This is a genomic window from Acidovorax sp. Root402 (assembly GCF_001425125.1).
Lineage (GTDB): Bacteria > Pseudomonadota > Gammaproteobacteria > Burkholderiales > Burkholderiaceae_C > Acidovorax > Acidovorax delafieldii.
Genome location: NZ_LMDQ01000014.1, coordinates 550,082 through 607,627 on the forward strand (window position 1 = coordinate 550,082; position 57,546 = coordinate 607,627).

The 57,546-nt window shown below is 64.8% G+C and carries 48 protein-coding genes and 1 tRNA gene (1 of these 49 running past the window's edge); 17 read left to right on the forward strand and 32 right to left on the reverse strand.

Annotation, left to right across the window (positions count from 1 at the left end; all coding sequences use genetic code 11):
* Positions 1-290 precede the first annotated feature (290 nt).
* Both ASC83_RS13690 and ASC83_RS13695 read left to right on the forward strand, forming a co-directional pair.
* Positions 291-695: a hypothetical protein gene (locus ASC83_RS13690; RefSeq protein WP_056063453.1), complete on the forward strand. Its 405-nt coding sequence runs from the start codon at positions 291-293 to the stop codon at positions 693-695.
* Between the two features lie 46 nt (positions 696-741).
* Positions 742-1,827, forward strand: a complete 1,086-nt coding sequence (locus ASC83_RS13695) for a DUF72 domain-containing protein (protein ID WP_056063457.1) — start codon at positions 742-744, stop codon at positions 1,825-1,827.
* A gap of 18 nt (positions 1,828-1,845) precedes the next feature.
* Here the strand turns inward: ASC83_RS13695 and ASC83_RS13700 are convergent, their stop codons facing one another.
* Positions 1,846-2,871 carry a diguanylate cyclase gene (locus tag ASC83_RS13700; RefSeq protein WP_056063459.1) on the reverse strand — a complete coding sequence of 342 codons (1,026 nt, stop codon included), beginning with the start codon at positions 2,869-2,871 and terminating at the stop codon, positions 1,846-1,848.
* A gap of 317 nt (positions 2,872-3,188) precedes the next feature.
* Here ASC83_RS13700 and ASC83_RS13705 point away from each other — a divergent pair, with 317 nt between their 5' ends.
* Both ASC83_RS13705 and ASC83_RS13710 read left to right on the forward strand, forming a co-directional pair.
* Positions 3,189-4,100, forward strand: a complete 912-nt coding sequence (locus ASC83_RS13705; protein ID WP_235509376.1) for a GGDEF domain-containing protein — start codon at positions 3,189-3,191, stop codon at positions 4,098-4,100.
* A 152-nt stretch (positions 4,101-4,252) separates the two neighbouring features.
* A complete protein-coding gene (locus ASC83_RS13710) occupies positions 4,253-4,927 on the forward strand; it encodes a BON domain-containing protein (RefSeq protein ID WP_056063463.1) in 675 nt (224 codons plus the stop codon).
* 80 nt (positions 4,928-5,007) lie between these two features.
* On the opposite strand, the gene ASC83_RS13715 is transcribed toward ASC83_RS13710, so the two are convergent.
* From ASC83_RS13715 to ASC83_RS13740, 6 genes are all read right to left on the reverse strand, one after another.
* A complete protein-coding gene (locus ASC83_RS13715) occupies positions 5,008-5,712 on the reverse strand; it encodes a Crp/Fnr family transcriptional regulator (protein ID WP_056063466.1) in 705 nt (234 codons plus the stop codon).
* Between the two features lie 212 nt (positions 5,713-5,924).
* Positions 5,925-6,599: a Crp/Fnr family transcriptional regulator gene (locus tag ASC83_RS13720; protein WP_056065059.1), complete on the reverse strand. Its 675-nt coding sequence runs from the start codon at positions 6,597-6,599 to the stop codon at positions 5,925-5,927.
* 226 nt (positions 6,600-6,825) lie between these two features.
* A complete protein-coding gene (locus ASC83_RS13725) occupies positions 6,826-15,450 on the reverse strand; it encodes a GH36-type glycosyl hydrolase domain-containing protein (RefSeq protein ID WP_056065060.1) in 8,625 nt (2,874 codons plus the stop codon).
* Positions 15,451-15,509: 59 nt separating this feature from the next.
* Positions 15,510-15,752 (reverse strand): hypothetical protein, encoded by a 243-nt coding sequence (locus ASC83_RS13730; RefSeq protein ID WP_056063468.1) that lies wholly within the window; start codon positions 15,750-15,752, stop codon positions 15,510-15,512.
* A gap of 384 nt (positions 15,753-16,136) precedes the next feature.
* Positions 16,137-16,586, reverse strand: coding sequence for a type II 3-dehydroquinate dehydratase (locus tag ASC83_RS13735; protein ID WP_056063471.1), 450 nt, complete (start codon positions 16,584-16,586; stop codon positions 16,137-16,139).
* A 19-nt stretch (positions 16,587-16,605) separates the two neighbouring features.
* Positions 16,606-17,607 (reverse strand): TRAP transporter substrate-binding protein, encoded by a 1,002-nt coding sequence (locus ASC83_RS13740; protein WP_082522457.1) that lies wholly within the window; start codon positions 17,605-17,607, stop codon positions 16,606-16,608.
* A gap of 195 nt (positions 17,608-17,802) precedes the next feature.
* On the opposite strand from ASC83_RS13740, the gene ASC83_RS13745 reads away from it, so the two are divergent.
* Complete coding sequence (locus ASC83_RS13745) at positions 17,803-18,585, forward strand: IclR family transcriptional regulator (RefSeq protein WP_056063474.1); 783 nt, start codon at positions 17,803-17,805, stop codon at positions 18,583-18,585.
* Positions 18,586-18,591: 6 nt separating this feature from the next.
* Here ASC83_RS13745 and ASC83_RS13750 read toward each other — a convergent pair whose 3' ends face one another.
* From ASC83_RS13750 to ASC83_RS13840, 19 genes are all read right to left on the reverse strand, one after another.
* Positions 18,592-19,182 (reverse strand): methylated-DNA--[protein]-cysteine S-methyltransferase, encoded by a 591-nt coding sequence (locus ASC83_RS13750; protein ID WP_056063477.1) that lies wholly within the window; start codon positions 19,180-19,182, stop codon positions 18,592-18,594.
* Positions 19,183-19,232: 50 nt separating this feature from the next.
* The gene (locus tag ASC83_RS13755; RefSeq protein WP_056063479.1) at positions 19,233-20,138 is read right to left on the reverse strand and encodes an SDR family oxidoreductase; all 906 of its coding nucleotides are present in this window, start codon (positions 20,136-20,138) and stop codon (positions 19,233-19,235) included.
* A gap of 148 nt (positions 20,139-20,286) precedes the next feature.
* Positions 20,287-21,222, reverse strand: coding sequence for a glutathione S-transferase family protein (locus ASC83_RS13760; protein WP_056063482.1), 936 nt, complete (start codon positions 21,220-21,222; stop codon positions 20,287-20,289).
* A 30-nt stretch (positions 21,223-21,252) separates the two neighbouring features.
* Positions 21,253-22,929: an isovaleryl-CoA dehydrogenase gene (locus ASC83_RS13765; RefSeq protein ID WP_056063485.1), complete on the reverse strand. Its 1,677-nt coding sequence runs from the start codon at positions 22,927-22,929 to the stop codon at positions 21,253-21,255.
* Positions 22,930-22,982: 53 nt separating this feature from the next.
* Positions 22,983-23,435 (reverse strand): GNAT family N-acetyltransferase, encoded by a 453-nt coding sequence (locus tag ASC83_RS13770; RefSeq protein WP_056063488.1) that lies wholly within the window; start codon positions 23,433-23,435, stop codon positions 22,983-22,985.
* A complete protein-coding gene (locus ASC83_RS13775; protein WP_056063493.1) occupies positions 23,435-24,451 on the reverse strand; it encodes an NADP-dependent oxidoreductase in 1,017 nt (338 codons plus the stop codon). The genes ASC83_RS13770 and ASC83_RS13775 overlap by 1 nt, the downstream gene beginning before the upstream one ends.
* A 114-nt stretch (positions 24,452-24,565) precedes the next feature.
* Positions 24,566-24,997: a PaaI family thioesterase gene (locus ASC83_RS13780; RefSeq protein WP_056063497.1), complete on the reverse strand. Its 432-nt coding sequence runs from the start codon at positions 24,995-24,997 to the stop codon at positions 24,566-24,568.
* A 154-nt stretch (positions 24,998-25,151) separates the two neighbouring features.
* A complete protein-coding gene (locus ASC83_RS13785; RefSeq protein ID WP_056063500.1) occupies positions 25,152-25,943 on the reverse strand; it encodes an SDR family oxidoreductase in 792 nt (263 codons plus the stop codon).
* 183 nt (positions 25,944-26,126) lie between these two features.
* Positions 26,127-26,336 carry a hypothetical protein gene (locus tag ASC83_RS13790; protein WP_056063503.1) on the reverse strand — a complete coding sequence of 70 codons (210 nt, stop codon included), beginning with the start codon at positions 26,334-26,336 and terminating at the stop codon, positions 26,127-26,129.
* Complete coding sequence (locus ASC83_RS13795; RefSeq protein ID WP_056063505.1) at positions 26,336-28,204, reverse strand: acyl-CoA dehydrogenase; 1,869 nt, start codon at positions 28,202-28,204, stop codon at positions 26,336-26,338. The genes ASC83_RS13790 and ASC83_RS13795 overlap by 1 nt, the downstream gene beginning before the upstream one ends.
* Before the next feature lie 115 nt (positions 28,205-28,319).
* Positions 28,320-28,820, reverse strand: a complete 501-nt coding sequence (locus ASC83_RS13800) for a PaaI family thioesterase (protein WP_235509377.1) — start codon at positions 28,818-28,820, stop codon at positions 28,320-28,322.
* A gap of 3 nt (positions 28,821-28,823) precedes the next feature.
* Positions 28,824-29,999, reverse strand: coding sequence for an acetyl-CoA C-acyltransferase (locus tag ASC83_RS13805; protein WP_056063507.1), 1,176 nt, complete (start codon positions 29,997-29,999; stop codon positions 28,824-28,826).
* Positions 30,000-30,039: 40 nt separating this feature from the next.
* Positions 30,040-32,139, reverse strand: a complete 2,100-nt coding sequence (locus tag ASC83_RS13810; RefSeq protein WP_056063510.1) for a 3-hydroxyacyl-CoA dehydrogenase NAD-binding domain-containing protein — start codon at positions 32,137-32,139, stop codon at positions 30,040-30,042.
* A 190-nt stretch (positions 32,140-32,329) separates the two neighbouring features.
* Complete coding sequence (locus ASC83_RS13815) at positions 32,330-33,025, reverse strand: ABC transporter ATP-binding protein (RefSeq protein WP_056063513.1); 696 nt, start codon at positions 33,023-33,025, stop codon at positions 32,330-32,332.
* Between the two features lies 1 nt (position 33,026).
* Complete coding sequence (locus ASC83_RS13820; RefSeq protein WP_015014388.1) at positions 33,027-33,812, reverse strand: ABC transporter ATP-binding protein; 786 nt, start codon at positions 33,810-33,812, stop codon at positions 33,027-33,029.
* Between the two features lie 2 nt (positions 33,813-33,814).
* Positions 33,815-35,137, reverse strand: a complete 1,323-nt coding sequence (locus tag ASC83_RS13825) for a branched-chain amino acid ABC transporter permease (protein ID WP_056063517.1) — start codon at positions 35,135-35,137, stop codon at positions 33,815-33,817.
* Positions 35,138-35,141: 4 nt separating this feature from the next.
* Entirely contained in the window at positions 35,142-36,095 is a 954-nt protein-coding gene (locus ASC83_RS13830; RefSeq protein WP_056063520.1) for a branched-chain amino acid ABC transporter permease, read from the reverse strand.
* Between the two features lie 83 nt (positions 36,096-36,178).
* The gene (locus ASC83_RS13835; RefSeq protein WP_056063523.1) at positions 36,179-37,411 is read right to left on the reverse strand and encodes a branched-chain amino acid ABC transporter substrate-binding protein; all 1,233 of its coding nucleotides are present in this window, start codon (positions 37,409-37,411) and stop codon (positions 36,179-36,181) included.
* A 187-nt stretch (positions 37,412-37,598) separates the two neighbouring features.
* The gene (locus ASC83_RS13840; RefSeq protein ID WP_056063526.1) at positions 37,599-39,242 is read right to left on the reverse strand and encodes a 3-(methylthio)propionyl-CoA ligase; all 1,644 of its coding nucleotides are present in this window, start codon (positions 39,240-39,242) and stop codon (positions 37,599-37,601) included.
* Between the two features lie 288 nt (positions 39,243-39,530).
* Here ASC83_RS13840 and ASC83_RS13845 point away from each other — a divergent pair, with 288 nt between their 5' ends.
* Positions 39,531-40,217 (forward strand): Crp/Fnr family transcriptional regulator, encoded by a 687-nt coding sequence (locus tag ASC83_RS13845; RefSeq protein ID WP_056063530.1) that lies wholly within the window; start codon positions 39,531-39,533, stop codon positions 40,215-40,217.
* A 46-nt stretch (positions 40,218-40,263) separates the two neighbouring features.
* Here ASC83_RS13845 and ASC83_RS13850 read toward each other — a convergent pair whose 3' ends face one another.
* Positions 40,264-41,997 (reverse strand): carboxylesterase/lipase family protein, encoded by a 1,734-nt coding sequence (locus ASC83_RS13850; protein WP_056063532.1) that lies wholly within the window; start codon positions 41,995-41,997, stop codon positions 40,264-40,266.
* A 185-nt stretch (positions 41,998-42,182) separates the two neighbouring features.
* Here ASC83_RS13850 and ASC83_RS13855 point away from each other — a divergent pair, with 185 nt between their 5' ends.
* From ASC83_RS13855 to ASC83_RS13880, 6 genes are all read left to right on the forward strand, one after another.
* Complete coding sequence (locus ASC83_RS13855; protein ID WP_056063535.1) at positions 42,183-43,250, forward strand: AraC family transcriptional regulator; 1,068 nt, start codon at positions 42,183-42,185, stop codon at positions 43,248-43,250.
* Positions 43,251-43,329: 79 nt separating this feature from the next.
* Positions 43,330-44,811, forward strand: coding sequence for a YdiU family protein (locus ASC83_RS13860; RefSeq protein ID WP_056063538.1), 1,482 nt, complete (start codon positions 43,330-43,332; stop codon positions 44,809-44,811).
* The gene (gene msrB, locus ASC83_RS13865) at positions 44,808-45,221 is read left to right on the forward strand and encodes a peptide-methionine (R)-S-oxide reductase MsrB (protein ID WP_056063540.1); all 414 of its coding nucleotides are present in this window, start codon (positions 44,808-44,810) and stop codon (positions 45,219-45,221) included. The genes ASC83_RS13860 and msrB overlap by 4 nt, the downstream gene beginning before the upstream one ends.
* Positions 45,222-45,245: 24 nt before the next feature.
* Entirely contained in the window at positions 45,246-45,785 is a 540-nt protein-coding gene (locus ASC83_RS13870; protein WP_056063543.1) for a septation protein A, read from the forward strand.
* 15 nt (positions 45,786-45,800) lie between these two features.
* Complete coding sequence (locus tag ASC83_RS13875) at positions 45,801-46,061, forward strand: BolA family transcriptional regulator (protein WP_056063548.1); 261 nt, start codon at positions 45,801-45,803, stop codon at positions 46,059-46,061.
* 66 nt (positions 46,062-46,127) lie between these two features.
* The gene (locus ASC83_RS13880; RefSeq protein WP_056063551.1) at positions 46,128-46,913 is read left to right on the forward strand and encodes a peptidylprolyl isomerase; all 786 of its coding nucleotides are present in this window, start codon (positions 46,128-46,130) and stop codon (positions 46,911-46,913) included.
* Between the two features lie 101 nt (positions 46,914-47,014).
* On the opposite strand, the gene ASC83_RS13885 is transcribed toward ASC83_RS13880, so the two are convergent.
* The 4 genes from ASC83_RS13885 to ASC83_RS13900 all read right to left on the reverse strand — a co-directional run bounded on the left by ASC83_RS13885 (position 47,015) and on the right by ASC83_RS13900 (position 50,049).
* Positions 47,015-47,830, reverse strand: a complete 816-nt coding sequence (locus ASC83_RS13885) for a heparan-alpha-glucosaminide N-acetyltransferase (RefSeq protein WP_255356916.1) — start codon at positions 47,828-47,830, stop codon at positions 47,015-47,017.
* A 227-nt stretch (positions 47,831-48,057) separates the two neighbouring features.
* A tRNA-Pro gene (locus ASC83_RS13890) sits at positions 48,058-48,134 on the reverse strand.
* A gap of 188 nt (positions 48,135-48,322) precedes the next feature.
* On the reverse strand, positions 48,323-48,574 hold the full coding sequence (gene infA, locus ASC83_RS13895; protein ID WP_015014402.1) for a translation initiation factor IF-1: 252 nt from the start codon (positions 48,572-48,574) through the stop codon (positions 48,323-48,325).
* Between the two features lie 302 nt (positions 48,575-48,876).
* Positions 48,877-50,049 (reverse strand): HPP family protein, encoded by a 1,173-nt coding sequence (locus ASC83_RS13900; RefSeq protein WP_056063557.1) that lies wholly within the window; start codon positions 50,047-50,049, stop codon positions 48,877-48,879.
* 547 nt (positions 50,050-50,596) lie between these two features.
* On the opposite strand from ASC83_RS13900, the gene ASC83_RS13905 reads away from it, so the two are divergent.
* The 5 genes from ASC83_RS13905 (at position 50,597) to ASC83_RS13925 (ending at position 55,423) form a co-directional block, all read left to right on the forward strand.
* Entirely contained in the window at positions 50,597-51,784 is a 1,188-nt protein-coding gene (locus ASC83_RS13905) for an ABC transporter substrate-binding protein (protein WP_015014404.1), read from the forward strand.
* A gap of 213 nt (positions 51,785-51,997) precedes the next feature.
* Entirely contained in the window at positions 51,998-52,861 is an 864-nt protein-coding gene (locus ASC83_RS13910) for a branched-chain amino acid ABC transporter permease (RefSeq protein ID WP_056063561.1), read from the forward strand.
* 82 nt (positions 52,862-52,943) lie between these two features.
* On the forward strand, positions 52,944-53,942 hold the full coding sequence (locus tag ASC83_RS13915; RefSeq protein ID WP_056063564.1) for a branched-chain amino acid ABC transporter permease: 999 nt from the start codon (positions 52,944-52,946) through the stop codon (positions 53,940-53,942).
* Positions 53,935-54,708, forward strand: coding sequence for an ABC transporter ATP-binding protein (locus ASC83_RS13920; protein WP_056063566.1), 774 nt, complete (start codon positions 53,935-53,937; stop codon positions 54,706-54,708). The genes ASC83_RS13915 and ASC83_RS13920 overlap by 8 nt, the downstream gene beginning before the upstream one ends.
* A gap of 1 nt (position 54,709) precedes the next feature.
* Positions 54,710-55,423, forward strand: a complete 714-nt coding sequence (locus ASC83_RS13925; protein WP_056063569.1) for an ABC transporter ATP-binding protein — start codon at positions 54,710-54,712, stop codon at positions 55,421-55,423.
* 65 nt (positions 55,424-55,488) lie between these two features.
* On the opposite strand, the gene ASC83_RS13930 is transcribed toward ASC83_RS13925, so the two are convergent.
* On the reverse strand, positions 55,489-57,546 hold the 3' portion of the coding sequence (locus ASC83_RS13930; RefSeq protein ID WP_235509378.1) for a putative Ig domain-containing protein. Its footprint extends 186 nt past the window's final position; the window shows 2,058 of its 2,244 coding nt (coding positions 187-2,244); its start codon lies off the right edge, out of view; it ends in the stop codon at positions 55,489-55,491.

Below are 57,546 nucleotides of genomic sequence, written 5' to 3' on the forward strand. Positions count from 1 at the left end.
AGCCGTGCGCACCGGCCAGATCCCTTCGGGCGAATTCAGCGCCATGTAATTTGGCAGACCAACTGCTTGGGTTGGATTGAAGCAGTTGCGGGACTTCCCAGGGTGGTGGCACTTCGCGCGGTGCGGGTGCTGCTGCCATGGGGAGTGTTAACTGAACCGCAGGGGCGGGCAGGCAAAAAGGGCTCCCTTTGGGAGCCCTTTTTGTCGTTGGGCCGCATGGACTTGCGGGTGGCCACACGCTCGGCACGGTCAGCCCTTCATAGAATGAAGGACTGTTCGCAAGCCGCTTCATGTCCCTCCCACCTTTCCCCATCCGTACCGAATGCCCCCCTGGCACCTGCGTGTGCGACCGGGAGGCGTTGCTGCAAGCGCCGGGGGGGGATCTGCGCATCCTGATGCTCACGCGCAGCGAAGAAAAGAAGATGCTGGAGCGCCTGGAGAACCTGGGCAGTCTTGCCGACCTGCGCAGGATGCAGGAGCGCATGGAGCAGCAACTGGGCATCCGCCTGTCCATCACCCAAAGCCCGAACGAGGTGCGCAGCCTGCGGGGCATTGCGATCCTGGTGCACGAACAGCCGGGCCTGTGCCGCAAGACACGGCAGGCCATCCCGGCTGCCATCAAGAAAAGCATGGACACCCACCCCCAGATCACGTTTGACCTGCTGGACGAGAGCGGGCTGTTTGGCAGCTCGTAGCGCAACCTACCCCGCCGTACCGCACCAAACCGCACCACCGCAGCGCATGCAAGACGATCTTTTTGGCGACACGCTGCCCAAGCCCCCGCCGGCAGACGTGCCGGCCAACGGGCCATCCGCTCCATCCCCCACGCAAGGCACTGAGTCCACGGCACGGCGTACCCGGTCCAGCACAGTCGCTCCGATCGTTCCGGACGATGCTCTGGAAGCCTTGGCTGCTGCCCTACCCCGCCAGTTGCGCCTGGGCACTTCGTCATGGACCTACCCTGGCTGGAAAGGCCTGGTGTGGGAGGGCGAGCATTCCGACACGCAGCTGTCCAAACAGGGGCTGGCCGTGTACGCCCAGCACCCGCTGATGCGCACGGTGAGCATCGACCGCAGCTTCTACCGACCGCTCACGGTGAGCCAGTACGAGCGCTATGCGTCGCAGGTGCCCGACGACTTCCGGTTTGTGGTCAAGGCGCCCAGCGTGGTGACGGATGCACTGGTGCGCAGCGAAGACGGACGCGGCCGCCAGCCCAACCCGGCGTTCCTCAGCCCCGAGCTGGCCCGCAGCGAATGTGCGGAGCCAGCGCTCCAGGGCCTGGGCCACAAGCTGGGCGCGCTGGTATTCCAGCTCAGCCCCCTGCCGCTGGCGCAGCTGGATCGCATGCCCGCCTTGCTGGATCGCCTGCGTGCCATGCTGCTGGCCCTGCCCTCGCTGGCACCACTGGCGCCCGATGGGGTGATTGCCGTGGAGGTGCGCGACCCCGAGTGGCTGACGCCCGACTTTGCGGCCGTGCTGCGTGAAGCGGGCGCCACCTATTGCCTGGGGCTGCATGCCAAGATGCCGCCGCTCCCCGACCAACTGCCCCTGCTGCGTGCTCTGTGGCCTGGCCCGCTGGTGTGCCGCTGGAACCTGAACCCTGTGCACGGCCCCTACGGCTATGAAGAGGCCGAGCGGATGTACGAACCCTACGACCGCCTGCACCACCCGGACCTGGACACCCGGGCTGCACTGGCCGCAGTGATCGCAGGCATCACAGGCCGTGGACAGAATGCCTTCGTGACCATCAGCAACCATGCCGAAGGCTGTGCGCCGCTCACGGTGCGGGGCGTGGCGCAAGAATTCGCTCGGCTGGTGGACAGGTAAAACCCGACCCACCCGGTTTTATTGCTCCGGCGCCTGCTCGATGCGGTTGCGGCCGCCTTGCTTGGCACGGTACATCGCGCGGTCCGCGCGGCGTACCAGCTCTTCGGCCAACTGTTCGCGCTGTGGCGCCATGGTGGCCACGCCGAAGCTCACCGTCACGATGCCCCACGGCGCACCCTCGTGCGGCAGGGCCAGTGCCCGGATGGCTTGCTGGATGTGCTGGGCCATCTCCAGGGCGACCCGGGCATCGGCGCCGGGCAGCAGCACCACAAACTCCTCACCGCCAAAGCGCGCCACCAGGTCGCCGTCGCGCCGTCCCCCAGTCTGTGCCAGCGTCAGGGCCAGGGATTTCAGGCAGGCATCGCCCGCCAGATGGCCGTAGTGGTCGTTGAAGTGCTTGAACACATCCACGTCCAGCATGATCAGCGACAGCGGTCCGTGGGCCCGTTGTGCGCGAGCCCATTCATGGGCCAAGGCCTGGTCAAAATGGCGGCGGTTGGCGATACCGGTCAGACCGTCGGTGTTGCTGAGCAGCTGCAGCTGGTTGTTGGCCTGGGCCAGTGCCTGGGTGCGCTCATCCACCAATGTCTGCAGCTCCTGGTTGCGCTGCTGCAGGCGGCTGACGGGGTACACCTCGCCGTCTCGGGCCAGTCCATACGGGATGGAGATGCTGCTGTGCGCAATCTTCCAGTCATCGCCCTCCTGCCGGAAGACGAGCACCAAACGGGCGGTCTCGCTGGCAAACAGCGGGTCGGGGTTGGGCAGGTGGATGTGGAAAAACGCGGTCACTGCCAGCACGTCGATGCCCAGCTCCTGTGGGAACAGGTCCAGCACCTCGATGCCGATGCGCCCGGGCACCTGCGCAAAGTCGGTCTGCGTGATGTCCACCCATTCGCTGCGGGTTTTGATGAGCTTGTCGCTGCTGCCCGCAAAGCCGCTGAAGTTCTCACTGAAGCGATCCACCAGCCGGGCATCGCGCCCGGCATACATCTCGATGTACTCGTCGAACAGCATGCGGATGAGCCGTTGGCGTTCTGGTGACATGGGACGGTTCCTTGGCGGGGACGGAAGGTGCTGGGCAACGGTCTGAAGCGCTGTGCAAAGGCGCTGCGCCCGCGGCAGCTAACGCTTCGAACAAATGTAACACCTGCAACACTGGCCTTGCCAGCGCCGCCTGCCACGTTTATGTGCGCTGCCAGACGGTACACGCCCCTTGCAGCAAGCAGACTCTGGCACTGTCAAATCACTGTTCAGATGCCTTGGCGGGCCCGCCAACCGCTTGACCTCGTGAGGCAGGCACACCGGAGCGGCGTCGGTGTTGTGGCTCACCCCGTCTTCGCGCCGCGAGGCGGAAACACCTGATGAATCGTATGGACAGCAACCAAAGACCATGGGAGTGGGGCAAGGCCCTGGCGGCCACTTGGCCCACAGCAGAACAAGTCCAGCGCTGGAAGCTGTGGCTGCGTTCGCTGCAAGTGAAGTGGGCACAAGACCCCAGCCCCCAGCGCGGCCGGCTGTGGATGGCGCCCCCATCGCATGCCAATCAACGCCCGGGCGAGCCCAGTGTGAGCACCTGTGTGGCAGCCATGCAGCAGATGCTGCAGGTAATGGCGAGTGAAGCCGCCGAACGCCACGCCCTGGAGCGCACCATGGAAGGCACTCAGGCGGCACTGACCCAAGCGCTGGCCGATTTGGACCGCGTGCGCAACGGTGAGCGCCTGGCGCGACACCAGGCGCTGCACGACGAGTTGACCAACCTGCCCAACCGGCGCCATCTGCTACTGCGCCTGGAAGACTTGCTGGACCAAAGGCACTCCCTGCAACCCGGACCGACGGTGTTGTTCATCGACCTCGACAACTTCAAGACCGTGAACGACACCCACGGTCACGGCGTGGGCGACGAGGTATTGCGCATCACAGCCGCGCGACTGAACGCCGCTGTGCGCCATGGCGACCTGGTGGTGCGCCTGGGTGGCGATGAGTTTGCCTGCCTGCTCCGAGGTGTGGCGGACGAAACGCCGCTACACCAGTTGTGCGCCAAGCTGCTGCAGGCGGTGTGTTGCCCCATGAAGATTGGCCACTTGCAACTGCTGGTGCGCCCCAGCATCGGGGTGGCCATCTGCCCCCAGCATGGCACGCAGGCAGACGCCCTGCTGGCCTGTGCCGACGCAGCCATGTATGCCGCCAAGCGCGAGCGATGCGGCTACGCTTTCGGGACAGCGAGCAAAACTCTCAGTACCAACAACGCAGATCGCTCAAAGCCGCCAGCCTGATTTTTGGTGCTATGGCCCGTCTCTGCGACTCGCAACAGCTGCTGACAGGCCGGTGGGTATGGTTACGAACAGACAGGTGCAACACGCCAGCGCACAGTGCAGACAACGGCTCCCTGCCTGGGTGGCCGGGCTTTTCAAGGGACTGTTTCACCATGCGCCACCTGCCATTCCAGCCAAACCACCACCCGCTGCTCGGCAGCCTTTGCGCGGTGCTGGTGGTACTGACGGTGCTCCCGCTGCAGGGCTGCAAGCGCAGCGACATGGTGACCCAGTGGGCGCCCGCCAGCCCATCGCCAGTGGCCTACCTGGAAGACGGTGTGATCACCTCACGCGTACGTGCCGCGCTCATCCTCTCGCCAGTGGTCAACAGCTACAACATCAGCGTTGAATCACACCAGGGCGTGGTGCTGCTCAGCGGCATGGCCGCAGACCCCACACAGATCGATCTGGCCGTGTTTGTGGCGCAAACGGTGCCTGGTGTGAGTTCAGTGGACAGCTTCATGTTCTCGACGGGCGCAGCGCCCGCGCAGGCAGTGCACCAGGGCCACACCCCGGATCTGGAGGCGCTGCGCGCCCGGCAACTGAGGAATGCAACACCCAGCTCGCAGTACCAGCTACGCCACGCCCCACCACCCGTTGCCGATGAGCCCACTGACCCCGCTAGCGAGGTGTATGCCGCCGCCAATTCAGCTCCATCTGCGCCGGAGCCCGCCCCCGCCGCCGACACTTCGGCCACAGGCATGCCCTACCAGAGTCGATGGGTGCGCCTGGCCCACAGCGTACTGGGCATTCGCAGCATCCAGGACGAGCTACAGATCAAGCGCTGACCAACGCTTCACCACAGGCACAGCCTGGCTGGACAGAGCACTGAGCCCGCCCGAGGACAGAGCCCAACGCTCCCCCGCTATCACCCCACGCGCGGCCGCAGCAGCCGCTGATAGATCGCCTTGTCAGCCGCATAACAACTGCAGGCCTCGGCCTCCAACGCTTTGCGGTTGAGCACCGTGAGTTCTCCCCGGTGGTAGGCGATAAGACCTGCATCCTGAAAATGCCCTGCCGCCTCGGTCACGCCCACGCGGCGCACGCCCAGCATCAGGGCCATGAATTCCTGGGTGACGTGAAAACACTCTGAATGCGATCGGTCCTGCATCATCAACAGCCAGCGCGCCAGGCGCGGCGCAATCTGGTGGTAGCGCTGGCATGCCGCCGCCAGCGTCTGCTGGTGCAGGCGCGCCAGCAGGCAGGCCTGGAGCAAGGCCTCCAATTCGGGAATCGCGTTGATCTGCGTGCGCAACTGTTTGGCGCCAATGCGCCAGCTGGACCCGGCCCCCTGCACCAGGGCCCGCCACGGCGTGGCCGCCAGGCCCAGGATCAGTTCCGAGCCCAGCATGGCCTCTGCCCCCACCATGCCCACCTCCAGCGGAGGGTGGCTGTCCACATCAATGACCAGCGACAAAAAACCTTCGGTCGGGAAATGGGCATGCGCCAATGGTCGGCCGCGGGTGCTCAGTTCGGCTGACAGTACCAGCTCAAAGGGCTCGCAATGCTGCAGCAAACGCTCGCGCGCCGCAGTCGGCAGTTGCTGAAGAAGGGTGTTGTCTTTGCTTTGCATTGCGGGGCCTTGGGCTGCTGTCCGCACTGCACGGGAGTGCAGCGCCAGGACCCCTGCGCAATGCCTTGCCTTGCGCAAGGTGGAGCCCAGTGTGGTTGGCTTTGCGCGGTGCGACTGTCTGCCAGCGCACACAGGGTGCAGGCCATGGGCGACGTCTTCATCCCGCAGGATCAAAGGGGGACCATTTCACACTGTCTGCCAGGTCGGCGTCCCTAGCTCGCCACGACCAATGGAAGCAGTCGGTCGTATTCCTTTTTGACCACCTCATAACACTCGCACGTGCGGCGCTCCAGCCCCGGGCGGTCCAGCACGTTGATATGTCCGCGCGCATAGCTGATGAGGCCCGACCGCTGCAGCTTGAGAGCCGCCTCGGTCACCCCTTCGCGCCGCACGCCCAGCATGTTGGCGATCAATTCTTGCGTCATGATCAACTGGGTGCTGGGCAAGCGGTCCAGGCTCAGCAGCAGCCAGCGACACAGCTGCTGGTCCAGCGAGTGGTGGCGGTTGCACACGGCGGTTTGTGCCATCTGGGTGATGAGTGCCTGCGTGTAGCGCAGCAACAGGTGCATGACCGGTCCTGCATGTTCAAACTCGGATTTGATGACGTCCGCACGCAGCCGAAACCCCGCGCCCGCACTTTGCACCACTGCCCGGCTGGGCGTGGTTCCACCACCCATGAAGATCGAGATGCCCACCAGGCCCTCGAAGCCCACCACCGCGATCTCCGCCGACGCGCCATCCTCCAGCACATAGAGCAGCGACACGATGGCGCTGGTGGGGAAATACACGTGCGGCATGGCCGCGCCCGATTCGTACAGCACCTGTCCCAGCGCCAGCTCCACAGGTTCCAGCAATGGCAGCCAGCGCTGCAGGTCTGGCTCAGGCAAGGCTGCCAGCAGCTGGTTTTGAAGGGGGATATTGGAGCGTTTGATGGTGGCACCTTGGTGTATCGCGGTGCTGGGCCCCTGCGGCCCTGCCTGCCGCCTGGGCATGCCGCAAGTTTGTTGCAGCGCGCCGAACAAGGTCTGTACGGTATCGTACATACACACAATTACCAAATGCTGGATGTCAAGGTGCACCAAGGCCCCACAAAAGATGCACTCTGCGCATGCCCTACCCAGGCAACGGAATCACAAAACACTGGCCATCGGGCACGTCACCCCAGCGTAGCCGCTCGCCCACCTGCAACCATCGGGCATCCGGTGGGACGTTCGACGGCAAGACCGCTGAGGCTCCTGCGGCAACGCGCACCAGCACAAACCGCAGCGTGCGCCCTGAACGCACCAGCGTCAGCTCTGAACCGGGCCAGTGTGGCGGCAGACAAGGCGTGAAGAACAGCTCTTGCGCCCGCATCTGCAGCCCCACGATGGACTCCACCGCAGCTCGGTGCAGCCAGCCTGCTGCTCCGGTGTACCAGCTCCAGCCGCCGCGCCCCACATAGGGCGGCTGGCTGTAGATGTCAGCCGCCATCACATAGGGCTCGACGGCATACACCGGCCCCCAGACGGGGTGCTGGGCGCGGTGCGCCGGACTCAGGCAGGTGAAGTAACGGTAAGGCACATCGAACGCACCGGGGTGCTCAGGCTTCTGCAGCGCCAGTTCTGCAGCGGCCATTAGCGCCCATACGCCGCCATGTGCATACTGCCCGCCGTTCTCGCGCACGCCGGGCGGGTAGGCCTGGATGTAGCCCGCGCTAGGTGAAGCATGGCGCAGCGGGGGCGCCAGCAGCTGGATCAAGCCTGCTGCGGGGTTGACCAGATGCGCCTCGACCGCGTCCATCGCATGGCGCTGCCGTGCAGGCTTTGCTGCGCCCGAGAGCACTGCCCAGGCCTGCGCGATCAGGTCAATGCGACCTTCGTCCCGCGTGCGGCTGCCCAGGGCCGTGCCATCGTCAAAAAAGGCGCGCTGGTACCAGTCACCGTCCCACGCCTGGTTTTCCAGTGCCACGCGCCAGCCGGTCAGGGCGGCGTCCCAGCACTGCACCCGATCCAGATCGCCCCGATCGCGGGCGATCGGAATCCAGTCGGTGACGATGGCGCACAGGAACCACGCCAGCCACACCGATTCGCCGCGCCCACCGTCGCCCACGCGGTTCATGCCGTCGTTCCAGTCGCCACCGCCCATCAGCGGCAGACCGTGTGCGCCGGTGCGCAGGCTGCGGTCGATGGTGCGTGCGGCATGCTCATACACACTGGCTGTGGTGGTGCTGGCGCCGGGGGATTCGTAGATGTCCTCAGCGCCCTCAGGAATGGCGGAGCCTTCAAGGAACGCCACCTGCTCCTCCAGCAAACTTTTGTCGGCGGTGCGCTCCAGATAGTGCGCGCAGGCAAAGGGCAGCCACAGCAGGTCGTCCGAGAAATGGGTGCGCACCCCGGCCCCGCCCGGCGTGTGCCACCAATGCTGCACATCGCCCGCTTCAAACTGGCGCGATGCGCACAGCACGATCTGTGCGCGCAAGGTGCCCGGCTGTGCCCAGGCCAGCGCCATGGCATCCTGCAACTGGTCGCGGTAGCCCGTGGCACCACCCGCCTGGTAAAAGCCCGCCTTGGCAAACAGGCGCGAGGACACCGTCTGGTACAGCAGCCAGCGGTTGACCAGCACATCAAACAGTGGATCGGGCGTGGCCACCTGCGTCGCGCCCAGCAGCAAATTCCACTGGTCGAGGGTGGCCTTCTCTCGCGTGCGGGCCGCAACGGCCATGGCCTGGGCGCCCAGCGTGCGTGCCGCAGCCTCGGTGGGGGCGTAGCCCATCAGGTACACGCGCTCAAACATCGCCCCGGCCCGCAAGGTCACCAAACGCGACAACGCTGCACAGGGGTCCAGCCCAAAACCGCTGCGCTGCCCCAGTTGCAGGGGCACCACCAGATCGCCCTGCGCATCGAAGAACTCGCGGCGGTCGCAAGTCCAGTCCAGGCTGTCATTGGCACGGTCGTCCGTGCCCGGCCCAGCCGAGGCCTCGCAGAAAAAGGCCGTGCCCCCGCCCAAGCCCGCAGCCGCCTCGGTCTGCGTGCACAACAGGCCCAGCAAGCGGCCATCGGGCAGTGGTGCAAAACACGGTGCGGTGGCCAGCGTGGCGCGGTCACTGCGCTTTTCACCCATCATCCACTCCACCATGCCCACCAGGCGCAAGTGCTCGCGCCGGCTGCCCAGATTGCGCACCTGCACAAACACCTGTTTGATGGCGGTGACAGGGTCCACGCACCAGCGCACCTCCACCTCCAGCGCGCCTCTGCGGTGGCGGATGGTGGTGCTGCCCTGGGCGTGCTCCACGCCGTACACCACATCGGCAGCGCCCCAGGCCGAAGGCGTCAGGCTCCACACCTCGCGCGTGCGGCGGTCCTGCAACAACAGCCATTCGGCGGGCGGGTCAGCCACCGGGTCATTCGACCAGGCGGTGAGCTGGTTCAAGCGGCTGTTGAGCGCCCAGGTGTTGCCCGCGCCAGTTTCCGACACCATGGTCCCCAGCTGCGCATTGGCCAGCACATTGACCCAGGGTTTGGCAGGCCGCAGCGTTGCCGACACTTCAAACCCAAAGGTCCCTGTGACCGGAGCAAAGCCACCCACCGGCGCGGGCACCCACGTGCTGCCCTGGTGCGTGGGCACTTCGTCCGTGGCACCGCCACGCCAGGGGCTGGCCATGGACACGCCATGGGCGGCCACCCAGGCCTTTACCTGGTGCATGAGGGCATGGCCATCGGCATGGAGGGTGATGCGGGCCAGGCTCGCCAAGGTGCCCAGCTGCGCAGCCGACAGCTCATCGAGCCGCAGCACCCGCAGGCTGGTCACCGCAGGGCCGGTGTGTGTGGCGAGGTCGGCATCGTGGTGTTCGCGCAGCAGCGTCAGCTCGCGCTGCAAGGGCATGTGGTACGAGTGCGATTCACTACTGAGCACCACCAGGTCGCAGGCCACGCCGCCATGCGCCCATTCGCGCAGCGCCTGGGCCAGCGTGCGCAGCAGGCCCATGCCCTGGGGCGATCCGGCCATCACCAGCACAATGGGCCGGTCACCCGACAGGCCCAGTTGCCACAGCGTGCGCCGGTCACACACGGGACGGGCGGCCTGGGCCTCGGTCAGCACACCCAGGTGGGTGCTGTGGACCTTGGGCAGCGTGAACACCAGCGCCGTGGTCAGTGCCTGCAGCGCGGGTAGGTAGTCGCGGTGCGGGCGGTGCGATGCCCACTGGATGCTGGCGAGCGTGGCCGACATGGCCGATGCCCGCTCCAGATAGCTGGGCTGGCGGTACTTGTCGATGATGGCCAGCAGCGTGGCCGGGTCTGGCGATGCCGCCGTGGCAAACGTGACACAGGCCTGCGCGCCAGGCGCAATGCGCAGCATCACGCCCATCGCGGCTACCGGGTCCAGGCCCGTGTCCAGCGTGGCGGGCACCTCCGGCACACAGTCCAGCATCGCCAAAGGCTGGCCTAGCGTGTGGTTGCGCCCCAGCCAGAGCTGCCGGTCGGTCTGGCAACGCAGGCCCAGCACGTGCCCTTGGGTATCTGCGACAAAGTGGGCGGCCTGTAGCGTGGTCTCGGTCTGCAGGCGGGGGGTGCGCACAAACCGCAGGGCCTGCTGTGCAGGCAGCCAATCGGCGGCAATGAAAAGGTTGGAGAACGCCGGGTGCGCCTCGTCGGCCGCGTGGGTGGCCAGGGTGATGTCCAAGGCCGATATCAGCTCCAGCTCGATCACCGCGTCGCCCAGGTTGCTCACCACCACCTTGCGCAGTTCGATGTCGTCTTCCGGGCTCACCCACACCGTGGTGTGCACGCGCAACCCCGGCCACAGTGCATCAAAACACACGCGGTCGGTGTGGAAGTTGCTGCCGTACACCGCTCGCGCATCGGGAGCGGGGTGGCTGGTGACGGACACGGGCACGCTGGAGCCCATCTGCCGCACATACAGAAAGCTGCCATGTGCGTCCCGCAGCGCATCGTCGCGCCAGCGGGTGATACCCGTCTGGTGCCAGCGGCTCCACCCTGCCCCGTTGGCGCGCAGTGTGACGCTGTAGCGCCCGTTGCCCAGTAAGTGTGTGGGCTCCAGCGCGTGGGCGCCAGGGGTGACGTTGCGCACATGGTCTGGCGTCTTTTGCTGGCGCGCATGCAGCGGCAGACGCGGCGGTGTCGCCTGCAAGGTGGGCAGTTCGCGCGGGGCGCGCTCCTGCAGCAACGGCAGTACGGCCTCGATGCGGGCATGCGCCGTGCCCCAGCACTGGGCCACGCCGCTGAGCAGCACATTGGCCAGCGCCACGATGGTCATGCCCTGGTGGTGGGCCATGTAGGTGCTGACCAGGGTAAACCGCTCGCCGTGGGTCTGCCGTTCGGGCGTGAAGTCCAATGCCTCGTAGAAGCCGTAGCGCCCACGCGCCGACAGTGCTTCCAGGGTGCGGAAGTTGGCGCAGGCTGCGCGGGCATCCACCTGCGTGGCCAGCGCAGTGGCATAGGGCGCAATCACCATCTCGCCCACCGGCGTGCGGCGCAAGGCCAGGCGCGGCACACCCTGCGGCGCGTACTGGTACGCCAGGGTGTGGTCGCGCCCGGCATAGGCGCATTCAGAAATGCCCCAGGGCATATCTTTGCCCAAGGCCTGCACCAGCGCCACATGCTCACGCAGGGCGGACCGCCCTGCCTCGCCCAAGGCGCTGTGATACGGCTCGTCCATGACCAGCGTGGGCATCAGGTACTCGAACATCGAGCCTGACCACGAGCGCAGCACCGCATGGTGGCCGCTGGCAAAGAACGGCCGCCCCAGGGCCGCCCAGTGCTTGACGGGCAAGTCGCCCTTGGCGACGGCCAGCAGGCTGGTAGTGCGCGACTCGGACGCGAGCAAGTCGTAGAACGAGGTGTCCAGCTGCTGCTCGTCCACCCGGTAGCCAATGTGCAGCAGGTGCCGCCGGGGGTGGTACAGAAACCGAAAGTCGGCCTGCCAGGCCAGGGCGTCCAGCCCCTCGGCCAGGGCCATGAGGCGGCGCGTGGTCTCGGGTGCGCCGCCGTGGTGTGCTGCTTGCTGGTCACGGTCCACCGACTGCAGTGTGGCCAGATGGTCGGCCAGCAGCCACAGCAGTTCGTCCTGTTCCGTCGGCGGGCTGTGCACGATGGCTGGGTGGCGTGGCTGGGCCATGCTGCGCAGTTCGTCCTGCGCCTGCGCCAGCAGCGCGCGAAACGCCATGGCCTCGGGCTGGTGCGCCGGGTCCGGCAGACGCATTCCCAGCAGACGGCTCAAGGCGGACGAGGGCTGCATCCCGCGCAAGCCCGGGTGGTGGATGCCCAGCCGGGGCTGCAGCCGCGCCAGCGAGGTGCGGATGGCCTGCGCACCCGCCAGCGGTGACAGCGGCTGCGACGCCAGCGCGCTGCAAGCCTGCGCCACGGCCACCAGGTGGGCGCAGAGGTTGCCGCTGTCCACCGTGGACACATAGCGCGGGTGCAGGGGCTGCAGGGTTTCGGTGTCGTACCAGTTCAGGAAGTGGCCCCGGTGCCGCTCCATGGCTTGCAGGGTCACGAGGGTGGCTTCGAGCCGGTCGAGCAGCTCCAGCGTGCCGATCCAGCCGAACTGGCGCGCGCAACTGGCGCTCAGCAGGTACAGCCCGATGTTGGTGGGCGAGGTGCGGTGCGCCACCATTTCATACGGGGCGGTCTGCAGGTTGTCGGGCGGCAGGTGGTGGTTGTGGGCATCCACACAGCACTCGAACAAACGCCAGGTGTCGCGCGCCACGCCGTGCAACAGGTCCTGGTCTTGTGCCGACAGTGTTGGGTTGCCCAGGCCAGACGGAACGCGGTTGGCCAGCCACACCAGCAGCGGCGACAGCGCCCACAGCGCCAGCAGCGGCCCCACCAAGGCCCAGGGCGCCAAGGTGTGCAGGGAGCCCCCGGCCCACAGCGCCACGCCACAGCCCAGCGCCAGCAAGGGTGCCGCCTTGTGTCTGCGCAGCGTTGCCGCCAGGCCTGTGATCAAGGTGTTCTGCGCAGCCTCGGCCGTGGTCCACTCCAGCAGGTGCCAGCGGCTCACGGCCTGCCGGTGGACGGTGCGCACCACGGCATCGCCCAGCAGCAGCGCTTGCTGCGGCAGCAAGGCCAGGTGCCACACACCACTGGCCAGGGCGCGCAACAGGTCGCCCGATGCTTCGTGCACAAAACGCATGCCGACCAGCCCAAAACGGCTGGGCACCCAGCCCGCCAGTGCCCCCATCAAGGGCGCAGCCGCATAGGCCGCGACCACCAGCGCCAGCGTGCTGGCCAAAGGCAGGCCCAGGCCCGCCAGGGCCAGCACCACCAGCACCAGCGATGCGGGCGCCACCAGCGAGCGGCGCAGGTTGTCCAGCAGCTTCCAGCGGTTGGTGGGTGAGAGGCCCCAGCGATGGGCTTGGGCCAGAAAGGGCCACAGCTGCCAGTCGCCCCGCGTCCAGCGGTGCAGGCGGGCGGCGGCGGTATCGCTGTGTTCGGGCTCCGCCTCCACCAGCGTCACATCGCTCACCACGGCGCAGCGTGCCAGCGCACCTTCGAGCAAATCGTGGCTCAGCACCTGGTCGGCTGGCAGGCGCCCGCCCAGCACTGCGTGCACAGTGGCCACATGCAGCAGGCCCTTGCCGGTGAAGCTGCCTTCGGCAAAAAAATCCTGGTACACGTCGGAGGTCATGGCGCTATACGGGTCCAGCCCCTGCTGGCCCGCAAACAGCCATTGCCACAACGAGGTGGTGGCAGCGGTGGGCAGTGGCGCCAGCACCCGGGGCTGCAGGATGCCGTAGCCCTGTACCACGCGCTGGCCTGTGGCATCCAGCCGGGGCTGGTTCTCGGGGTGCTCGGCCACCCCCACCAGGCTGCGCAGGCGGCCCGGGGGCAGCTGCGTATCGCTGTCCAGCGTGAGCACATAGCGGGTCTGCGGTGCCAGGTGCGAGAGTTCGTCCAGGTCCAGAAAGGCGCCCTGCCCCCTGGTGGCGAGTGCGGCCACCAGCTGTTCGAGCTTGCCGCGCTTGCGCTCCCAGCCGATCCACTGCTGCTGCGTGGGGCTGTAGGTGCGCGCGCGGTGCAGCAGCACAAAACGCGGGGCACTGCCTGGAGTGACGGGGTGCTGATGATTCAGGGCCTGCATCTGGCTCTGGGCATGGGCCAGCAGCGGGCCGTCTTCGGGCAGGTCTTGCACATCGGCATCCACACCGTCGGTCAGCAGCGCAAATTGCGCACAGGGCTCGGGGTTGGCCAGGTAATGCAGGTGCAGGCGGTGCACCAGCCGGTCGATGGTGCCGGTGCTGCTGAGCAGGGCCGGGATCGCCACCAAAACGCGTGCCGATGCCGGAATGCCCGCTGGCAGCAGGTAGCGGGGCATGTAGGTGGGTCGGACGGATTCGCCAATGAGCCGGTTCATCACGGCCACCACGATCTCGGACACGGGCAGCAGCAACAAGACGGCGAGCAGCGCCAAGCCCGCAAGATGGGCTGCGCTGGTATCGGGCCCCGCATGCACACCCCACAGGGGCGCCATCAGCCAGGCCAGCAGACCGAGCGAGCCCAGCAGCAAGGCGCCCAGGTACAACGGCACGCGCGACAGACCCACCGCAGAACGCCACAGAGCCAACGCATCGGTGGCATGTCGGCGCACACCCAGGGCATGCTCCAGCTGGTTGCGCCCGGCGCCTTGCAGCCAATAGCCTGCCAAGGCCTGTGCAGCTCCCGGATGATCTGGAGGCTCGCCGTCGGCACCCGACATCAGCACCAGCAGCGCCTGCGCAACGGCGGCCTCGCCCTGCCCGCTGCGGGCTGACAGGTTTTCAATGCCATGCAAGGTGGTGTTGCGTGTGGACTCGTCCTCGGCCGCAAACACGGGCGACTGCAGCATGGCGCGCAGCACCAGGCTGGTCTGGCTGATGATGTCGGACCAGTCGGCCGCGCCCACGCGCCGCAGTGCCGTGACGGCATTGCCCATGCTCAGCTGGTCGGCGGCCTGGTTAATCTGCTGCTGGGCCTGCAACGCCACCAGGTCGGGCACCGCGGACAACAACCACTGCTGCACGGGCGATGGCGTGCCTGCAGCGGCATGCCCGCCCACCACGCCGCGCCCCATCATCGACTGCGCCAGGTGGGCAAGGAACACCGGGGCCACGCCACGCCGCTCCATGGCGGCGCAGGCAGCATCCAGTGTCAGCCCGTTCAGGTCCTGGCTGCGGGCGGCGCACAGGCTGGCCAGCTCCTGCGCGGCCTTGTGGCTGGCCAGGCGCTCTGCCAGGCGGCGCAGGTTTTCGATGAGCACCACGCGCAGCGTGGTGGGCAACGCCCACAGCTCGCCCTGGCTCAGCTCGCGGGTCTCCTGGTAAGCGTTCAGGTACTGCACGAGCAGCGATTCATCGAACGCACTGTCGGTATGGGCCACAAACGACCAGGCCACACCGTACACACGCGGCAGGCCCACCAGCGGGGCGTCTTTGAGCACGGGCAGCGAGCGGTAGTAACGCGGCGGCAGCCCGGCCCGGATCTCCTTGAGCTGGCTTTCGATCAGGTGGAAGTTGTCAAACAGCCATTCAGCGGCGGGGCTGATCGCATGCTCGTCATGCGGTGCGTCAAACAGGTAGCGGTACGCGCCCCGCAGCGCGCGGATGTTGCTCTGCAGACGCGGGTAAAACGTGGTGCGGCCAAAGGGCGCCTTGCCTGCGTCGTGGGAGGAACCGAGGTGCCGGCCATGCTCTTCGAAGCGGGCCACGCCAAACACTTCGGCCCGCAGGGGTTCCAGCACCGGGCCTGCCCGGGCATCGAGCATGCGGTCCATCGCGGAGGGAACCCAGGGCCATGGTGTGCGTAAGCCCATGCGCGCGCGCCCTACCGCACCAGCGATACAGCCCCCACCAGCAAGGTGACCAGCAGTGCAACCGTCACCACATGCTCTGCCACCTGGGCCTGCAGCCATGCAGCGCCACCGAGCAACCGGTCCAGCGGCCCCCGCAATGCGCCGCAATGCACCAGGTGTTCACCCAGATGGGAGAGTTCCAGCAGCGATATGTCTGCCGGCTGCCCCACGGAAGACGTGTCCCACGCAGAGGCAAGGTTGGATGGATGGGACATGGGCGGCTCCTGGTATACAAGTGAATGGCGCAACCACATGGCGGGTGCGCTCCGATCCTCTTGTACAAGGGGCACGTGCTGCGCGTCTGTGCGCTATCGAACAGACCCCAGCCAGTCTGATTTTTGCCCAGGCACCTCACCACCTGATGCCTGGCCTCGCTAGCAAAGCTACTGGCGAGATGGATGGCGTTGAAGTCTCCTCCAACGCTACTATTTGTATAGCGCCTAGCGCAATACATCAAAGCGCTAGCGGTCGATCTGATCCAAAAATAACGAATCAAACACTGCTCGGTACCAGCACGGCAAAAGTCAGCGCCGGTCCATCACTGGACTACGACTTTTCAGAGGACACGCTGAACGCCCACCACCGTGCGCGCACACCGCTCAGGCAACCTGGGCGGCCTCGCGCAGGCTGTCCACCAGCGCCCGCAGCCCGGCCAGGTAGGAGTGGGGACCGAAGCCCTGCACCGTGGCCTTGACGGCGGGCGAGATGATGGAATGCGCGCGCCAGGCCTCGCGCGCGGCGATGTTGGACATGTGCACTTCGATCACCGGGAAAGGCATGGCCTTGATGGCGTCGTGCAGCGGCACGCCGTGCTGCGTGAGGCCCGCAGGATTCACGAGTGCGCCCTGCGCCACATCGATGTTGGCGTGCAGGAAGTCGATGAGCGCGCCCTCATGGTTGGACTGCACGATGTCGAGCTCCACACCCAGCTCTGCAGCGAGCTTGAGCAAACGCTCGTTGATCTGGGCCAGCGTGGTGGTGCCGTAGATATGGGGTTCGCGGCGCCCGAACAGGTTGAGGTTGGGGCCGTGGAGGATGAGGATTTTCATAGGTTTTGGACCAGGTGGCTTACTTGCGGATGCGGGCGAGTTCGCTGTTGTAGAGCTTGACGATCGCCGGGTCATAGGTGGCCGCGAACTTCTCGATCACGGGCTTGGCGATCTGCTGCATGCGCGCCAGCTCGGTGGGCGTGATCTCGTTGTAGGCCATGCCTTTGGCCTGCAGGTCACCCACCGAACGCTGCGCTGCAGCGCGGCTCACCTGGCGCTGGTAGCCACGCGACTCGTTGGCAGCGTCGTGCATCATCCTCTGCTCAGCGGGGGTGAGCTGGTCCCAGAACTTCTTGCTCACCAGCACGATGTTGGCGGCGTACACGTGGTTGGTGGCGCTCACGTACTTCTGCACCTCGAACATCTTGTTCGACAGGATCACGGCATAGGGGTTCTCCTGGCCGTCCACGGCCTTGGCTTCCAGCGCGCCGTACAGCTCGGCAAACGGCATGGGCACGGGGTTGGCCTTGAAGGCCTTGAAGGTCTCCAGGAACACTGGGTTGGGGATCACGCGCAGCTTGAGTCCATCAAAATCATCGGCCTTGGTGATGGGGCGCCTGCTGTTGGTCACGTTGCGAAAACCGAGGTCCCAGTAGCCCAGGGCCACCAGGCCCTTTTCGGGCAATCGGGCGATCAGCGCCTGGCCCAGCGGGCCGTCGAGCAGCGCATCGGCCTGCGCAAAATTGGCCATAGAAAAGGGAAAGTCCACCAACCCGAATTCCTTGACGATGCCGGCCAGCGAGGTGGTGGCCGGGGCCGACATCTGCTGCACACCGCCCTGCAGCGCCGACTGCTGCTGCATCTCGTTGCCCAGCTGCGAGGCGGGGAACTCCATCACCTTCATCTTGCCGCCGCTCTTGGCCGCCAGCAGCTCGCCAAAACGCTTGACGCCAAAGCTCACGGGGTGGTCGGCATTGTTCAGGTGCCCGAAGCGGATCACGCGCTCCTGCTGCGCGGCGGCGGGCAGCGCCATCAAGAAGGACAGGCCAGCGGCCGCCAGAAGGCAAGCAGTTTTTTTCACAGGGACTTCTCCAACAAAAAGAGACCAGCAATGTGCACACCAGGCCCGGAGTGCATCGGGGACTGCATCGTATGAATAAAGTGGAAACTGTTTCCACAGTAGAAACCCTTTAACAATTTTTGATACATTGCGCCCGAAGAACCAGCGCCTGGGTATCCTGAAAGAACCGGTTCACGATCACGAAGAGCCCCCGCCATGAGCAGCATCCTTGAACGCAGTTTCAAAGTCCTCGAGCAGCTTGCCCCGCACCCGGAAGGAAAGGCCCTGTCGAGCCTGGCCTCCGAACTGGACATGCCACTGAGCGCCACGCACCGCCTGTTGGCCGAGTTGATCCGTTGCGGCTACGTGCGGCAGGACCAGAGCCAGGGCAACTACATGCTCACCATCAAGCTGGTGTCGCTGGGCCTGGGCTATCTGAGCGCCACGGGCGTGGTGGACATTGCCCAGCCCCTGCTGGACCGGCTGGCCGCCGAATCTGGCGAACTGGTGCGTCTGGCCGTGGTGGATGGCGACGCGCTGACCTTTGTGGCCAAGGCGCAAGGGGCCGTGCGCGGCCTGCGCTACGACCCGGACATGGGCCTGTCGGTCAACCTGTCGTGCAGTTCGGCCGGCCACGCCTGGCTGTCCACGATGAGCGATGAAGAGGCCCTGGCCCTGGTAGCGCGCCAGGGCTTTGGCAAACCCGAGGACTACGGCCCCAACGCCCCCACCACCGTGAAGGCCCTGCTGGCCTACCTGCGCACCGCACGGCAGCAGGGTTTCAGCACCATCGTCGAGGTGTTTGCTCCGGCCATGACGGCCATGGCCGCACCCATCCGGCAAGGCAACGGCCCGGTGATCGGGGTGGTGACCATTGCGGGCCCGCTGGTGCGCCTGACGCCCGAGCGTATGCAGGCCCTGGGCCCTGCCCTGCTGAACACCACGCACGAGCTGGCCATGGCCAGCGCGGGGTCGCCCCTGCTCAAAAAGCGCGGCTGAACCCCTTCAGCCCCTGGGTGCAAACAGCGCCAGGGTCTCGTGCGCAAACGCGCCCTCGATCTCCAGCATGCGCATCTTGGTGGTGGCGCCGCCACCGGCCGAAAAACCGCCTGTCTTGCCGTTTGCCGCCACGATACGGTGGCACGGCACCACAGGCGCAAACGGGTTGTGGCCCAACGCCTGGCCCACGGCACGCGCAGCACCCGGCTCGCCCAATGCGGCGGCCATCTCGCCATAGGTCATGGTTTTGCCGGGTGGAATGCGGCGGGCCAGCTCGTACACGCGGGCGTGGAAGGGAGGCACGGCGTCGAGCGCCAGGGGCACATCACGCAAGTCGTCCTGAGCACCTTCAAGCAGGGCCACCACGCGTGCTGCCCAGGCTGCCACATCGGGTGGCATCGCACCATCGGCGAGCTGCGGAAACCGGCGCTGCATGCGGGCACGCGTTGCCACTTCGCCCGCGTCTTCCGGCAACTGCACCCCCACCAGCAGCGCCCCCCGCCATGCAATGCCGCAGTGGCCAATGGCCGTGGGGAACAGCGCATAGCCGCTTGCGGGGCAGTGCGCCGTGTCGTTGGCGTGCAGCTCTGCGGCCATTTGCTACTCTTTGAATAGCATTCAGGGCATGTAAATCAAGCGCCTCTGGCTCAATCAGCCCTCAGCGCTGCCCGCAACTGTGCACCCAGCTCGGGCTTGGCGGCAAACGGGTCGGTGGGGTTGCGGCCCATCATCACGTCTTCCATGCGCGTCTGCACCGAGGCCAGGGCCTTGGGGTGGCTGTAGATGTAGAACTGGCCCTGGGCGGCGGCGTCGAAGACCTTTTGCGCGACCTCGGAAGCAGTCACCTTGCCACTGCCCACGGCCTTGTCGCTCATCGCCTGGCCGATGAGCTGGCTCTTGGTGGGCTTTTCGGCAGGCAGGTCGCCGGGGCGGTTGCGGTGGCTTTGATTGATGCCGGTGGGCACGAAGAACGGGCACAACACGCTGGCGCCGATCTGGTCAGTGACCAGCGACAGATCCTGGTACAGCGTCTCCGACAGGCTGACCACTGCGTGCTTGCTCACGTTGTAGATGCCCATGTTGGGCGCTGCCAGCAGGCCCGCCATGCTGGCGGTGTTGATGATGTGGCCGCGCCACGCCGGGTCGGCCTTGGCGGCTGCCAGCATCATGGGGGTGAACAGGCGCACGCCGTGCACCACACCCCACAGGTTAACGCCCAGCACCCATTCCCAGTCCTTGACCGAGTTCTCCCACACCAGGCCGCCCGCGCCCACGCCTGCGTTGTTGAACACCAGGTGCGGTGCGCCAAAGCGCTGCTGCACGTCGGCGGCGAGTTGCTCCATCTGGGCGGCGTTCGACACGTCCACCTTGCGCGCCAGCACCTGGGCGCCTGCGGCCTGCATCTCGGCCGTGGCGGCGTCGAGCGCGTCCTGCTGCACATCGACCAGCACCAGGTTCATGCCCAGGCGGGCGCCAATGCGCGCGCATTCCAGGCCAAAGCCCGAGCCTGCACCGGTGAGGACGGCGGTTTTGCCCGCAAAGTTGTCGATCATGTTTTGTGTCTCCTAGGGGTTGTCGATGGATGATGGGGTGCAGTCGTGAAACACGGGAGGGCGCTGATGCCGACACACGGCTTCGGCCAACGCCGCCCGAACACGCAGAGCGCATCGGGGGCGGTGCGATCAAAAAGGCTGCCGTTGTTCAGGGCGCCACCGGCCGCAGCACGTAGCCAATGCGGGGGAAGTGAACGTGCACAGTGCCCGCACGCGGGTCGGTACGGCGCAGCGTGTAGCGGGTGCGGGTGGCGGCAATCAGCTCACCTTCCGTGGGCTCTGTGCCAAAGCTCTCGGCGGCAATCGTGACCTGGGTACCCAGCGGGATGCCGTGCTCGTCCTGGAACACGTCGTCGGTCAGCGGCAGCGGCTCCATGCCCGCGGCCACGGTGATGGCGTCGGCGGCACTGAACTTCTCCATGCGGCCGTGGCCGAGCGCAGCGATGCGGTCCATCCACTCCAGCACGGCGGGTGTGGCGGCAAAGATGTCGGCCATCACGGGCACACACTGGCGCGTGAACCACAGCGGGTGGTAGGCCGCAAAGTCGGCCAGGCAAGGCTCGGCGCCGAACAGGAAGTCGTGTTCCTCGGCCATGTGCGCAATACGCCGCAGGTACGAGCGGTAGGCGGCCGTGGCATCGGCCGGTCGCAGGCGCTGCATGCCCGCGCTCATCTCGCGGCGGTCTTCGCCAAACACTTGCGCGGCCGCCGGCGGCAGGTTGGCAAACAACACGGCGGCGCCCTTGGGCTGCAGGTTGTAGGCCATGGCAGCCCAGAACAGCGTGGTGTCGGCCCACTGCGCAAACACGCGCGACACGCCTTTCAGATGCGGCGGATACAGCACGGGCTCGGGATGCTCATGCTCCAGCACATCGCAGATCAGGGCCGAGTCGCAATAGATATCGGCGCCGATCTGCAAGAACGGCGTCTTGCGATACCCGCCGGTCAGCGCCACCACATCGGGCTTGGGCATGACGCTGGGGATGATGACGGACTTCCAGGCCAGCTGCTTGAAGCCGAGCACCGCACGGATCTTTTCGGAAAATGGGGACGAGGGGTAGTGGTGCAGGATGAGGTGGGACATGGGTTTCTCCGCAAAATTCTGTGGGATGGCTCAGGCCGGAAGTGCGCGGTCCAAGATGGCGTCAAGGTTGACACCCGCGCCCAGCGTGCCAAAGCTGTAGCCCCAGTCACCAGAGAGGCGCGAGTCGCAAAACGCTCGAAACACTGCGCCGGGCGCACTGCGCAACAACAGGGCCGCCTGCACTGCCAACGCTACATCCTGGGCGAGTCGCCGGGCCTCGGCCTCGGTGGTCATGGCGTCTACACGCAGGGGCAGTGCGCCGGCCAGACGGTCCAGCGCCGGGTGGGCGCCGCGTGCAGGTGCCAGTTCGGCGTCCAGCGCGGCAGCGGTGTCGGCGCGGCGCACGGCGCGCATCAAATCCAGCGCCATGATGTTGCCCGCGCCTTCCCAGATGGAGTTGAGCGGCATCTCGCGGTAGATGCGAGCCATCACGCCCTCGCCGCCCTCCTCCACATAGCCGTTGCCGCCCAGGCATTCCATGGCCTCCTGCGCAAACACGCTGCCGCGCTTGCACACCCAGAACTTGGCGACGGGCGTGAGCAGGCGGGCCATCACGGCTTCGTGCTCGCTGGTGGCCTTCTTGTCGAAGGCGCTGGCCAGGCGGATTGACAGCGCGGTGGCGGCTTCGCTCTCCAGCGCCAAATCGGCCAGCACATTGCGCATCAGCGGCTGCTCGATGAGCTTCTTGCCAAAGGCCGAGCGCTGGCGCGTGTGGTGCAGCGCAATGCTGAGCGCCTGCCGCATGAGGCCGCTGGTGCCCAGCGCGCAGTCCAGCCGCGTCATGGTGCCCATCTCCAGGATCTGCGCCACACCCCGGCCCTCTTCGCCCACGCGCCAGGCCATCGCGCCGATGAACTCGACCTCGGAGCTGGCATTGGCGTGGTTGCCCAGCTTGTCTTTCAGGCGCTGGATGCGAATGGTGTTGACCGCACCTTCTCCACCGTCAGGCAACACACGCGGCAGGAAGAAGCAGGTGAGCCCGCCGGGCGCCTGCGCCAGGATCAGGAACGCATCGCACATGGGCGCCGAGAAAAACCATTTGTGGCCGGTGATGCGATAGCGCGCGCCCCAGGCATCGTCGCCGTCGTGGACAGCCTGTGTGGTGTTGGCACGCACGTCCGATCCGCCCTGCTTCTCGGTCATGCCCATGCCCATGGTGAGCGCGGATTTCTGAGAGAACAGCGCCAGGCGCGGGTCGTACTGCGTGCTCGCCAAACCCTTGCTCCAGTCCGCCCATACCGCTGAATTGCCTCGCAATGCCGGGGTCACGGCGTAGCTCATCGACACTGGGCACAGCACCGAGGGCTCGGCCTCGGTGAACAGCATGAAGCCCGCCGCGCGCTCCACATGCGCGTGGCCCGTGTCCTGGCGCGACCAGGGCGTGGCATGCAGGCCGTGGCGCAGCGCGGCGCCCATCAAAGCGTGGTAGCTGGGGTGGAACTCCACCACATCCGTGCGGTGGCCAAAGCGGTCGTGCGTGCGCAGCTGGGGCTTGTGGGTGTTGGCCAGGCGCGCGTGGGTCAGCATCTCGGCCGAGCCCATCTCGGCGCCCAGCGCCTTGAGGCCCTCCACACGCAGGCCGGGTGCATGCAGGCGCAACGCATCCTGCAGCGGCTGGTTGGTGGTGAACAGGTTCACATCCGCCCACGGCGTGCTCTGGTTGAAGACGTCATGGGTACGCGCCAGGGTGGCGGTGGGCAAGGTCATGTCGGCTCCTTCGCGGGTGGGCTGTGTGAATGGTCGAAGGGGCTGCGGCTGTGTCAGCCCGCCTTTCGCAGCATTTCAATGTGCGGGATATCGTCTTCCAGGTATTCGTCGGACACCGCCTCAAAACCCAGGCTGCCGTAGAAGCCCCGCAGGTGCGCCTGCGCACTGATGCGGATACCCCGGTCCGGCCACGCCTGGCTGCAGCGGGCGATGCCCTCCTGCATCAGCGCCCGGCCTGTGCCGTTGCCGCGCGCCTCCTTGGCGGTGACCACGCGGCCAATGGAGGGCTCGGGGTAGTTCACACCCGGGTCCACCACGCGCAGACAGGCTTGCAGCGTACCCGCCTCGTCGTAGCCCAGCAGGTGGTAGGACTTTTTGTCCGCTTCGTCCGGGTCCTGGTAGGGGCCCTGCTCCAGGATGAACACCTTGCAGCGCAAGGCCAGGGCGTCATGCAGCGCATGCACGCCCAAGTCATCGAAGCGGGCCCAGGTCCACTTCAGCATCATCAGATCAGCTTGACCAGTTGCTTGCCAAAGTTCTTGCCCTTGAGCAGGCCCAGGAAGGCCTCGGGCGCGGCGGCAATGCCTTGGGCAATGGTTTCGCGCGGGCGCAGCTTGCCGGTGCCGACCAGCGTGCCCAGCTCCTTGAGGGCATCAGGCCAGACTTCCATGTGCTCGCTGACGATGAAACCTTCGACCTTCATGCGGTTGATGAGCATGAGCGCGGGGTTGGCCATGGGCAGCGGTGCGCCGTCGTAGCCGGCGATCATGCCGCACAGGGCGATGCGGCTGAAGGCGTTCATGCGCAGCATGACGGCGTCCATGATCCAGCCGCCCACGTTCTCGAAGTAGCCATCGATGCCGTTGGGGCACGCTTCCTTCAGGGCCTTGGACATGGCCTTCACGTCACTGTGCTGCTTGTAGTCGATGCAGGCGTCAAAGCCCAGTTCTTCCACTGCGTACTTGCACTTGTCGGCACCGCCCGCAATGCCCACCGCGCGGCAGCCACGGGCCTTGGCGAGGGCCGCAAAAGCGCTGCCCACGGCGCCCGTGGCGGCGCTCACCACCACGGTGTCGCCTTCCTTGGGCGCAATGATCTTGACCAGGCCGTACCAGGCCGTGACACCCGGCATGCCCACGGCACCCAGGTAGTGCGACAGCGGCACATGGGTGGTGTCCACCTTGCGCAGCGCACCCGGCTGGTCGGCATTGACCACGCTGTATTCCTGCCAGCCGCCCATGCCCACCACCTTGTCGCCCACGGCGTACTTGGGATGCTTGCTCTCGGCCACTTCACCCACGGTGCCACCGATCATGACTTCGCCCAGCGCCTGCGACGCGGCGTAGCTCTTGCTCTCGTTCATGCGGCCGCGCATGTAGGGGTCCAGGCTCAGGTAGTGGTGGCGCACCAGCACCTGGCCGTCCTGCAGCGCGGGCGTGTCGGTCGCGACCAGCTTGAAGTTGCTGGCCACCGCTTCGCCCTGGGGACGGTTGTCGAGAACGATTTGTTGGTTGCGTGGCATGGAAAGCTCCTTCAGAAAATTAAACACTATGTTTTTGATAGCTGCCAGCGCATATATCCATTGCGCTGGCAGGCAAAAAGGCTTTAAAACCTGCTGGCGACCTCAACCACTGGCTCAGTCGGTGGAGATGACCTTGAGGTCATTCACATTGCGCCCGTCCACAGGCAGGCGCTTGACGTACTTGAACGTGCCGGTGGCGTGGCAGCACACCTTGCCTTGGGCGTCGTACACCGTGCCCTCGGTGAACGCCATGGTGGCCGTGCGGTGAATCAATCGCCCCTTGGCCACCAGCGGCCCGCGCGCGGGCTGCATGAAGCTGGTCTTCATCTCGATGGTGACCACGCCCATGTCCGGCGTCACGCTGCGCGCGGCCGTCGCCATGGTCACGTCCAGCAGCGTCATCGACGCGCCGCCGTGGGTCACGGCAAACGAGTTCAGGTGCTCAGGCTTGGCTTCGTAACGCAGCTCGGACTCGCCGTCCTCCATGCGGTGCAGCGTGAAGCCCAGGTGGCTGACAAAGGGGATTTCGACACCAAAACTAATCAAGGCTTTTTCCTTTGGAAATGTAGGTCGCAACGGGCGCGGCACAGGCGAGGGACGCAGAGCAAGGGCCGCCCCGCAGCGATTGCGTCGTCCCCCTTTCCGAATCGCGCAGCGATTCGAGAGAAGGGGGAAGCGGCGCAGCCGCTCAGGGGGATGTTCACCCTCCAGTCACAATGCTCACGCCGCCGTCCACCGCCAGCCATTGGCCGGTGATGTGCTTGCCCGCATCCGACGCATACAGCGCGCACAAGCCCTTCAGGTCTTCATCATCGCCCAGGCGGCCCAGGGGGGCGTGGGCAGCCAGCGCTTCTTCGCCCATGGCCTTGAGTGTGCCCACCGTCATCTTGCTCGGGAAGAAGCCCGGGCAGATCGCGTTGACGCGGATGTTGTAGGCCCCCCATTCGGCCGCCAGCGCCCGTGTGAAGTTGATCACCGCACCCTTGGAGGTGTTGTAAGCAATGGTGTTCATGCCCTTGGGATTGCCGCCCAGGCCGGCGATGGACGCCACATTGATGATGCTGCCGCTGCGGCGGCCGATCATGCTGTGCTTGGCGATGTGCTGGCTCAGGATGAAGTACCCACGCACGTTGAGGTTCATCACCTTGTCCCAGGCCTCCACGGGGTGGTCTTCAGCCGGAGAGCCCCAGGCCGCGCCCGCGTTGTTGACCAGGATGTCCACATGGCCCAGGCGCTGCAAGGTCTCGTCGGCCAGGCGGCGGATGTCCTCTTCCTTGGCGCAGTCGGCGGCGATCCAGCGCGCGTCGATGCCTGCGGCCTGCAGGTCGGCCGTGGCTTCTTCCAGGTCAGACGCCTTGCGCGAGCTGAGCACGATCTTGGCGCCCGCCTCGCCCAGCGCGTGGGCCAGTTGCAGGCCCAGGCCGCGCGAGCCGCCGGTCACCAGGGCGGTCTTGCCCGTCAGGTCAAACAGTTGTTGGATGGTGCGTGTCATGTGAATGTCTCCTTGGATTTTTGCCAGTCGATGGATGTTCTCGGACCACAGCCCGGCGCTGGAATGCGCCAGCCAGGGGATGGAATACAGGCAGCCATTGTGCGGCGCCAGAAGGCTGCATTGTGTCGCCGCCGCGTCCGCTCCGCACGGGGCCCGCCAGGTGGCTGCCGCGGTGCCGCAGCGTCAGCCCTGGGGGTCGGCCTTGAGCCGCGCACGCACGGCGATCAGCACCACGCCCACTGCCGCCACCACGCCCCCACCCACCATCAGCACCCAGCCCGTGGCCGCGTCGGTGCGGGCGGTGGCAATGCCCAGCACCAGCGTGAGCAGGCCGCCGTAGATCAGCGCCCAGATGATTTTGTGCAAGCGCTGCAGGGTGTGCGCAGCGGCCATCAGAACGCCTCTTCAGGAAAGCTGGCGCAGGTCGCGTCGCGTGCACTGACCACTTGCAGCCAGGCGCCAATCTTGGGCAGCTCGTAATGGAAGAAAAAGCGCATGGCGCCCATGCGGCCCACGCTGGCGGGCTGCGCCAGGGCTGCATCGGCCGCCAGGGTGGCCAGCGCCACGTCCAGCCACACCCAGGCCAGCACCGTGTGGCCAAAGGCCTGCATGTAGGGCACGGCGTTGGACAGCGCATCAGCGGGTTGGCCCGTGGCCCAGGCGGCCTTGGTGGCCGCGCCCACGTCCTGCAGCGCCTTGCCCAGCGCGTTGGCGTGGGCAGCCAGCGCGGGCACCTGGATGGCGCGCTCGATGGTGGCGTTGATGCGCCCGGCCAGCAGTTGCAGGCCACGACCGCCTTCCATCAGCACCTTGCGACCCAGCAGGTCCATGGCCTGGATGCCGTGGGTGCCTTCGTGGATCATATTCAGGCGGTTGTCGCGCCAGTACTGCTCCACGGGGAAGTCGCGCGTGTAGCCGTAGCCGCCGTGGATCTGGATGGCCAGGCTGTTGGCCTCCAGGCACCATTCGCTGGGCCAGCTCTTGGCGATGGGGGTCAGCACCTCCAGCAGCAGGCGGGCTTCGTCGGCCGCAGCGGCATCGCCCGTGTGTTGCTCGTCCACCAGCCGCGCGCAGAACAGGTTGAGCGCCAAGGCGCCCTCGCCATACGACTTTTGCGCCAGCAGCATGCGTTTGACGTCCGCGTGCTCGACGATGCGCACCTGGGGCTGGGCGGCGTCCTTGACCACGGCAGCCGCGCCGTCCTTGGGGCCCTGCACGGGCCGGCCCTGGGGGCGGTTCTTGGCGTAGTCCAGGCTCGCGTAGTAGCCGGCCAGGCCCAGCATGGTGGCGGCCATGCCGATGCCAATGCGCGCCTCGTTCATCATGTGGAACATGCAGTGCAGGCCCTTGCCGGGCTGGCCGACCAGGTAACCCACGGCGCCTGCCTGGCCATCCACGGGGTACTTGCCCTCGCCAAAGTTCAGCAGCGTGTTGGTGGTGCCGCGCCAGCCCAGCTTGTGGTTCAGGCCCGCCAGCGCCACGTCGTTGCGCACGCCGGTCAGTTGGCCGTCGGTGTCCACCAGCTTCTTGGGCACGATGAACAGCGAGATGCCCTTGGTGCCGGGCACCAGCTTGCCGTCTGGCCCCGGGATCTTGGCCAGCACCAGGTGCACGATGTTTTCGGTCAACTCATGGTCGCCCGAGCTGATCCACATCTTGTTGCCCTTGAGGCGGTAGCGCGCGCCGAGCGGGTCGCTCTCAAAGCCCTCGCCATCCGGCACGGCGCGTGTGGCCACGTCGGACAGGGACGAGCCCGCCTGTGGCTCCGACAGGCACATGGTGCCCGACCAGCGGCCGTTGAATTCATTGAGCGCAAACACCTGCTTTTGCAGGTCGGTGCCATGCACCATGAGCAGGTTGGCGTTGCCCGAGGTCAGCAGGTTGGACCCAATGCTGATCGAGGCGGCCGCAAAAAAACTGTTGGCCGCAGCCTCCACCGTGTAGGGCAGCTGCATGCCGCCAATGTCGTAGTCCTGCGCGGCGCTCAGCAGGCCCGATTCTGCATAGGCGCGCCGTGCTTCGTAGGTGGCTTGCGGCAGCACCACACGCAGCATGCCGTCGGGCTCGGTCTCGGTGCGGGGTTCTTCGGTGTCCACCACGCGGTTGAAGGGCGCGTACTTCTCGCGCGCGATGCGCTCGGAGGTGTCGAGCACGGCATCGAAGGTTTCGCGGGAGTGGTCTGCAAAGCGCTCGCGGGCTTGCAGCTTCTCGGCGTTCAGCCACTGGTAGAGCAGGAAATCGACGGTGGGACGTAGGCTCATGGCATTTCAGGGTTAAAACGGCCCCAGGCGCAGATAAATCATGCGCCAGCAGCTATCAAATAAGGAGTTAACGGCGCAAGAGTGAGGAGGAACATGCTCCCATCCCTTGCCACCATCAGGCGCCAGCGGGCGACGGTGCCGCGTCTTCGCGCGGTGGCAGTGCGGCAATGGTGCCTTGCGCCACGGCGCATAGCTTTTCGGTGCCTGCCTGCACCACCAACACATCGCAGCGGCACACCGCCTGCGCACGGCCATGGTGCACCGCCTGCGCACGGGCGATGAGCAGTTCGCCCACCGCAGGGCGCAGGTAGTTGATCTTGAACTCGGAGGTCACCACGGGCACCCGCATCGCGGTGCCTCCTGCGTAGGTCAGGGCGTTGTCGGCCACATAGCTCAGCACGCCCCCGTGCACAACCCCGTGCTGTTGCAGCAACTGGGGCGTGATGGGCAGGTGCAGCTCGCAGTGCCCTGGGGACAAGGCATGCAGCCGCGCCCCCACCAGGATGCTGAACGGCTGCGATGCCAGTACCTCACGCCCCATGGCCAGGAAGACCTCGGGCGACACCACGACATCGGGGATGTCGGTGCGCGGTGGCGACGAGACCTGCCCGGACATGGCTTACAGCACCTCGAAAATGCCCGCAGCGCCCATGCCGCCGCCGATGCACATCGTCACGCATACCTTCTTGGCGCCACGGCGCTTGCCTTCGATGAGGGCGTGGCCCGTGAGGCGCTGGCCCGACACACCGTAGGGGTGGCCTAGGGCGATGGCGCCGCCGTTCACGTTCAGACGGTCCGCCGGGATGCCCAGCTTGTCGCGGCAGTACAGCACCTGCACAGCGAAGGCTTCGTTCAGCTCCCACAGGTCGATGTCCTGCACCGTGAGGCCCAGCTTCTTCAGCACCTTGGGCACGGCAAACACAGGGCCGATGCCCATTTCGTCAGGCTCGCAACCGGCCACTGCAAAGCCGAGGAAACGGCCCAGGGGCTTGAGGCCCTTCTTGCTGGCGTACTCTTCGCTGGTGATCACGCAGGCACCGGCGCCGTCAGAGAACTGGCTGGCATTGCCGGCCGAGATCAGGCCACCGGGCAGTGCCGACCGCAGGCCACTGATGGCCTCCACCGTCGTGCCTTCGCGTGTGCCTTCGTCCTTGCTCACCGTCACTTGCTTGGTGATCAGGCCCAGCGTCTTGTCAGCCACACCGGCCGTCACGGTGATGGGGGCGATTTCTGCATCGAACAAGCCGTTGGCCTGAGCGGCACAGGCCTTTTGCTGACTGCCTGCACCGTACTCGTCCATGGCTTCGCGGCCGATGTTGTAGCGCTTGGCCACCTGCTCGGCGGTCTGCAGCATGCTCCAGTAAATCTCAGGCTTTTGCTTGGCCAAGGCCAGGTCCTGGATCATGTGCAGGTTCATCTCCTGCTGCACGCAGGAGATGCTTTCAACACCACCGGCCACGAACACATCGGCCTCGCCAGCGATGATGCGCTGGGCGGCCATGGCAATGGTCTGCAGGCCCGAAGAGCAAAAGCGGTTGACCGTGACGCCGGAGGCGGTGATGGGCAGACCGGCCTTCAAGGCAATCTGGCGCGCGATGTTGCTGCCGGTGGCGCCTTCGGGCGTAGCGCAACCCATGATGACGTCGTCCACGTCAGCGCCATCAATGCCGGCACGCAACACGGCGTGCTGCACGGCATGGCCGCCCAGGGTGGCGCCATGCGTCATGTTGAACGAACCCTTCCAGCTCTTGGCGAGCGGCGTGCGGGCGGTGGAAACAATCACTGCGGAGGTCATGTGAATTCCTTTGATTCTGTAGATGGGTGCACGCGGCTATTTACTGGAAGGCCTTGCCTTCGGCGGCCAGCTTGGCCAGCAGCGGAGCGGGCTTCCAGAACGCTGCGTCATCCAGCGGGTTCTTGGCAAAACGGTCCATGGCCTGCACCACGTTGAACAGACCCACTTCGCTGGCGTAGTGCATGGGGCCGCCACGGTGGATGGGGAAGCCGTAGCCGGTCAGGTACACCATGTCGATGTCGCCGGACTTGCTGGCAATGCCGTCTTCCAGGATGTGCGCGCCTTCGTTGACCAGTGCGAACACCAGGCGCTGCACGATTTCTTCGTCCGAAATCTTGCGCGGCGTGATGCCCAGCTCCCTGCGGTGGTCTTCGATCATCTTGTTGACCAGGTCGCTCGGGATCGCGTCGCGCTTGCCAGCCTGGTAGTCGTACCAGCCTGCGCCGGTCTTCTGGCCGAAGCGGCCCAGTTCACACAGCTTGTCGGCCGTGCGGCTGTACTTCATGTCGGCACGTTCGACGGAGCGGCGCTTGCGGATGGCCCAGCCAATGTCGTTGCCCGCCAGGTCGCCCATACGGAACGGGCCCATGGCAAAGCCAAACTTTTCGATGGCCTTGTCCACCTGCTGGGGCGTGCAGCCTTCGTCCAGCAGGAAGCCAGCCTGGCGGCTGTACTGCTCGATCATGCGGTTGCCGATGAAACCATCGCACACGCCCGAGACCACGGAAGTCTTCTTGATCTTCTTGCCGATGGCCATCACGGTGGCCAGCACGTCCTTGGCGGTCTCCTTGCCACGCACCACTTCCAGCAGCTTCATCACGTTGGCAGGGCTGAAGAAGTGCATGCCCACCACGTCCTGCGGACGCTTGGTAAACGCTGCGATCTTGTCCACGTCGAGCGTGGAGGTGTTGGAGGCCAGGATGGCGCCGGGCTTGGCCACAGCGTCGAGTTGCTTGAACACGGCTTCCTTGACGCCCATCTCTTCGAACACGGCTTCGATGATGAGGTCGCAGTCCTTGAAGTCGTCGTAGCTCAGCGTGGTGCTCAGCAGGGCCATGCGCTGCTCGTACTTGTCCTGCTTGAGCTTGCCCTTCTTGACCTGGGCTTCGTAGTTCTTCTTGATCGTGGCCACGCCACGGTCCAGGGCTTCCTGCTTCATTTCCAGGATCTTGACGGGGATGCCCGCGTTCAGGAAGTTCATGGAAATGCCGCCGCCCATGGTGCCCGCGCCAATCACGCCCACCAGCTTGATGTCGCGCTTGGGGGTGTCGGAGGCCACATCAGGGATCTTGCTCGCCGCACGCTCAGCCATGAACAAATGGCGCAGTGCACGCGACTCGGGCGTCCACATCAGGTTGATGAAGATTTCGCGCTCGACCAGCATGCCTTCGGCGAACTTCTTCTTGGTGGCCGCTTCGACCGCGTCCACGCACTTGGCGGGCGCGGGGAAGTTCTTGGCCATGCCCTTGACCATGTTGCGCGCGAACTGGAAGTACGCGTCGCCTTCGGGGTGCTTGCAGGGGAAGTTGCGCACCAGGGGCAGCGGGCGGGCATCGGCCACGCTTTGCGCGAATGCCAGGGCTTCTGCCGCCAGCGACTCGGCCGACGCGGCCATCTTGTCAAACAGCTTCTGGCCGGGCACGGCGCCAATCATTTCACTCTTGACGGGCTCGCCGCTCACGATGAGGTTGAGCGCCGCTTCAACACCAATCACGCGTGGCAGGCGCTGCGTGCCACCTGCACCGGGGATCAGGCCCAGCTTGACTTCAGGCAGTGCAATCGAGCAGCCAGGCGCTGCAATGCGATAGTGGCAACCCAGGGCCAGCTCCAGCCCGCCGCCCATGGCGACGCTGTGCATGGCAGCCACAACGGGCTTGGCCGAGTTTTCAATGGCGGCAATCACCGACAGCAGGTTGGGTTCTTGCAGCGACTTGTCGGTGCCGAACTCCTTGATGTCGGCGCCGCCAGAGAACGCACCACCGGCACCGGTGATCACGATGGACGTGACCGCTGCATCGGCATTTGCACGGCCAAGGCCGTCCACGATGCCCTGGCGGGTCGCCAGACCGAGTCCGTTGACGGGAGGGTTGGCCATGGTGATCACGGCAACGGAGCCGTGGACTTTGTATTCAGCGGTCATGGTGCTGTTGTTCCTTGGAAAGTGAAAAAGAACGATCGTGCGTTTTTATTGTAGAGACTTCAAACCCATTTGGCGTGTCAATTTGTCCCGAGCGGGACAAGGGGGTTTGCAGTGCAACATTTGGTAGAGCAAAAAAAGAGGCGCCTTCAGCTATCGGGCGCCTCTTTTGGCCATGGTTTTTCAGAAATCGTCAGACTTCAAGCCATTCCTTGCGTATGTAGTTGTCGGCCCGCAGGCTGTCCGGTGTGCCCTGGAACACGATCGAGCCATGCCCCATGACCAGCGCGCGGTCCGAGATCTTCATGGCAATGGTCAGCTTCTGCTCGATCAACAGCACCGAGATGCCGCGCGACTTGATGGTCTGCAGGTACTGCCCCACCAGCTCGACGATCTTGGGTGCCAGACCCTCGGTGGGCTCGTCGATGATGATGAGGTCCGGGTCACCCATGAGCGTGCGGCACAGGGTCAACATCTGCTGCTCGCCGCCCGACATCACGCCCGCCTCGGTGTGCTGGCGCTCCTTGAGTCGGGGGAACATCTCGTACATATCGTCAAACGACCAGCGGCTGTTCTTGCCACTGCCCTTTTGGCCGAGCATCAGGTTCTGGTGCACGGTGAGGTTGGGGAACACATCGCGGCTTTCGGGCACATAACCCACCCCCAGGTGGGCGATCTCGTAGGCCTTCCTGCCATTGAGGTCCTGCCCCTTCCAGTTGAGTGTGCCCTCCCAGTCCACCAGTCCCATGATGGCCTTGGCGGTGGTGGAGCGGCCCGAACCGTTGCGCCCCAGCAGGGCCACGATTTCACCGGGTTGCACATCAAAGGTCACGCCATGCAGCACATGGCTCTTGCCGTAATAGGCGTGGAGATTTTCGATTTTCAGCATGTCAGTGTCCCGCCCCTTGCTCGTCCGCAACGACCGAGCCCAGATAGGCCTCTTGCACGCGCTGGTTGGCGCGCACCTTGTCGGGCGTGTCAAAGGCAATCACCTCGCCATACACCACCACAGCGATCTTGTCGGCCAGGCCGAACACCACGCCCATGTCGTGCTCCACCGTCAACAGCGTGCGGCCTTCGGTCACTTCCTTGATGAGGTGGATGAAGCGTGAGGTCTCGGTCTTGCTCATGCCGGCCGTCGGTTCGTCCAGCAGGATCACATTGGCACCGCCCGCGATGGTGATGCCAATCTCCAGCGCGCGCTGCTCAGCGTAGGTCAGGTTCATCGCCAGCGTGTCGCGCTTCTTGTCGAGCTTGATCATCTCCATGAGCTGCTTGGCGCGCTCGTTGGCATCGTGCAGGTTCGACAGGAAGCGCAGGAACGTGTACTTGTAGCCCATGCTCCACAGCACGCCGCACCGCAGGTTTTCGAACACCGACAGCTTGGGAAAGATGTTGGTGATCTGGAAGCTGCGCGAGAGCCCGCGCCGGTTGATCTCGTACGGTGCCATGCCGTTGATGCGCTGGCCATTCAGGATCACATCGCCGCTGGTGGGCGCAAAGCGCCCGCTGATCAGATTGAACAGCGTGGACTTGCCCGCGCCGTTGGGGCCGATGATGGCCACGCGCTCACCGGGCGCGACGGCCAAGTTGGCGCCGCGGATGATCTCGGTCTTGCCAAAACTCTTGCGCAGGTCGCGCAGTTCGAGCGCATAGGTTGCGTTGTCAGCCGCCATGGTTACAAAGCCTCCCCGCGCTTGATTTCATGTTCTATTTCTTCCTGGATCCTGCTCCACTGGCGCACAAATTGGCGGCGGCAGAGTTCAAACAGGGCAAAGCCCGTCACCATCACAAACACCGCGCCAAACCAGCTGGTAAAGCCCTTGGCGTTGAGCGTGGCGCCGAGGAAGGTCAACTCTGGCCCCAGTGCGGCATTGAGCTGCAGGTGGTAGGTCATCTCGATCATGCAGGCCGCGCCCATCACACCCACCAGGGCAGTACCGCCCAGCGCAAGGTAAGAGGTCCACAGCTGGCGGAGCTTGCCGAACTTGGCCAGGCGCAGGTTCATCATGATCAGGCTGGCCACGCCACCGGGCGCATACATCACCATGAACAGGAACACCAGGCCCAGATACAGCAGCCAGGCCTTGGACAGCTCGGACAGCAGCACCGACGCCAGCACCAGCAGCACGGCACCAATGATGGGGCCGAAGAAGAAGGTGGCACCGCCCAGGAAGGTGAACAGCAGGTAGCCACCCGAACGCACCACGTTCAGGCTGTCAGCACCCGTCACGATCTCGAAGTTGATGGTGGCCAGACCACCACCAATGCCGGCAAAGAAGCCCGCAATGATGAAGGCGAAGTAGCGCACCCGCTGCGTGTTGTAGCCAATGAACTCCACACGCTCGGGGTTGTCGCGCACTGCGTTCAGGATGCGGCCCAGCGGTGTGCCGGTGAAGGCAAACATCGCCGCAGTGCACACGAAGCAGTACACGGCGATCAGGTAGTACACCTGAATGGCAGGACCGAAGGTGATGCCGAAGAACGACTGGCCATACACGCGGTCGGTGGTGATGCCGCCTTCGCCCCCGAAGAACTCGGGGAACATCAGCGCCATCGAAGCCACCAGCTCGCCAATGCCCAGCGTGATCATGGCGAACGTGGTGCCCGACTTCTTGGTCGTGACAAAGCCCAGCAAGATGGCAAAGAAGGCCCCGGCCAGCCCACCCACGATGGGGATCAGCACTAGCGGAATGCTGAAGCTGCCTTTGCTTGCCATGTTCATGGCGTGGATGGCTATGAACGAACCCAGACCGGTGTACACGGCATGGCCGAAGCTCAGCATGCCGCCCTGCCCCAACAACATGTTGTAGGACAGGCAGATGATGATGAGGTAGCCAATCTGCGAGAGCATGGTCAGCGCCAGGCTGCTGCGAAACAGCATGGGCGCCACGATCAGTGCTGCGGCAAACAGCGTCCAGATCACAAGGCGCCCGACGTTCCAGGGCTTGAACCGGTAGTGCGACGTGGCACTGGAGACAGGATGAGTGGTTGAATTCATGGCATCAGTCCTCCCGCGTGCCCAGAAGGCCCTTGGGGCGGAAGATCAGGATCAGCACGAGGAACAGGTACGGCAGGATGGGCGCCACCTGGGAAATTGTGAGCTTGAGCAAGGGATAGCCAAAGGTCTGGTCGGTCACCGCCACACCCACGGCCTTGAAGACGTGGATCAGCGAGTAGTCCAGCGCCACGGCAAAGGTCTGTACCACGCCAATCAGCAGCGAGGCGATGAAAGCACCAGCGAGCGAGCCCATGCCGCCCACCACCACCACCACGAAGATGATGGAGCCCACAGACGCCGCCATCGCAGGCTCAGTCACATAGGTGTTGCCGCCGATCACGCCCGCCAGGCCCGCCAGCGCGGCACCGCCACCAAACACCAGCATGAAGACACGCGGCACGTTGTGGCCCAGCGCTTCCACCATTTCTGGGTACTTGAGAGCCGCCTGGATCACCAGCCCGATGCGGGTGCGTGTGAGCAGCAGCCACACCGACAGCAGCATCAGCAGCGCCACCAGCATCACAAACGAACGCGACTTGGGAAACTGCGTGCCGTACAGCGAGAACAGCGGGCCCTGCAATTGCTCTGGCAGGCCGTAAGGCACCGTGGAGCGACCCCAGACCAGCTGCACGACTTCCAGAATCAGGTACGACAGCCCGAACGTGACCAGCAGCTCGGGCACATGGCCGAACTTGTGCACCCGGCGCAGGGCGTAGCGCTCGAACGCAGCCCCCAGCACAAACACCACAAGCGGTGCCAGCACCAGCGCAGGCCAAAAGCCCACCACCCCGGAGATGGTGAACGCGAAATAGGCACCCAGCATGTAGAAGCTGGTGTGTGCGAAGTTGAGCACGCCCATCATGCTGAAGATCAGCGTGAGGCCGGAACTCAGCATGAACAGCAGGAGCCCGTAGCTCACGCCGTTCAGCAAAGAGATCACGAAAAACTCAGGATTCATTGGAATTTTTCATCACGGAGGGAAAAAAAAGGCCCGAGTACGTCGGGCCTCGAAGTTCTGGCGCCGAAACGCCAGCGCCGGATTTAGGGGCGCTTCATCTGGCACGACGTGGGCGTGCTGGCCACGTAGGGCTCGTAGTACTTCAGCGGCACGAAGGTGTAGCCGGTGTTTTCCGAGTCGATGGGGTACTTGCCGCCGGCCTTTTCCCACTTGGAAATGAACAGGCCCTGCTGCAACTGGTGGTCGGTCTTGCGCATCTCGACTTCCCCGTTGAAGCTCTTGAACTTCATGCCTTCAAACGCTGCGGCCACCTTGACGGGGTCGGTGGACTTGGCTTTCACGAAACCTTCGGACAGCATGGTGAAGGCGTGGTACACGGCGCCGGTGTACATGTCGTCGTTGAACTTCTTCTTGTAGTCCACCACGATCTTGTTGAGCTCGCCCGGCAGGTTCATGTGGGCGTAAGCCACCATGTACACGCGGCCTGCAGCGGCAGAGCCCATGGCAGTGGGGCTGCCGGTGACGGAGCCGTAGTAGGTGTAGAAGTTGACGTTGTTCAGGCCCGCATCGTTGGCGGCCTTGATCAGCAGTGCCAGGTCAGAACCCCAGTTGCCGGTGATCACGCTGTCAGCGCCCGATGCCTTGATCTTGGCGATGTAGGGCGAGAAGTCGCGCACCTGGGCCAGGGGGTGCAGGTCGTCACCCACAAACTGCACGTCGGGGCGCTTGCGCTGCATCATCTCCTTGGCGAACTTGGAGACCTGGTGGCCGTGCGAGTAGTTCTGGTTGATCAGGTAGACCTTCTTGACCTCTGGCAGGTCCTTCATGTAGGTCGTCAGCGCTTCCATCTTCATGGAGGTGTCTGCATCCAGACGGAAGTGCCAGTAGCTGCACTTGCTGTTGGTGAGGTCTGGGTCCACGGCAGCGTAGTTCAGGAACAGGACTTCCTTGCCGGGATTGCGTGCGTTGTGCTTTTCGAGCGCATCCATGATGGCCAGTGCGGGACCAGAGCCGTTGCCCTGCACCACGTAGCGCGCACCCTGGTCCATGGCCGAGCGCAGGGCGCTGGTGGTTTCCTGAGGGCTGAGTTTGTTGTCGATGCCGATGATTTCAAATTTGACGCCGGCAGGGTTCTTCTTGTTGAACTCTTCAGCGATGAACTGGAAGCTCTTGAGCTGGTTCGTTCCCACGGCCGCCATCAGGCCAGACAGGGGGTCGAGCCAGGCGATTTTGACCGTCTCGCCCTTTTGAGCGAAGGCCCCGCCAGCGCTTGCCAAGATTACCGAGGCTGCTACAGCCTTAATAGCGAACTTCATGCTTTTGTCTCCTTGTAAATCGACACAACGCAGCGTACCGCGTTGCAACAAAGCGATGCTCAGGGATTGCCCCTACCAGCGTCGCACACGTGACTGGCGCCGCGCTCCCCCGAGCGCGCACCAGCCTGGGGCAGCGCAAAAAATGGCGCTCGCAAGCGATGCGCGCACATGCATTGCCCCACCCTGATCACAGGCCGGGAAGCTTGTAATCCTTGAGCTGCTCACGCAGCTTGGTCTTGAGCATCTTGCCGGTGGCACCGAGCGGAATGGCATCGACAAACACCACGTCGTCAGGGATCTGCCACTTGGCCGTCTTGCCTTCGTAGAAGGCCAGCAGCGCTTCGCGCGTCACCTCTGCGCCAGGCCGCTTGACCACGGCCACAATGGGGCGCTCGTCCCACTTGGGATGCGGCATACCCACACACGCTGCCATGGCAATGGCGGGATGGGCCATCGCAATGTTCTCGATGTCGATGGAGCTGATCCATTCGCCACCGGACTTGATCACGTCCTTGCTGCGGTCGGTGATCTGCATGAAGCCGTCGGCGTCGATGGTGGCCACGTCACCCGTGGGGAACCAGCCCCTGCCCTGCGCGTCGCGCACCAGCGGGTCACCGCCCTCGCCCTTGAAGTAGCTGCCCACGATCCAGGGGCCCTTGACCAGCAGGTCGCCATAGGTCTTGCCGTCCCAGGGCAGCTCGTTGCCGTCGCCACCCACGATCTTCATGTCCACACCATAGATCGCACGGCCCTGCTTTTGCAGGATCTTCATCTGCTCGTCCTTGGACATGATGAGGTGCTTGTTCTTGAGCGTGCACAGCGTGCCCAGCGGGCTCATCTCGGTCATGCCCCAGGCGTGCAGCACCTCCACACCGTAGTCTTCCTTGAAGGCGTGAATCATGGCGGGCGGGCAAGCCGATCCGCCGATCACCGTGCGGCGCAGTGTGGAGAACTTGAGGCCCGCAGGCTTCATGTGGCCCAGCATCATCTGCCACACGGTGGGCACGCCTGCGGCGTAGCTCACCTTCTCCGCCTCAATGAGTTCGTAGATGGACTTGCCGTCCATCGCCGGGCCGGGGAACACCAGCTTGCAGCCAGTGAGTGCGGCGGAGTACGGAATGCCCCAGGCATTGACGTGGAACATGGGCACCACGGGCAGCACTGAGTCGCGGGCCGAGAGGCACATGACATCAGGCAGCGCCGCAGCATAGGCGTGCAGCGTGGTGGAACGGTGGCTGTACAGCGCGGCCTTGGGGTTGCCTGTGGTGCCGCTGGTGTAGCACATGCTCGATGCAGAGTTCTCATCGAACTCAGGCCATGCGTAGTCCGAAGACTGCGCACCAATCCAGGCTTCGTAGCTGGTCAGGCCGGGGATGCCGGTGTCGGCCGGCAGCTTGTCGGCATCGCACAGGGCGACCCATTTCTTGACGGTGGGACATTTGGCGTGCACCGCCTGCACCAGGGGCAGGAAGGTGGTGTCAAAGCACATCACCTGGTCTTCTGCGTGGTTGATGATCCAGGCGATCTGGTCGGGGTGCAGGCGTGGATTGACGGTGTGCAGCACGCGGCCCGATCCGCTCACACCGAAATACATCTCCATGTGGCGATAGCCGTTCCAGGCCAGCGTGGCCACCCGGTCGCTGAACTGGAGCTTCAGGTCATCCAGCGCGTTGGCCAGGCGGCGGGCACGTGCGGCGAGGTCGCGGTACGTGTAGCGATGGATGTCCCCCTCCACCCGTCGGGACACGATTTCGGCGTCGCCGTGGTGGCGCTCTGCGAATTCGATCAGCGACGAAATCAGCAACGGTTGACTCTGCATCAAGCCCAGCATGAATACTCCTTGGATGTTGTAGTGAATGGAACGGTCATCGTAGCGCGCGTACCGGCGTCCGGGTGTCGCCCGCGTCGTGCCCCCGCACGCCACTGGGATGAACCCACACACGCCGCACCACCACATTGGCATGGCATCGGCGGCGGCATGGTTGCGCTGTCGCTGGCCTCCGTGAACCGCAGCGGAGTGTGCGCCCGGCGGGCATGGCTGCCAACACTTGTCGTCCCACTGACAAAGGGCAAGGGAATACCCTGAACCGCTGGCACCGCTGCAGCGACAATCGGGCCCATGCTCTGCGCTGCCCCTTCTGCCCAACGATTCATTGCCGCCCAGCCCTGGTTCGCGGGCCTGCCTGCTGCCATGCAGGAGCGGCTGCGCGAAGAGGTGTTTGCCGAGCAGGCCGACAAGGGCGCGGTGATGATGCCCGCCGGCAGCGCCGTGCGGGGCTGGCATGCCGTGCTGTCGGGTCTGGTGATGCTGCAGAGCCCCACCAGCAAGGGCCGGTCGTCCGCCTTCATCGGCGTGCCTGACGGTGAATGGTTTGGCGAGGGCTCGGCCATGAAGCCCGAGCCCCGCCGGTACCACGTGGTGGCACTGCGCCCCACCACCCTGCTGTGCCTGCCCCTGCCGCTGTTTGCCACGCTGCGCGAGACCAGCCTGGCGTTCAACCAGTTCCTGGTGCTGCATCTGAACATGCGGCTGGGCCAGGCCATGACCATCATCGAAGCCGGTCGCACCCAGTCCACCGAGCACCGCGTGGCGCTGTACCTCAGCCGCCTGTTCTGGCGCAGCACCCGGCGGCTCAACCTCACGCAGGAAGAGCTGGGCCAGCTGGTGGGCCTGTCGCGGCAGACCGTGAACAAGGTGCTGCAGTCGCTGGAGGGCATGGGCATTGTGTCGCTGGACTTCGGGCGCGTGGCCATCGTGGACGACGAGGCGCTGAACGCATACCTCGCCGCCACGGCCGCGCACTGACCACCCGCATTCGGCCGAGGTCTGTTCGACATCTGCAGCACGAGGGTCATTGCACGCTCAGGCGTGCCGCCTTCTGGTCTGCGTCAAAGATGAATTTGCGGGGCCAGGGCTGCCAGGTCTGGCCCAGCGTGGCGTTGTTGGGATCGCCGGTGTGCACAAAGGCGCGCAGGCTGTCCATCATGGCCCGCGACAGGGCCAGGCGCCCCGGCTGGTTGGCGGTGCTGTTGGTCGCCTTCGCAAACACCGAGGGACCGAAGTTGCCAAACACAAAGGGCAGGTCGAACGCATGGGCCGCGCCGTACACATCGTTCCATGGTGCGGGCTGCTGGGCCCAGTTGAACTGGTAGTTCCACACATTGCTCTGCTGGCTGCGCAGGGCGTTCAGCAGGTTGTCGCGGCTGGCGCCAATGAACACATTGCCCAGCAGCTGGGTGCGTGCGTTGTAGCCCGTGCCCGGGGCTGTCACCGGCAGGTAGGACGCATCCAGAATGTCCGCCGCAGTGAGGGTGGTGGGGACATCAGGGTCGAAGCGCTGCATCATCGCAAAGCGCTCTGCATCGCCGATCTTCATGCCGGGCTTGCCGCCCAGCAGCACCAGGAACGGGGCAAACAGCTTGCCCTCCTCGGCCGTGTAGCCGGACAACACAGGCACTTTCTGATAGCGGCCCGCAGAAATCTCCGTGATCGGATCGGCCGGAACCACCACACCGTCCGGGATCGGGCCAGAACCTGTCAGCCCCTTTGCCAGCACCGTCTGCAAGACGACCCGCGCATCCTTGCCACGCAGGTAACTGGCCACCTGCGCGGGGGGCCAGCTGGCCACCAGGGTCTGGGCTTCGGGCAGGCCAGGTGCCAGGCCATCGGCCACGGCCAGATGTGCCAGCAACTGGCTGGCCTGTGTGGCGTAGCGGGAGACCGGGTTGAGTGTGGGAATGGACCCGGCGGGCAGGTTCGACGCCAAGGAGATCCCGCCGCTGATCGGTACCAATTTGTGGAACAGCCCGGTGGCCTGCGGTGCGGTCAGCAGCGCCAAGGCATTGATGGCCCCCGCCGACTGCCCCATCAACGTGACGTTGCCCGCATTGCCGCCAAACCGGGCGATGTTGCCCTGGACGAACCGCAGCGCCTGCACAACGTCCAGCAACGCGTAGTTGCCGGTAGAAGTGCTGCCGCCTGCGCTGCTTCCACTGCCGTTGTTGCCGGCATGCAGGGCGGGCAACTGCAGATACCCCAGCACATCCAGCCGGTAGTTGGCTGTGACCACGATGGCATTGGCCGACTTGGCCAGCGCGGCGCCGTCGTACACCGGGTCGGCGGTGTAGCCCGAGATGGCACTACCCCCATGGATAAAGACCAGCACTGGCAGGTTGTCCTGCACGGTGGCCGGACGCCAGATGTTGAGGGTCAGGCAGTCTTCGCTGCCCAGCGGGGTGTTGAGCGTCTGGCCAATCGTGTCGTCAAAGCGGTTGTTGGCCCCGGGTCCGTAAATGCGGCCCATCTGCAGGCACGCACTGCCAAACCGGGTGGCGCTGCGCTCGCCCGTCCAGGCGGCGGGCTCCGCGGGCGGCTGCCAGCGCATGGCCCCGACAGGGGGTTGGGCGTAGGGAACGCCCTTCCAGGCATAAGTGCCGCTGGTGGCGCTGTCATCCGTACCGCGCACCATGCCATAGCGGGTTTCGCGCAGTTCGGGCGGCGTACCGCCAGAACCACCACACGCCGTGGTCATCACAACGGCGAGACAGGCTGCGCCCCAGCGCAGGCTCTTTGCAAAATAGGCCATGTTGTTTGTCTCCTTCGGGGTTTTCAGGAATGGGGCGGGCCTGCAGAACGCATCACACTCGCGCCTGGGACCGACCTCGGCGCCGATTGTGGAAACGCCCGGCCCACAACCCACTATCGCAACCACACCAAAACAGTGACTTCAGAACACCAACCGCGCGTAAACCCTGAGACAGGGGCTTGCCCATGAACCCACTGCCGCAGCGCACCAGCTCTGCCGCCTGGGTGCGCGGCATTGCGGAGCTGTTTGCAGCCGAAGGACTGCCGGTGCAAGCCCTGTGCGCGCAGGCCGACATCGACCTGGAGAGCCTGCAGCACCCCCACACCCGCGTGGATGTGGACCGCGTCAGCCGCTTGTGGGAGGCCGCAGCCCAGCACTACGACCGCCCGGGGCTGGGCCTGGACCGCCAGCTGGCCGCGCGCTACGGCAAGCTGGATCTGGTCGGCCACGCACTGGCCTCGGGGCCCAACCTTCTCGAAGGCTTCAGGCACCTGGACCGGCACATGGCGCTGATCTCGGACGCCACCACGTTCTCGATGGAGCGAGACCCACGAGGTTACTGGATGGTGCTCAACCACATCGGCGCCTCGCGCCCCATACCGCGACAGCGGGTGGAGTTTGCGGTGCTGACCCTGCTGACGCTGTGCGATTGGCTCACCCGGCGCGACCTCACGCCCCTGGCCGTGGAGCTGGTCACCCCAGCGCCGGCCGACGACACGCGGCATCGCGCGGCATTCGGCGTACCCCCCCGCTTTGGCCAGCCGGTGAACCGCTTTCTGATGGCCGAAGCTGACCTGCTGCAACCCATTCCCACCCACAACCCGAACCTGTGGGCGCTGCACGAACAACTGGTGGAGGCCGAGCTGGGACAACTGGGCCCGTTGGGCCAGTCGCTGGTCAGCGCCAAGGTGCGCACCGAGATATCGCGCATGCTGCACCTCGGCGAACCCCGCCGCGAGGACGTGGCTGCGCGCCTGCACCTCACCGATCGCACCTTGCAGCGCCGGCTGCAGGCAGAGTCGGTGAGTTTTCAGCAACTTCTGGACGACACCCGCAGCGAGCTGGCACGCCAATACCTGGCCGACCCGCGCCGCAGCCTGGCCGAGGTGGCGGACCAGCTGGGTTTCAGCGACCAGAGCAACCTGTTTCGGGCCTGCAAGCGCTGGTTTGGCATGCCCCCAGGCCAATACCGCCAGCAGCTGCTGCAGCCTGCGTCAGGCCCGGCCTGCCTGACGGCGGCAGCGTTGTTGTAGCGGTCGCGGTGCAGGCTATCCCCGCCCTGCCATGGCCCTGTGGGCGCCGGGGCATCCGGCCTGCGAGACAATCCAGCCCATGACCCTGACTGCCGACAGCGACGCCCACACCGACCTCGGCCTCGCCTGGGACCACCGCTTTGCCGCGCTGGGCACCGACTTTTTCACCGAACTGCGCCCCACCCCTCTGCCCACGCCCCATTGGGTAGGCACCAGCCCCGCCGTGGCGCAACTGCTCGGGCTGGATGAAGCCGCCTTGCGCAGCGATGAGGCCCTGCAGGCCTTCACCGGCAACCGCCTGCTGGCAGGCTCGCGCCCCCTGGCCAGCGTGTACAGCGGACACCAGTTTGGCGTCTGGGCCGGTCAGCTGGGCGATGGGCGCGCCATCATGCTCGGGGAGACGGCTACGGGGTGGGAAGTCCAGCTCAAGGGTGCAGGCCGCACGCCCTACTCTCGCATGGGCGATGGCCGTGCGGTGTTGCGCTCCAGCATCCGCGAGTTTTTGTGCAGCGAAGCCATGCACGGACTGGGTGTGCCGACATCGCGCGCGCTGTGCATCACCGGCTCGCCCGCGCACGTCCGCCGCGAAGAAATCGAGACCGCTGCCGTCGTCACCCGCGTGGCACGCAGCTTTTTGCGTTTTGGTCATTTCGAGCACTTTGCTGCCAACGGCCAGGAGGCCGCGCTGCAAACGCTGGCCGACTACGTCATTGACCGCTACTACCCCGAATGCCGGGACAGCACCGACCTGGCAGGCAACCCGTACGCCGCCCTGCTGCAGGCCGTGAGCGAGCGCACCGCACGCCTCATGGCGCAGTGGCAGGCGGTCGGCTTTTGCCATGGCGTGATGAACACCGACAACATGAGCATCCTGGGCCTGACGATTGACTACGGGCCGTTTCAGTTTCTCGACGCGTTTGTGCCCGGCCACGTGTGCAACCACAGCGACTCGCAAGGCCGTTACGCCTACAACCGCCAGCCCAATGTGGCGTACTGGAACCTGTTTTGCCTGGCACAGGCGCTGCTGCCCCTGATCGGCGACCAGGAACTGGCCAAGCAGGCCCTGGAGTCTTACAAGACGGTTTTCCCCGAGGCCTTCATGGCCCGCATGCGCGCCAAGCTGGGGCTGCGGGAGGCCAGCGACGGCGATGGCGCTCTCATCGACGGCATCTTGCTGCTGCTGGCCCAGAACCGGGTGGACTACCCCATCTTCTGGCGCCGCCTGTCGCAGGCCGTGGGCACCCAAGACATGGAGCCCGTGCGCGACCTGTTTGCGGACCGTGCTGGCCTGGACCAATGGCTGCTACTATATTCAGAGCACTCAAGGCATATGGATGTAGCGCATCAAGCCGATTTGATGCTCAAAACCAATCCCAAGTTCGTGCTGCGCAACCACCTGGGCGAACAGGCCATTCGTGCGGCGAAACTTGGCGACTTCGGTGAACTCCAAACCCTGCAGCGGCTGCTGGAGCGCCCGTTTGACGAGCACCCGGGGCATGACGCCTACGCCGCCTTCCCGCCCGACTGGGCGTCTTCCATCGAGATCAGCTGTTCATCATGACCCATCCCATCCAGAAGACTGACGCCGAATGGCAAGCCGTGCTGCGCGAAAAAGGTGCAGAACCCGTGGCCTTCCAGGTCACGCGCCATGCCGCCACCGAGCGCCCCTTCACCGGCAAGTACGAAGCCCACTGGGCCGACGGCAGCTACCACTGCGTCTGCTGCGGCGCCAAGCTGTTCGACTCGGTCACCAAGTTTGACGCGGGCTGCGGCTGGCCCAGCTTTTCCGAAGCCATCCCCGGCGCCATCACCGAAATCGTGGACCGCAGCCATGGCATGGTCCGCACCGAAACGGTGTGTGCACAATGCGGGGCGCACCTGGGCCATGTGTTTGAAGATGGCCCAGCGCCCACCGGGCTGCGGTATTGCATGAACTCGGCCTCGCTGGACTTCGAGTCCGGCGACCGCTGAAGCCCGGGACTCCTTGCTGACTCCATGAAAATTCTGATCGACTTTTTCCCCATCCTGCTGTTCTTCGGGGCCTACAAGTTCTACGGCATCTACGTAGGCACCGCCGTGCTCATGGCGGCCACGGCCTTGCAGATGGCCATCATCTACGCCATCGACCGGCGCCTGCAGACCATGCACAAGGTCACCCTGGTGCTGATCCTGCTGTTTGGCACGCTCACGCTGGTCCTGCAGGACGACCGGTTCATCAAATGGAAACCCACAGTGCTCTATGGCGCTATGTCGGTGGCCCTGGCGGTGGCGCTCTGGGCGCTCAAAAAGAATTTCCTCAAGATGCTGCTGGGCAGCCAGCTGGACTTGCCCGACGCCGTCTGGCAGCGGCTGAACGTGGCCTGGATCATCTATTGCGCCTTCATGTCCGCCATCAACGCGTACGTGGTGATGAACTTCAGCACCGAAGCCTGGGTGGACTTCAAGCTGTGGGGCTATGCGTTTCCGCTGGTCTTCCTGGTGGCGCAGGGTATCTACATTGCGCCCCACCTCAAGGGCGACGAGCCCACCACCTGAACGAGTGTGAAGCCCATGAACTCCATCGCAGACCAGATGCACCAGACACTGGCAGAGCGCCTCACACCCAGCCACCTGGAGGTGCTGGACGAAAGCGCCGCCCACGCAGGCCATGCGGGCGCCAACGGCACGGGATTCGGCACCCATTTTCGGGTGCGAATTTCGTCACCTTTCTTTACAGGACGCTCCCGCGTGGCCCAACACCGCCTTGTGTATGATGCGCTGCAAGAATTTATTGACCAAGGCGTTCACGCCCTCGCCATTGAAGTTCTCTGAGCCGGCCTCAAGTCAACATCTGCCGGATTTCAGTCGGCAAACAACCCCTCATTTTTTGGATTCCGCATGAAGAAACAGCTCCTGTCCGGCCTCGTTGCCGCTGCCGTGCTGGGCACGTTGGCCCTGCCCGTTTCCGCCCAGAATGTCGCCATTGTTAACGGCAAGGCAGTTCCCAAGGAGCGCGTCGAAGCGCTCAAGCAGCAGGTCGAACGCTCGGGCCGCCCCGTGACGCCCGACATCGAAGGCCAGATCAAGGAAGAAGTCATTGCCCGTGAAATCTTCATGCAGGAAGCTCAAAAGCGCGGCCTGGAAACCTCGGCAGACTACAAGGCCCAGCTGGACCTGGCACGCCAGGCCATCCTGATTCGCGAACTGTTCGCCGACTTCCAGAAGACGAACCCCGTCACCGACGCTGAAATCCAGGCCGAATACGACAAGTTCGTGGCAGCCAACAGCGGCAAGGAATACAAGGCCCGCCACATCCTGGTGGAAAAGGAAGCCGACGCCAAGGCCATCATCGCGTCCATCAAGAAGGGCGCCAAGTTTGAAGACATCGCCAAGAAGCAATCCAAGGACCCAGGCTCCGGCGCCAAGGGCGGCGACCTCGACTGGGCCAACCCATCGAGCTACGTGAGCGAGTTCACCGAAGCGCTGGTCAAGCTCGAAAAGGGCAAGATGACAGAGACGCCCGTGAAGAGCCAGTTTGGCTGGCACATCATCCGCCTGGACGATGTGCGCCAGGCAGAGCTGCCCAAGCTCGAAGAAGTCAAGCCCCAAGTGGCGCAGCAACTGCAGCAGCAAAAGCTGGCCAAGTTCCAGGAAGACCTGCGCGCCAAGGCCAAGGTGGAATAAGCCACTCGGCCCCCCAGCCGTCATGGCCACAAAAAACGCGACCTCGGTCGCGTTTTTTTATGGCTCGGCCTGTTTAGCAAGGCCAGACAGTTCGACGAGGCTCAGGTCCGCCCCATCAGCCACACCACAGCCATCAGCAGGCCGATCATCACCGGTTGGTGGAGCATGTAATAGCTCAGGCTCCATCGCCCCAGTGTCGCCAGAGGCCGCACCACCACGGGTAGCGGCCATTGCAACCAGCCCCTGCGCGCGCGCATGGCCCATTGACCTGCAGCGAGCCCCCACCAGAGCACACCCAACCATGGCAACACGGGCACATAGTCTTCCGTGAACGGTTTGCGGGACACCAACCCCAGCCAATTCAGGGCTCGCCCATTGAACCAGGGTGCGGCATCGGCCCATACCCCCGCCAGAAGCTGCTGCGCAGCCCACGGCAAGGCCACCGCCACCAGTCCGGCCAGCCACAGCCAGCGCCCCCACCCTGCCGTACAGCGCGCAATGAGCAACATCACCGCCATGCCATGCAGCACACCGAAATAGATGAAGCTGGCCGGAAACATCACAAACGACCCCGCGGACACCAGCAGCGCACACCCGGCGATCTGCACCCAGCGGCGCCCAAACCGGTGCCAGCCCTGCCCCTGATGCAACGCAATGGCCTGGCCCAGTCCCGCGCAAAACAGGAAAAGACTCACGATGAAGGTGCGCTGCGTGGTCCAGAACGGATCCACACGAAAGTTCTGTGACCACAAGCCGAAGTGGCTCAGATCAAAACAGAAGTGGAACACCGTCATCCACACCATGGCGACTCCCCTCAGAGCATCGACCGCGTCGTATCGCTGCACTGCAGGCAGGGCAAGCGCTTCGGACTGGGGCAACGGTACGGCAGCGGCTTTAGAGAGCACAGAGAAGGTCATGGAGATACCAGCAAGCACCGTGCGCGGTAAACGGCAGGGGCGGTGCGAATGGGAGCCAACCGGCGATGGCCACAATGGTACGTAGATTCCGCGAGCCTACTGGAAACGAAGGCGGTGAATAGCCCATTTCCGCTCGCCCCCGAGACCCCGATCGCCTCTGCGTTGAAAGGCACCAGGCGGGGCAAGAAAAAAGGCCTTGCAGCATTTGCTGCAAGGCCTTCAAACATTGGTCGGAGCGGCGGGATTCGAACTCGCGACCCTCTGCTCCCAAAGCAGATGCGCTACCAGGCTGCGCTACGCTCCGACAGCTCGTATTCTAACCCGCCAATTCCCCTGTTTTTGGCTCATCGCCTGCTTTTTTGACTTTTTTTAGAAAGTAGCAGGGCGAAGAGATCGCAGGAGGGAGCGGTCGCGCGAACGCGACGTGGCAAGAGACGAACCAGAAAAAACTATGAAACCGCCTCGGTCTGCCACGGACCGAAAACGGAAAGATCAGCGGCTGGAGGAAGGGCCAGGACCGCGACCGGCGAGGTGGCGGAACGTGATGCGGCCCTTGGTCAGGTCGTAAGGCGACATCTCCAGCGACACTTTGTCACCAGCCAGGATACGGATGTGGTGCTTGCGCATCTTGCCGCCGGTGTAGGCAATCAGTTGGTGGCCGTTGTCCAGCGTGACGCGAAATCGCGAGTCGGGCAAGACTTCCGTGACGGAGCCCTGCATTTCAATGAGTTCTTCTTTGGCCATGTGTTTCTCTATCTCTTCAAAGCAAATGTTCTGTGGTCGGCGCCTGAGCGGTTTTATTGCATTCACCACGGCAGCTGCAGCGTTGTCGAAACTCGACACACGGTGCATGGCGGGCGGTGGGAGTCGCTGCACCCAGGGCGCAGATCAGGCAGAGGGCCGGGAGACGGCTTCAATGAACAGGCGTCAGCGCTGCGCAAAGCCTGTCAATTGTACCGCGACAAGCCGTGTTTTGCCTATGGGACACCCGGTCTGCCCTGTGGCGCGGGCGCAGCGCTCCCAGCCAGAACCTCGAAAACCATCCGCTATCGGCCTTGCACCGCCGAGGCCAGGGTGCGCACGAGGTCGGTCTGGGTGATGATGCCAACAAGGTGATCTACATCATCCACGATGGGAATGTGATGGTGTCCGCCCTGCGAAAAGAGCGGCACAAGGTCCATCGCATGCTGGGCCGAGCGCGCCACCTGGACAGGGTGGGACATGATCTCGCCCACTGCCTGGGGTTGCCCACCACGCCCCATGACCAGTGTGCGCAACCGCTGCCCAAGCCCTTCATGGGTGTCCAGGTTGGCCAGCCGCATGAAGTCGGCCACCGTCACGATACCGATCACCTGGCGCTGCGCATCCACCACCGGCAGCGCCTTGATTTGCTGCAAACGCATCAGAGCCCACGCCTCTTTCAGCGACACGCCGGCCTCCACAGCGTGAGGCGGACTGGACATGATGTCCGCGCAGCGCAACTCTCCCAGGGTTCTCTGGAAAGCTGCACGGCCCGCCAGGTGCAACAACCCCTCTAAATCCGCCCGACTCACGTCGAGCACCTGGTTGTAATGGGCCAGCGCCGCATCGACATCCGACGCTGTGAAAGCGCCCTGGCTTGTTGCCACCCGCGGCGTGACACGCTGAGGATGCGGGTAGCGACGGCCTGTCAAACCGTTGTAGACCACGGCGGCGATCAACAGGAGGACGACGTTGAACAACACCGGGAATGCCGCAAGGTGCCACCCATCGCCAGAGGTCAACACCACGTACAACGCCATGGCCCCACCCGGAGGATGCAGACAACGCAATGGCACCATGAGCGCGATGGCCAGCCCCACTGCCACCGCCCCCGCCAGGGCCTTGTCCGGAATCAACGCAGAGCAGACCGCCCCCACCAGCGCTGACAAGGTGCTGCCACCCAACACAGGCCAGGGCTGCGCCAGCGGGCTGGAGGGCATGCCAAACACCAGTACGGCACTGGCGCCCAGAGAAGCCACCATCCACGGCCCAGTGCCATTCCCCTGGGCCCACCAGCGGCTGAGCCATGCCGTGAGCAGTACACCGATCACCGCGCCCACCACAAAGCGCAGGCGCTCTTTGCCATCAATACCCAGCGGGGCGGGCCAGAAATGCCGCAGCCATTCGGCCAGGCGCGCCGTCAATGGCGGCCGGGACGGTGCAGAAGGAGAAAGGTCGGAGGGGGAAGAAGGAGGCATACAGAATAAAAAAGCGGATGCAACCGCAAGCTGCATCAACTCGGCGCAGACTGGATGGTGGCCGGCTCCGTGCAGTCAACAGCACTATCACTCCGCCGGGCCATCTCGCTATATGCGACGGGTCTGATGATCAGTCCACGATTGTGCAGGCAGGGCCATGCTGCAGGAGCGCGAGAGGTCATCGGTCCGTCGGAACACCTCCGGGCACCGGTCGGTGCCGCTGCCGCCTCCCTGCTGGAAACTACCTAGAACGCAGGCTCAAATCGGCCACCCGAATCAAAAAAACACGATCTATACTGCACAAAAAATTAATACATGCATTTTAATTCATGTTTCAAATTTACCCACTTGCTGCGGCAGCCATCAACGTTTGCAGCCATGTCGCCTGGATCCGTCGGGCCTCTAGCAGCGAAGACAGAGAACCCACGGACGCCACGACCCATGCAAGCGGAACCGCACGCCAGCACCGGTACGGGTAACCCATAGGTATTCACCACCGAACGCTTGCAGTAAATTACTTTAAGCCTAAACAAAGGAGACAAGCCCCATGACCACCCGCCGCCTCGTCATCAGCCGCAGTGCCGCCCTCGTTGGCGCAGCATCCACGGGCCTGCTGCTGCCCTCCATCGTGCGTGCTCAAAGCGGCAAAGTGCGCGTGGGGTTCATGTTGCCCTACACCGGCACCTTTGCCCAGCTGGGCGTGGCCATCGAGAACGGCGTGCGCCTGGCCATCGACCAGCAGGGAGGCAAGCTCGGCGGCCGCGAGATCGAATGGTTCAAGGTCGATGACGAGTCCGAGCCCAGTAAGGGCGTGGAAAACGCCAGCAAGCTGGTCCAGCGCGACAAGGTGGATGTGCTGATTGGCACTGTGCACTCGGGCGTGCAGATGGGCATCCAGAAGGTGGCGCGCGACACCGGTGTGCTCAACCTCATCCCCAACGCGGGCGTGCACGCCGCCACCCGCGCGCTGTGCGCGCCCAATGTATTCCGCACTTCGTTCAGCAACTCCCAACCCACCCTGGCGCTGGGCAAGGCCATGGTCGAAAAGGGCCACAAGAAGGCCGTATGGATCACCTGGAAGTACGCTGCTGGTGACGAGGCGTTTGAGGGCTTCAAGGAAAGCTACACCAAGGCCGGCGGCACCATCGTCAAGGAGCTGGGCCTGCCCTTCCCCAACGTCGAATTCCAGGCGCTTCTGACCGAAATCGCGGCCCTCAAGCCTGATGCCGTGGCCTGCTTCTTCGCCGGTGGCGGCGCGGCCAAGTTCATCAAGGACTATGCGGCGGCCGGCCTCAAGGACAAGATTCCGCTGTACGGCTCGGGCTTCCTCACCGAGGGCGTGCTGGACGCTGCCGGCCCCGCGGCCGACGGCATCATCACCACCATGCACTACAGCGATTCGCTGGACACGCCGCGCAACAAGCAGTTCCGCTTGGAATACGCCAAGGCCTTTCGCAGCCAACCCGACGTGTATGCCGTGCAAGGCTACGACACCGGCCTGCTGCTGGTGCAGGGCGCCAACGCGGTCAAGGGCGACCTTTCTGCCAAACCGGCCGTCATCAAGGCGATGGAAAGCGCAGTCATCGACAGCCCACGCGGCAAGTGGACGATGAGCAAGTCGCACAACCCCGTGCAGGACATCTACCTGCGCCGCGTCGAGAACAAGGAAAACAAGGTGATCGGCGTAGCCGCCAAGGCGCTGGCCGACAGCGGCGCCGGTTGCAGGATGGGATAACACCCCCCTGAGGCGCTACGCGCCTTCCCCCCGTTCTCGCAGCGCTGCGCGCAGCGTGCAGGGGGACGCAGCCCTCGCTGCGGGGCGGCCCTTGCTCGGCTGCCCTCCATGGGGCCGCGCCAGTTAACAACTCCCCGGGTACATCGCCCCCAAAAAGGCCCTTTCACCAGTGGCTACCAGCCACATCGGCAGGTCGCCAACATCACCACAGTCATGGACTTCGCCACCTTTCTGATCCAGCTGCTCAACAGCGTTCAATACGGCCTGCTGCTGTTCATGCTGGCGGCCGGGCTCACGCTGATCTTCGGGATCATGGGCGTGGTGAACCTGGCGCACGGCAGCTTTTACATGCTGGGTGCTTACCTCGCGTATTCACTCTCAGGGCATTTCGGCAGCCTGGCGTTGGCCATCGTGGGTGGCGCGCTGCTGTCGGTGGTCTTCGGGCTGGCGCTTGAATGGCTACTCTTTCGCCACTTCTACCACCGCGACCACCTGGACCAGGTGTTGCTGACCTTCGGGCTGATCTACATCTTTGAAGAACTGCGCTCCATCCTGTGGGGCGACGATGTGCACGGAGTACCCATCCCCCAAATGCTTGACTGGTCGATCCCGCTCACCGACACCCTCTCCTACCCGGTCTACCGGCTGTTCATATCGGGCGTGTGCATCGCGCTGGCGGTGGCGCTGTACCTGCTGATCTCCAAAACGCGTTTGGGCATGAAGATCCGCGCGGGCGCCTTCAACCGCGACATGGCCGAGTCGCTGGGCGTGAACATCAAGCTCATCCATGCCATCGTCTTCGCGTTGGGCGTGGGCCTGGCGGCGGTTGCTGGCATGGTGGCTGCACCGGTATCCAGCGTGTACCCGAACATGGGCTCGTCGGTCCTCATCATGTGCTTTGTGGTGGTGGTGATTGGTGGCATAGGCTCAGTGCGGGGAGCGCTGATTGCGGCGCTGCTGGTGGGCCTGGTCGATACGTTTGGCAAGGTGCTGCTGCCGCAGGCCGCGGGCATGCTGGTCTATATGCTGATGGCGGCCGTGCTGCTGTGGAAACCCGAAGGCCTGTTTAAGCAATGATTACCCCCACGCTCATCACTTCGTGTACCTCGCTGCCCCCCCAGGGGGCCTTCGCTGCCTTGGGGCGGCCCGGCGGCCGCTCATGAGCACCCCGCGCGCCAATATCGAAGTGCTGCCGCGCAGCGTGCAGTTCGCCCTGGCACTGGGGCTGGCTGCGTTGCTGCTGTTCCCTGTGGTGGGCAGCGACTTTTACGTACAGATGGTCACCCGCATGATGATCATGGCCATCTTTGCCATGAGCCTGGATCTGCTGCAGGGCGTGACCGGACTGGTATCACTAGGCCATGCTGCGTACTTTGGCGTGGCGGGCTACGCCCTGGCCTTTCTCACCCCTGCAGACATGCCGGTCAGCCTGTGGTGGTCGCTGCCGCTGGCCGTGGCTGTGTCCGGCCTGGTGGCACTGGTGATCGGGTTCTTTGTGGTGCGCACCCACGGCATCTACTTCATCATGGTCACCATGGCTTTTGCGCAGATGGTCTTCTACCTGTTCTTCGACAACAAGGTGCTGGGTGGATCGGACGGGCTGTACATCAACTTCCGGCCCGATGCGTCACTCTTCGGCTGGCTGCCGTTCGATCTGGAGGGACGCAAGACCTTCTACTACTTCACGCTGGCGCTGGTGGTGCTGGTGTACGTGCTGCTGCGCCGCCTGCTGTGGAGCCCGCTGGGCCGCGCGCTGGCGGGCATCCGCATCAACGAGCACCGCATGCGCGCCATGGGCTTCGGCACACGGGGCTACAAACTCACCGCCTTCACCATCGCCGGGGCGCTGGCAGGCCTGGCGGGTTACCTGTGGGGCGCGCAGACCGGCTATGTGAATCCTGAGCTCATGGGCTTTCACATGAGCGCGCACGCCATCATGATGGTCATTCTGGGCGGCATGGGTAACTTCGCGGGCGCCATCGTGGGTGCGTTTGCCTTCGAGTACCTGCTGCACGTGTTCAAGGACATCAGCAAACACTGGCAGCTTCTGATGGGAGGCTTCATCGTGCTGGTGGTGGTGGCTGCGCCTCGCGGGCTGCTGGGCATGTTTGCGCAGCGGAGCGCAGCCAAGGCCTCGGAGGGATCGCACCATGGCTGAAGTCTTGTTGTCTGCACAGAAAGTCACCAAACGCTTCGGCGGCCTGGCTGCCGTCAATGGTGTCTCGGTAGACCTTTGGCGGGGCAAGATCCATGCGGTGATCGGCCCCAATGGCGCTGGCAAGTCCACCCTGACCAACCTGCTCTCGGGCGACCTGCCCCCCACCTCGGGCCAGGTGCTGCTGGGCGGCACCAATGTGACCGGCTGGGCGCCCGAACGCATCTCGCGCCAGGGCCTGGGCCGCAGCTACCAGAAGACCAACATCTTCCTGCCGCTCACCGTGCACGAAAACGTGCGCCTGGCGGCCCAGTCGCGCGATGCACAGCAGCCCTGGAACCCGTTGCGCTGGTGGCAGGACACCCGCTCGGACACTATCAAAAACAGAGCAACCAGCGCACGTCTTGAAAGCGCTATCGAGCTGTCCGGTCTCAAAGACCGGCGCATGGCCATTGCGGGTGCCATGAGCCACGGCGAGCAGCGCCAGCTGGAAATTGCCATGACCCTGGCCACCGAGCCGCAAGTGCTGCTGCTCGACGAGCCTCTGGCCGGCATGGGGGTGGCCGAGGCCGAACGCATGGTGGAGCTGCTGCAGCGACTCAAGCCTGCCCACGCCATGATGCTGGTCGAGCACGACATGGATGCCGTGTTTGCGCTGGCCGACCGCCTGACGGTGATGGTCAACGGCGAGGTGATTGCGCATGGCACACCGCCCGAGGTACGCGCCGATGCCACCGTGCAGGCCGCCTACCTGGGGGAGGACCACTGAGATGACCACTCCATGGATCGATGCCAAGGGCATCCACACCTTCTACGGCAGCAGCCACATCCTGCACGGCATTGATTTCACCGTGGGCCAGGGCGAGACCATCGGCCTCATGGGCCGCAACGGCATGGGCAAGAGCACCCTGCTCAAGTCGCTGATGGGCCTGGTCAAGCCCCGCTCAGGCAGTGTGGCCGTGGCGGGCCGCGACATGACTGGCAAACCGCCCTACGAAGTGGCCCGGCTGGGCATTGCCTACGTGCCCGAGGGCCGTGGGATCTTCGGCAACCTGAGCGTGGTCGAGAACCTGCAGATGGCCGCCCGCGCCGGTACACGCGGCCAGCGCGACTGGACCTACGAGCGCGTGCTGGAGACCTTCCCGCGCCTGAAGGAGCGCCTGGGCCACGGCGGCCAGCAGCTCAGCGGTGGCGAGCAGCAAATGCTCACCATTGGCCGCGCGCTGATGACCAACCCCGACGTGCTCATCCTCGATGAAGCCACTGAGGGCCTGGCGCCGCTGATCGCACGCGAGATCTGGCGCATCTGCAGCCTGATCAAGGACAGCGGCATCAGCAGCGTGATCGTGGACAAGAACTGGAAGCACGTCACGCAGATCACCGACCGCAACATCATCCTGGTCAAGGGCCAGGTGGTGTTTGACGGCAGCTCGGACGCACTGCATGCGCAGCCCCTCCTGCTGGAGCAGTACCTCGGGGTTTGAGCGCACCGGCTACAGCCAGCCCGGGATAAAGCGGGAGCTCGGTGGCCGCGTAGCGGCTCGACCTCCTAGCGCGGGTTGATCGTCACCGGCACACTCAGCTGTGCAGACAAACCCGCCGAGTCTTTGGCTGTGACCACCAGTTGATAGCTGCCAGCCACCGGCTTGGGCCAGTTGGCCGTGATGGTGCTTCCGGAAACAGAAAAGCCCATGCCCAATGGCACACCGGTGATGGAGACGGAGAGCGAGGAGGCGCCCGGCGAGGTGATGTTGATGCTGCCGGACAGCGGTTGACCGGCTACGCCCACCATGGCTGAGGCCGTGATCACCGGCCCTGCCGTGGCGATCTTGACCGTGAAGACGCCCTTGCCCGACAAGCCCGTCTTGGTGTCCTTCGCCGTCAAGGTCACGCTGTATGTACCAGCCACCGGTTTGGTCCAGCTCACCACGCCATCTGCAGCCACAACCATTCCCGATGGAGCCCCTGCAAGGGAATACGCCACCGGATTGAGAGCGCTGACATTCGCCTTGAAAGACAGAGCGACACCAGGGCGGCCTGCAATGCTCGCGCTTTCGATCGTCGGGGCCACCGGAGCGATCACGTTGATGTTGTAAACCCCCTGCCCAGTGAGCCCCGTCTTGGTGTCCTTTGCCACAACGGTGACGGCGTAGGCCCCTGCCACAGGAGCCGGCCACGACACCACACCGGCAGCACTGATCGACATGCCAGTGGGCGCACCGGCAAGGCTCAGAGTCACGGGGTTGGGAGCGTTGACGGACACAGTGAAGGTCAGTGCCGCACCTACGATGCCACTGATACTGGCCGATGTGACCACCGGCGCTGGCGCAGGTGCTGCAGCGCCAGCCAGCAAGCCCACCAGCGCGCCGGCATTGGGAGTACCCAGGCCTGTCAACTGGTCATAGCCAGGCCCGGCCGAGCAAGTACCGCAGACGCCGTGGCTGCCCAGGCGAATGTCGGAAAAACTGCTCGCATAGTTGGATGCCACTGCGCCTATCTGCCCATAGAGCAACGCGTGCCCACCGCCCATCACTGGTCGCGCAGCTTGCTGCCTGCCTGCGTTGGCGACTGCTACAAGTCCGGCCCACATGGGTGCTGCCAGGCTGGTACCGCCTGCACTGATCCATTGCACAGCACTGCTTCCTGGCTGCATCACCGCCACGTACTGCCCGGTGGCAGGGTCGGCATTCATGGCCACATCAGCCACCGTGCGACGCATCAGCGAGCCAGTACCCGGCACAGACGACTTCTGGTATGCCGGCACGGCGATGAAGCCGCTGGTACCACCACCCGTGCCCGACCAGCTGACCTCACTGCGCGCCCCGCTGCCGGAATAGGTCAGCGTTGTGCCGCCCACCGCGAGGACATTGGCAGAAACTGAAGGCCAGTTCACCCCTGCGCCAGAATCGCCGGTCGCCGCCAGATAGGTCATTCCCGCGGCAGTAAATGCAGCGTCCACAGAGGCTGTCCATGCACCTTCCTGCGCCCCGAAGCTCATGGACACCACTCCCGGCCCCATGGTGTTGGCCAGCCGTACGGCGCCCAGCAAGCTGTTTACCGATGCGTCGGGCGCCTCCACAAGAACGATACGTGCCAGCGGCGCAATCGCATGCACCCACTGAACGTCCAACGCGATTTCCGTCGCCCACCCGGCGTCGTATGCGGGCGCCACGCCAGAAATGCCGCCGGATGCTGTGCTGTAAGCTACCCACAATTCGCAACCCGCTGCAGGGGAGGCGGCGGCCAGGGGCAGCCCAGTGGTTACTGGCAACACCTTGGCAGCACAGGTGGGCAACCCGAACTTCTGATTAAAAGCTGCCAGTTCGGCTGCCACGTTGGGGTTGTGTTTCGCTCCAATGACATACACCGTCTGCCCTGCCCCCAGTTGAGCGGCTTGGGCTCCGGACGGCTTGGAGCCTACAGCGGGCAACGCGCCGAAGCCGTAGGCCGCGCGTACCTGAGCGACCGAATAGGTGGTGACCACACCTGTACCTGCGAGAGGCGCTGCCAGCGCATCCTTGGGCGCCGTCCAGGTCATATTCGCCGACTTCTGCTTCACCTCCTCCAGGTTGGAGGGTGTGAGACGGCGGGTGGACAATGCCTTGAA

What these genes read in the sequence shown, in the direction of transcription:
- msrB (WP_056063540.1), top strand. Translation starts at nt 44,808, where the DNA reads ATGACCCATCCCATCCAGAAGACTGACGCCGAATGGCAAGCCGTGCTG.
- ASC83_RS13885 (WP_255356916.1), bottom strand. Translation starts at nt 47,830, where the DNA reads ATGACCTTCTCTGTGCTCTCTAAAGCCGCTGCCGTACCGTTGCCCCAG.
- ASC83_RS13770 (WP_056063488.1), bottom strand. Translation starts at nt 23,435, where the DNA reads ATGATGCTGAAGTGGACCTGGGCCCGCTTCGATGACTTGGGCGTGCAT.
- ASC83_RS13800 (WP_235509377.1), bottom strand. Translation starts at nt 28,820, where the DNA reads ATGTCCGGGCAGGTCTCGTCGCCACCGCGCACCGACATCCCCGATGTC.
- ASC83_RS13725 (WP_056065060.1), bottom strand. Translation starts at nt 15,450, where the DNA reads ATGCTCGATGCCCGGGCAGGCCCGGTGCTGGAACCCCTGCGGGCCGAA.
- ASC83_RS13755 (WP_056063479.1), bottom strand. Translation starts at nt 20,138, where the DNA reads ATGATCGACAACTTTGCGGGCAAAACCGCCGTCCTCACCGGTGCAGGC.
- ASC83_RS13705 (WP_235509376.1), top strand. Translation starts at nt 3,189, where the DNA reads ATGAATCGTATGGACAGCAACCAAAGACCATGGGAGTGGGGCAAGGCC.
- ASC83_RS13695 (WP_056063457.1), top strand. Translation starts at nt 742, where the DNA reads ATGCAAGACGATCTTTTTGGCGACACGCTGCCCAAGCCCCCGCCGGCA.
- ASC83_RS13835 (WP_056063523.1), bottom strand. Translation starts at nt 37,411, where the DNA reads ATGAAGTTCGCTATTAAGGCTGTAGCAGCCTCGGTAATCTTGGCAAGC.
- ASC83_RS13905 (WP_015014404.1), top strand. Translation starts at nt 50,597, where the DNA reads ATGACCACCCGCCGCCTCGTCATCAGCCGCAGTGCCGCCCTCGTTGGC.
- ASC83_RS13840 (WP_056063526.1), bottom strand. Translation starts at nt 39,242, where the DNA reads ATGCTGGGCTTGATGCAGAGTCAACCGTTGCTGATTTCGTCGCTGATC.
- ASC83_RS13805 (WP_056063507.1), bottom strand. Translation starts at nt 29,999, where the DNA reads ATGACCTCCGCAGTGATTGTTTCCACCGCCCGCACGCCGCTCGCCAAG.
- ASC83_RS13750 (WP_056063477.1), bottom strand. Translation starts at nt 19,182, where the DNA reads ATGGCCGCAGAGCTGCACGCCAACGACACGGCGCACTGCCCCGCAAGC.
- ASC83_RS13910 (WP_056063561.1), top strand. Translation starts at nt 51,998, where the DNA reads ATGGACTTCGCCACCTTTCTGATCCAGCTGCTCAACAGCGTTCAATAC.
- ASC83_RS13925 (WP_056063569.1), top strand. Translation starts at nt 54,710, where the DNA reads ATGACCACTCCATGGATCGATGCCAAGGGCATCCACACCTTCTACGGC.
- ASC83_RS13700 (WP_056063459.1), bottom strand. Translation starts at nt 2,871, where the DNA reads ATGTCACCAGAACGCCAACGGCTCATCCGCATGCTGTTCGACGAGTAC.
- ASC83_RS13875 (WP_056063548.1), top strand. Translation starts at nt 45,801, where the DNA reads ATGAACTCCATCGCAGACCAGATGCACCAGACACTGGCAGAGCGCCTC.
- ASC83_RS13900 (WP_056063557.1), bottom strand. Translation starts at nt 50,049, where the DNA reads ATGCCTCCTTCTTCCCCCTCCGACCTTTCTCCTTCTGCACCGTCCCGG.
- ASC83_RS13915 (WP_056063564.1), top strand. Translation starts at nt 52,944, where the DNA reads ATGAGCACCCCGCGCGCCAATATCGAAGTGCTGCCGCGCAGCGTGCAG.
- ASC83_RS13790 (WP_056063503.1), bottom strand. Translation starts at nt 26,336, where the DNA reads ATGGCCGCTGCGCACACCCTGCAGCGCTTGCACAAAATCATCTGGGCG.
- ASC83_RS13845 (WP_056063530.1), top strand. Translation starts at nt 39,531, where the DNA reads ATGCTCTGCGCTGCCCCTTCTGCCCAACGATTCATTGCCGCCCAGCCC.
- ASC83_RS13775 (WP_056063493.1), bottom strand. Translation starts at nt 24,451, where the DNA reads ATGCCACGCAACCAACAAATCGTTCTCGACAACCGTCCCCAGGGCGAA.
- ASC83_RS13820 (WP_015014388.1), bottom strand. Translation starts at nt 33,812, where the DNA reads ATGGCGGCTGACAACGCAACCTATGCGCTCGAACTGCGCGACCTGCGC.
- ASC83_RS13690 (WP_056063453.1), top strand. Translation starts at nt 291, where the DNA reads ATGTCCCTCCCACCTTTCCCCATCCGTACCGAATGCCCCCCTGGCACC.
- ASC83_RS13855 (WP_056063535.1), top strand. Translation starts at nt 42,183, where the DNA reads ATGAACCCACTGCCGCAGCGCACCAGCTCTGCCGCCTGGGTGCGCGGC.
- ASC83_RS13810 (WP_056063510.1), bottom strand. Translation starts at nt 32,139, where the DNA reads ATGACCGCTGAATACAAAGTCCACGGCTCCGTTGCCGTGATCACCATG.
- ASC83_RS13730 (WP_056063468.1), bottom strand. Translation starts at nt 15,752, where the DNA reads ATGTCCCATCCATCCAACCTTGCCTCTGCGTGGGACACGTCTTCCGTG.
- ASC83_RS13715 (WP_056063466.1), bottom strand. Translation starts at nt 5,712, where the DNA reads ATGCAAAGCAAAGACAACACCCTTCTTCAGCAACTGCCGACTGCGGCG.
- ASC83_RS13795 (WP_056063505.1), bottom strand. Translation starts at nt 28,204, where the DNA reads ATGAGCCTACGTCCCACCGTCGATTTCCTGCTCTACCAGTGGCTGAAC.
- ASC83_RS13860 (WP_056063538.1), top strand. Translation starts at nt 43,330, where the DNA reads ATGACCCTGACTGCCGACAGCGACGCCCACACCGACCTCGGCCTCGCC.
- ASC83_RS13710 (WP_056063463.1), top strand. Translation starts at nt 4,253, where the DNA reads ATGCGCCACCTGCCATTCCAGCCAAACCACCACCCGCTGCTCGGCAGC.
- ASC83_RS13920 (WP_056063566.1), top strand. Translation starts at nt 53,935, where the DNA reads ATGGCTGAAGTCTTGTTGTCTGCACAGAAAGTCACCAAACGCTTCGGC.
- ASC83_RS13880 (WP_056063551.1), top strand. Translation starts at nt 46,128, where the DNA reads ATGAAGAAACAGCTCCTGTCCGGCCTCGTTGCCGCTGCCGTGCTGGGC.
- ASC83_RS13785 (WP_056063500.1), bottom strand. Translation starts at nt 25,943, where the DNA reads ATGACACGCACCATCCAACAACTGTTTGACCTGACGGGCAAGACCGCC.
- ASC83_RS13825 (WP_056063517.1), bottom strand. Translation starts at nt 35,137, where the DNA reads ATGAATTCAACCACTCATCCTGTCTCCAGTGCCACGTCGCACTACCGG.
- ASC83_RS13815 (WP_056063513.1), bottom strand. Translation starts at nt 33,025, where the DNA reads ATGCTGAAAATCGAAAATCTCCACGCCTATTACGGCAAGAGCCATGTG.
- ASC83_RS13735 (WP_056063471.1), bottom strand. Translation starts at nt 16,586, where the DNA reads ATGAAAATCCTCATCCTCCACGGCCCCAACCTCAACCTGTTCGGGCGC.
- ASC83_RS13850 (WP_056063532.1), bottom strand. Translation starts at nt 41,997, where the DNA reads ATGGCCTATTTTGCAAAGAGCCTGCGCTGGGGCGCAGCCTGTCTCGCC.
- infA (WP_015014402.1), bottom strand. Translation starts at nt 48,574, where the DNA reads ATGGCCAAAGAAGAACTCATTGAAATGCAGGGCTCCGTCACGGAAGTC.
- ASC83_RS13745 (WP_056063474.1), top strand. Translation starts at nt 17,803, where the DNA reads ATGAGCAGCATCCTTGAACGCAGTTTCAAAGTCCTCGAGCAGCTTGCC.
- ASC83_RS13830 (WP_056063520.1), bottom strand. Translation starts at nt 36,095, where the DNA reads ATGAATCCTGAGTTTTTCGTGATCTCTTTGCTGAACGGCGTGAGCTAC.
- ASC83_RS13765 (WP_056063485.1), bottom strand. Translation starts at nt 22,929, where the DNA reads ATGACCTTGCCCACCGCCACCCTGGCGCGTACCCATGACGTCTTCAAC.
- ASC83_RS13870 (WP_056063543.1), top strand. Translation starts at nt 45,246, where the DNA reads ATGAAAATTCTGATCGACTTTTTCCCCATCCTGCTGTTCTTCGGGGCC.
- ASC83_RS13760 (WP_056063482.1), bottom strand. Translation starts at nt 21,222, where the DNA reads ATGTCCCACCTCATCCTGCACCACTACCCCTCGTCCCCATTTTCCGAA.